The 57405-nt window shown below is 42.8% G+C and carries 56 protein-coding genes, 2 pseudogenes and 3 riboswitches (1 of these 61 running past the window's edge); of the genes and pseudogenes, 39 read left to right on the forward strand and 19 right to left on the reverse strand.

Annotated elements, in window-relative coordinates; all coding sequences use genetic code 11:
• On the forward strand, positions 1–68 hold the 3' portion of the coding sequence (locus J9317_RS07120) for a sensor domain-containing protein (RefSeq protein WP_211557396.1). It extends 1624 nt beyond the left edge of the window; 68 of the gene's 1692 nt are visible here — the last part of the coding sequence; its start codon lies beyond the left edge, outside the window; it ends in the stop codon at positions 66–68.
• Here J9317_RS07120 and J9317_RS21020 read toward each other — a convergent pair.
• Complete coding sequence (locus J9317_RS21020; RefSeq protein WP_284143259.1) at positions 65–193, reverse strand: hypothetical protein; 129 nt, start codon at positions 191–193, stop codon at positions 65–67. The two genes, J9317_RS07120 and J9317_RS21020, sit on opposite strands and share 4 nt — an antisense overlap.
• Positions 194–196: 3 nt before the next feature.
• A pseudogene (ligD, locus tag J9317_RS07125) lies at positions 197–1887 on the reverse strand (DNA ligase D); the annotation flags it as partial.
• A gap of 97 nt (positions 1888–1984) precedes the next feature.
• On the opposite strand from ligD, the gene J9317_RS07130 reads away from it, so the two are divergent.
• Positions 1985–2506, forward strand: coding sequence for a D-glycero-alpha-D-manno-heptose-1,7-bisphosphate 7-phosphatase (locus J9317_RS07130; protein ID WP_211557397.1), 522 nt, complete (start codon positions 1985–1987; stop codon positions 2504–2506).
• Here the strand turns inward: J9317_RS07130 and ku are convergent.
• Positions 2503–3369: a non-homologous end joining protein Ku gene (ku, locus tag J9317_RS07135; RefSeq protein WP_211557400.1), complete on the reverse strand. Its 867-nt coding sequence runs from the start codon at positions 3367–3369 to the stop codon at positions 2503–2505. The genes J9317_RS07130 and ku overlap by 4 nt on opposite strands.
• Positions 3370–3519: 150 nt before the next feature.
• On the opposite strand from ku, the gene J9317_RS07140 reads away from it, so the two are divergent.
• Together J9317_RS07140 and J9317_RS07145 are read left to right on the forward strand one after the other, a co-directional pair.
• Entirely contained in the window at positions 3520–4587 is a 1068-nt protein-coding gene (locus tag J9317_RS07140; protein WP_211557402.1) for an SDR family oxidoreductase, read from the forward strand.
• Complete coding sequence (locus J9317_RS07145) at positions 4580–6106, forward strand: aldehyde dehydrogenase family protein (RefSeq protein ID WP_211557403.1); 1527 nt, start codon at positions 4580–4582, stop codon at positions 6104–6106. The genes J9317_RS07140 and J9317_RS07145 overlap by 8 nt, the downstream gene beginning before the upstream one ends.
• Positions 6107–6285: 179 nt before the next feature.
• On the opposite strand, the gene J9317_RS07150 is transcribed toward J9317_RS07145, so the two are convergent.
• Positions 6286–7065: an undecaprenyl-diphosphate phosphatase gene (locus J9317_RS07150; RefSeq protein ID WP_211557404.1), complete on the reverse strand. Its 780-nt coding sequence runs from the start codon at positions 7063–7065 to the stop codon at positions 6286–6288.
• Positions 7066–7404: 339 nt separating this feature from the next.
• On the opposite strand from J9317_RS07150, the gene J9317_RS07155 reads away from it, so the two are divergent.
• The 3 genes and pseudogenes from J9317_RS07155 (at position 7405) to J9317_RS07165 (ending at position 10923) form a co-directional block, all read left to right on the forward strand.
• On the forward strand, positions 7405–8202 hold the full coding sequence (locus J9317_RS07155) for a TerC family protein (protein ID WP_211557405.1): 798 nt from the start codon (positions 7405–7407) through the stop codon (positions 8200–8202).
• 543 nt (positions 8203–8745) lie between these two features.
• A pseudogene (gene sigI, locus J9317_RS07160) lies at positions 8746–9502 on the forward strand (RNA polymerase sigma factor SigI).
• The gene (locus J9317_RS07165; protein ID WP_211557406.1) at positions 9499–10923 is read left to right on the forward strand and encodes an anti-sigma factor domain-containing protein; all 1425 of its coding nucleotides are present in this window, start codon (positions 9499–9501) and stop codon (positions 10921–10923) included. Before sigI ends, J9317_RS07165 begins: the two are co-directional and overlap by 4 nt.
• Before the next feature lie 72 nt (positions 10924–10995).
• Here the strand turns inward: J9317_RS07165 and J9317_RS07170 are convergent, their stop codons facing one another.
• Positions 10996–11190, reverse strand: coding sequence for an alpha/beta-type small acid-soluble spore protein (locus J9317_RS07170; RefSeq protein WP_035409005.1), 195 nt, complete (start codon positions 11188–11190; stop codon positions 10996–10998).
• Positions 11191–11389: 199 nt separating this feature from the next.
• Positions 11390–12079 carry a DUF1836 domain-containing protein gene (locus tag J9317_RS07175; RefSeq protein ID WP_211557407.1) on the reverse strand — a complete coding sequence of 230 codons (690 nt, stop codon included), beginning with the start codon at positions 12077–12079 and terminating at the stop codon, positions 11390–11392.
• Between the two features lie 127 nt (positions 12080–12206).
• Between J9317_RS07175 and htpX the strand changes: the two genes are divergently transcribed.
• Positions 12207–13085, forward strand: a complete 879-nt coding sequence (gene htpX, locus J9317_RS07180) for a protease HtpX (protein WP_211557408.1) — start codon at positions 12207–12209, stop codon at positions 13083–13085.
• A gap of 58 nt (positions 13086–13143) precedes the next feature.
• Here the strand turns inward: htpX and J9317_RS07185 are convergent, their stop codons facing one another.
• The gene (locus J9317_RS07185) at positions 13144–14865 is read right to left on the reverse strand and encodes a methyl-accepting chemotaxis protein (protein WP_211557409.1); all 1722 of its coding nucleotides are present in this window, start codon (positions 14863–14865) and stop codon (positions 13144–13146) included.
• 202 nt (positions 14866–15067) lie between these two features.
• On the opposite strand from J9317_RS07185, the gene J9317_RS07190 reads away from it, so the two are divergent.
• From J9317_RS07190 to J9317_RS07205, 4 genes are all read left to right on the forward strand, one after another.
• Positions 15068–16414: a TrkH family potassium uptake protein gene (locus J9317_RS07190; RefSeq protein ID WP_211557411.1), complete on the forward strand. Its 1347-nt coding sequence runs from the start codon at positions 15068–15070 to the stop codon at positions 16412–16414.
• A 109-nt stretch (positions 16415–16523) separates the two neighbouring features.
• Positions 16524–16664: a hypothetical protein gene (locus J9317_RS07195; RefSeq protein ID WP_211557413.1), complete on the forward strand. Its 141-nt coding sequence runs from the start codon at positions 16524–16526 to the stop codon at positions 16662–16664.
• An 85-nt stretch (positions 16665–16749) separates the two neighbouring features.
• Positions 16750–16923, forward strand: coding sequence for a hypothetical protein (locus J9317_RS07200; RefSeq protein ID WP_488656176.1), 174 nt, complete (start codon positions 16750–16752; stop codon positions 16921–16923).
• Positions 16920–17093 carry a hypothetical protein gene (locus J9317_RS07205; protein WP_211557415.1) on the forward strand — a complete coding sequence of 58 codons (174 nt, stop codon included), beginning with the start codon at positions 16920–16922 and terminating at the stop codon, positions 17091–17093. Before J9317_RS07200 ends, J9317_RS07205 begins: the two co-directional genes overlap by 4 nt.
• Before the next feature lie 17 nt (positions 17094–17110).
• On the opposite strand, the gene J9317_RS07210 is transcribed toward J9317_RS07205, so the two are convergent.
• Both J9317_RS07210 and J9317_RS07215 read right to left on the reverse strand, forming a co-directional pair.
• Positions 17111–18880, reverse strand: coding sequence for a B12-binding domain-containing radical SAM protein (locus J9317_RS07210; protein WP_211557417.1), 1770 nt, complete (start codon positions 18878–18880; stop codon positions 17111–17113).
• Positions 18881–19329: 449 nt separating this feature from the next.
• A complete protein-coding gene (locus J9317_RS07215; RefSeq protein ID WP_211557418.1) occupies positions 19330–20337 on the reverse strand; it encodes an acyltransferase family protein in 1008 nt (335 codons plus the stop codon).
• Between the two features lie 306 nt (positions 20338–20643).
• Here J9317_RS07215 and J9317_RS07220 point away from each other — a divergent pair, with 306 nt between their 5' ends.
• The 3 genes from J9317_RS07220 to J9317_RS07230 all read left to right on the forward strand — a co-directional run bounded on the left by J9317_RS07220 (position 20644) and on the right by J9317_RS07230 (position 24254).
• Positions 20644–22848 (forward strand): PAS domain S-box protein, encoded by a 2205-nt coding sequence (locus tag J9317_RS07220; protein ID WP_211557421.1) that lies wholly within the window; start codon positions 20644–20646, stop codon positions 22846–22848.
• 3 nt (positions 22849–22851) lie between these two features.
• Positions 22852–23328, forward strand: a complete 477-nt coding sequence (locus J9317_RS07225; RefSeq protein WP_211557423.1) for a methylated-DNA--[protein]-cysteine S-methyltransferase — start codon at positions 22852–22854, stop codon at positions 23326–23328.
• A 341-nt stretch (positions 23329–23669) separates the two neighbouring features.
• Positions 23670–24254, forward strand: a complete 585-nt coding sequence (locus J9317_RS07230; RefSeq protein WP_211557425.1) for a DUF2087 domain-containing protein — start codon at positions 23670–23672, stop codon at positions 24252–24254.
• Between the two features lie 397 nt (positions 24255–24651).
• On the opposite strand, the gene mtnA is transcribed toward J9317_RS07230, so the two are convergent.
• From mtnA to J9317_RS07245, 3 genes are all read right to left on the reverse strand, one after another.
• Positions 24652–25716 (reverse strand): S-methyl-5-thioribose-1-phosphate isomerase, encoded by a 1065-nt coding sequence (gene mtnA / locus J9317_RS07235; RefSeq protein ID WP_211557427.1) that lies wholly within the window; start codon positions 25714–25716, stop codon positions 24652–24654.
• 18 nt (positions 25717–25734) lie between these two features.
• Entirely contained in the window at positions 25735–26928 is a 1194-nt protein-coding gene (gene mtnK, locus J9317_RS07240) for an S-methyl-5-thioribose kinase (protein ID WP_211557429.1), read from the reverse strand.
• A 96-nt stretch (positions 26929–27024) separates the two neighbouring features.
• Positions 27025–27187: riboswitch (SAM riboswitch) on the reverse strand.
• Positions 27188–27264: 77 nt separating this feature from the next.
• Positions 27265–28071 carry a carbon-nitrogen family hydrolase gene (locus J9317_RS07245; RefSeq protein WP_211557431.1) on the reverse strand — a complete coding sequence of 269 codons (807 nt, stop codon included), beginning with the start codon at positions 28069–28071 and terminating at the stop codon, positions 27265–27267.
• A 103-nt stretch (positions 28072–28174) separates the two neighbouring features.
• On the opposite strand from J9317_RS07245, the gene J9317_RS07250 reads away from it, so the two are divergent.
• The 7 genes from J9317_RS07250 to J9317_RS07280 all read left to right on the forward strand — a co-directional run bounded on the left by J9317_RS07250 (position 28175) and on the right by J9317_RS07280 (position 34433).
• Positions 28175–29359 carry a pyridoxal phosphate-dependent aminotransferase gene (locus J9317_RS07250; protein WP_211557433.1) on the forward strand — a complete coding sequence of 395 codons (1185 nt, stop codon included), beginning with the start codon at positions 28175–28177 and terminating at the stop codon, positions 29357–29359.
• A gap of 93 nt (positions 29360–29452) precedes the next feature.
• A riboswitch (SAM riboswitch) is annotated at positions 29453–29565 on the forward strand.
• A 183-nt stretch (positions 29566–29748) separates the two neighbouring features.
• Positions 29749–30990: a 2,3-diketo-5-methylthiopentyl-1-phosphate enolase gene (mtnW, locus tag J9317_RS07255; protein ID WP_211557436.1), complete on the forward strand. Its 1242-nt coding sequence runs from the start codon at positions 29749–29751 to the stop codon at positions 30988–30990.
• Positions 30987–31649, forward strand: coding sequence for a 2-hydroxy-3-keto-5-methylthiopentenyl-1-phosphate phosphatase (locus tag J9317_RS07260; RefSeq protein ID WP_211557438.1), 663 nt, complete (start codon positions 30987–30989; stop codon positions 31647–31649). The genes mtnW and J9317_RS07260 overlap by 4 nt, the downstream gene beginning before the upstream one ends.
• On the forward strand, positions 31646–32275 hold the full coding sequence (locus J9317_RS07265) for a methylthioribulose 1-phosphate dehydratase (protein WP_249292041.1): 630 nt from the start codon (positions 31646–31648) through the stop codon (positions 32273–32275). Before J9317_RS07260 ends, J9317_RS07265 begins: the two co-directional genes overlap by 4 nt.
• 14 nt (positions 32276–32289) lie before the next feature.
• A complete protein-coding gene (locus tag J9317_RS07270) occupies positions 32290–32826 on the forward strand; it encodes a 1,2-dihydroxy-3-keto-5-methylthiopentene dioxygenase (protein ID WP_211557441.1) in 537 nt (178 codons plus the stop codon).
• 428 nt (positions 32827–33254) lie between these two features.
• Positions 33255–33911 (forward strand): cyclic di-AMP binding protein CbpA, encoded by a 657-nt coding sequence (gene cbpA, locus J9317_RS07275; protein ID WP_211557443.1) that lies wholly within the window; start codon positions 33255–33257, stop codon positions 33909–33911.
• 261 nt (positions 33912–34172) lie between these two features.
• Positions 34173–34433, forward strand: a complete 261-nt coding sequence (locus tag J9317_RS07280) for an aspartyl-phosphate phosphatase Spo0E family protein (RefSeq protein WP_211557445.1) — start codon at positions 34173–34175, stop codon at positions 34431–34433.
• A 43-nt stretch (positions 34434–34476) separates the two neighbouring features.
• Here the strand turns inward: J9317_RS07280 and J9317_RS07285 are convergent, their stop codons facing one another.
• Positions 34477–35208 carry a ZIP family metal transporter gene (locus J9317_RS07285; protein WP_211557447.1) on the reverse strand — a complete coding sequence of 244 codons (732 nt, stop codon included), beginning with the start codon at positions 35206–35208 and terminating at the stop codon, positions 34477–34479.
• Positions 35209–35459: 251 nt separating this feature from the next.
• On the opposite strand from J9317_RS07285, the gene J9317_RS07290 reads away from it, so the two are divergent.
• From J9317_RS07290 to J9317_RS07300, 3 genes are all read left to right on the forward strand, one after another.
• Positions 35460–36407, forward strand: a complete 948-nt coding sequence (locus tag J9317_RS07290; RefSeq protein WP_211557449.1) for an aldo/keto reductase family protein — start codon at positions 35460–35462, stop codon at positions 36405–36407.
• 14 nt (positions 36408–36421) lie between these two features.
• Complete coding sequence (locus tag J9317_RS07295; protein WP_211557457.1) at positions 36422–37405, forward strand: phosphotransferase enzyme family protein; 984 nt, start codon at positions 36422–36424, stop codon at positions 37403–37405.
• Positions 37406–37501: 96 nt separating this feature from the next.
• Positions 37502–37939: a MarR family winged helix-turn-helix transcriptional regulator gene (locus tag J9317_RS07300; protein WP_211557464.1), complete on the forward strand. Its 438-nt coding sequence runs from the start codon at positions 37502–37504 to the stop codon at positions 37937–37939.
• A gap of 40 nt (positions 37940–37979) precedes the next feature.
• Here the strand turns inward: J9317_RS07300 and motB are convergent, their stop codons facing one another.
• Together motB and motA are read right to left on the reverse strand one after the other, a co-directional pair.
• Positions 37980–38741 (reverse strand): flagellar motor protein MotB, encoded by a 762-nt coding sequence (gene motB / locus J9317_RS07305; RefSeq protein ID WP_211557466.1) that lies wholly within the window; start codon positions 38739–38741, stop codon positions 37980–37982.
• Positions 38734–39525, reverse strand: coding sequence for a flagellar motor stator protein MotA (motA, locus tag J9317_RS07310; protein ID WP_211557467.1), 792 nt, complete (start codon positions 39523–39525; stop codon positions 38734–38736). Before motA ends, motB begins: the two co-directional genes overlap by 8 nt.
• A 200-nt stretch (positions 39526–39725) precedes the next feature.
• On the opposite strand from motA, the gene J9317_RS07315 reads away from it, so the two are divergent.
• Positions 39726–41420: a M3 family oligoendopeptidase gene (locus tag J9317_RS07315; protein ID WP_211557468.1), complete on the forward strand. Its 1695-nt coding sequence runs from the start codon at positions 39726–39728 to the stop codon at positions 41418–41420.
• 286 nt (positions 41421–41706) lie between these two features.
• Here the strand turns inward: J9317_RS07315 and J9317_RS07320 are convergent, their stop codons facing one another.
• Positions 41707–43845 (reverse strand): ATP-dependent Clp protease ATP-binding subunit, encoded by a 2139-nt coding sequence (locus tag J9317_RS07320; protein WP_211557469.1) that lies wholly within the window; start codon positions 43843–43845, stop codon positions 41707–41709.
• A gap of 193 nt (positions 43846–44038) precedes the next feature.
• On the opposite strand from J9317_RS07320, the gene J9317_RS07325 reads away from it, so the two are divergent.
• From J9317_RS07325 to J9317_RS07355, 7 genes are all read left to right on the forward strand, one after another.
• Positions 44039–45076: a YkvI family membrane protein gene (locus tag J9317_RS07325; protein ID WP_211557474.1), complete on the forward strand. Its 1038-nt coding sequence runs from the start codon at positions 44039–44041 to the stop codon at positions 45074–45076.
• Positions 45077–45121: 45 nt separating this feature from the next.
• The gene (locus J9317_RS07330) at positions 45122–45853 is read left to right on the forward strand and encodes a metallophosphoesterase family protein (RefSeq protein WP_211557478.1); all 732 of its coding nucleotides are present in this window, start codon (positions 45122–45124) and stop codon (positions 45851–45853) included.
• A gap of 21 nt (positions 45854–45874) precedes the next feature.
• On the forward strand, positions 45875–46447 hold the full coding sequence (locus tag J9317_RS07335) for an HAD-IA family hydrolase (protein WP_211557485.1): 573 nt from the start codon (positions 45875–45877) through the stop codon (positions 46445–46447).
• A gap of 581 nt (positions 46448–47028) precedes the next feature.
• The gene (locus J9317_RS07340) at positions 47029–48381 is read left to right on the forward strand and encodes a hemolysin family protein (RefSeq protein ID WP_211557486.1); all 1353 of its coding nucleotides are present in this window, start codon (positions 47029–47031) and stop codon (positions 48379–48381) included.
• Positions 48382–48647: 266 nt separating this feature from the next.
• The gene (locus J9317_RS07345; RefSeq protein ID WP_211562532.1) at positions 48648–48785 is read left to right on the forward strand and encodes a DUF6254 family protein; all 138 of its coding nucleotides are present in this window, start codon (positions 48648–48650) and stop codon (positions 48783–48785) included.
• Positions 48786–48908: 123 nt separating this feature from the next.
• Positions 48909–49676, forward strand: coding sequence for a hypothetical protein (locus J9317_RS07350; protein WP_211557488.1), 768 nt, complete (start codon positions 48909–48911; stop codon positions 49674–49676).
• A gap of 11 nt (positions 49677–49687) precedes the next feature.
• Positions 49688–50152 (forward strand): acetate and sugar kinases/Hsc70/actin family protein, encoded by a 465-nt coding sequence (locus J9317_RS07355; RefSeq protein WP_211557490.1) that lies wholly within the window; start codon positions 49688–49690, stop codon positions 50150–50152.
• A 94-nt stretch (positions 50153–50246) separates the two neighbouring features.
• On the opposite strand, the gene J9317_RS07360 is transcribed toward J9317_RS07355, so the two are convergent.
• Positions 50247–51560, reverse strand: coding sequence for a DUF2254 domain-containing protein (locus J9317_RS07360; protein WP_211557492.1), 1314 nt, complete (start codon positions 51558–51560; stop codon positions 50247–50249).
• 80 nt (positions 51561–51640) lie between these two features.
• Positions 51641–51685: riboswitch (PreQ1 riboswitch) on the forward strand.
• 153 nt (positions 51686–51838) lie between these two features.
• On the opposite strand from J9317_RS07360, the gene queC reads away from it, so the two are divergent.
• From queC to J9317_RS07390, 6 genes are all read left to right on the forward strand, one after another.
• A complete protein-coding gene (queC, locus tag J9317_RS07365; protein WP_211557494.1) occupies positions 51839–52498 on the forward strand; it encodes a 7-cyano-7-deazaguanine synthase QueC in 660 nt (219 codons plus the stop codon).
• Positions 52495–52935 (forward strand): 6-carboxytetrahydropterin synthase QueD, encoded by a 441-nt coding sequence (gene queD, locus J9317_RS07370; RefSeq protein WP_211557496.1) that lies wholly within the window; start codon positions 52495–52497, stop codon positions 52933–52935. The genes queC and queD overlap by 4 nt, the downstream gene beginning before the upstream one ends.
• Positions 52928–53659: a 7-carboxy-7-deazaguanine synthase QueE gene (gene queE, locus J9317_RS07375; RefSeq protein ID WP_211557499.1), complete on the forward strand. Its 732-nt coding sequence runs from the start codon at positions 52928–52930 to the stop codon at positions 53657–53659. The genes queD and queE overlap by 8 nt, the downstream gene beginning before the upstream one ends.
• 14 nt (positions 53660–53673) lie before the next feature.
• Entirely contained in the window at positions 53674–54171 is a 498-nt protein-coding gene (gene queF / locus J9317_RS07380) for a preQ(1) synthase (RefSeq protein ID WP_211557500.1), read from the forward strand.
• A 162-nt stretch (positions 54172–54333) separates the two neighbouring features.
• Positions 54334–54555, forward strand: coding sequence for a hypothetical protein (locus J9317_RS07385; RefSeq protein ID WP_211557502.1), 222 nt, complete (start codon positions 54334–54336; stop codon positions 54553–54555).
• A 304-nt stretch (positions 54556–54859) separates the two neighbouring features.
• Complete coding sequence (locus J9317_RS07390; protein WP_211557504.1) at positions 54860–56041, forward strand: IS256 family transposase; 1182 nt, start codon at positions 54860–54862, stop codon at positions 56039–56041.
• Between the two features lie 208 nt (positions 56042–56249).
• Here the strand turns inward: J9317_RS07390 and J9317_RS07395 are convergent, their stop codons facing one another.
• Both J9317_RS07395 and J9317_RS07400 read right to left on the reverse strand, forming a co-directional pair.
• The gene (locus J9317_RS07395; protein ID WP_211557505.1) at positions 56250–56804 is read right to left on the reverse strand and encodes a GNAT family N-acetyltransferase; all 555 of its coding nucleotides are present in this window, start codon (positions 56802–56804) and stop codon (positions 56250–56252) included.
• Entirely contained in the window at positions 56801–57292 is a 492-nt protein-coding gene (locus J9317_RS07400; RefSeq protein WP_211557506.1) for a GNAT family N-acetyltransferase, read from the reverse strand. Before J9317_RS07400 ends, J9317_RS07395 begins: the two co-directional genes overlap by 4 nt.
• Between the last annotated feature and the right edge of the window lie 113 nt (positions 57293–57405).

Here is a 57405-nt window from a genome sequence, read left to right on the forward strand (position 1 = left end):
TTCTGTTCAGCAGACCGCTGCCTCACGACCAAATTACTGAAATGCTGAGCAAACAATATATTTCCTAACTGTTTTTATTAATAAAAGCGATGATTTTAGAGACTGTTTCGTCTTGAGGGCTATGCAAATAGTGCTCAAACGGACAGCCTCTTTTTTTTAGATGGTCAAAAATGGTTGAAATGGTGTAATTCATTGGCGAAAGACCTTCTGTTACTTCCCTCCATAAGAGCGGAGCGGCTATGCACGCCCCTTCAGGACCTCTTGGAGAATATGGGGCGATGATGGTTTTCCCCTCTGCGTGCTGAAGGTAATCCACGTACAGCTTGCCCCCCGGTTCTTTTTCAGGCGTTCAGTCGTGAATTTTTCCGGGAACTGCTTTATTAAGAAATCCGCGAAAAATTCTGTAAACACTCTTGTATCGCTGTAACTCAAATTTTTTCCGGATAGAGGGATATGAATTTGAATGCCTTTTCCTCCGGAGAGTTTTGGGAAGGAAACGAGATTAAATTTCTTAAATAGCTTTTCTAGCTGCTTTGCAGCAAAAATAGCCAGCTCAAATTCGGCCCTGGAAGGCGGATCAAGGTCAAAAACAATTTCCATAGGATTGGTATCAGAAATTCTCTGAAACGGCAAATGAAATTCCAGGGCAAGCTGGTTGCCAAGCCAAATTAAGTCGGATAGAAACTCACACCGCATATAGTCAATTCCATCGGCTTCGACAGATTGAATAAAATCGGGAGCGTAATCGGGTTTGTTCTTCTGATAAAATTGTTCTCCGCCAGAACCATGGGGATAACGGATTAGCGTGAGTGTCCGATTTCTCAAAAGTGGAAGCATGTAAGGGGCAATATTCAATAGGTACAAAACATATTGAAGCTTATTAATTCCAGGTTCATTCCAAATTGGCTTGTCCGGGTGTGTGAGCTGAACCTCATGATGAATGGGTGCTGCATCGAACTGAAATTGTTCCCACGTACATTGCTCCGGGTCTCCCTTGAAATTGAATGATGCAAAGGATGGTTCTCTAAGCTGCTCCTTGTAAAAAGAGAGGAATTTAACGTTTACACAAATTCCCGGGGCAACCTTATATGTTTGGCTGCTATAGGAAACAGCGTTCTGTTTAATCGTTTGGATAAGAGCCTCTCTTTCCTCTCCAGTTATTCCATGCGAAAATGAGCCAGGTGAGAACACCTGTCCATCCTTGAACAGCCCTGTTTCAAAATATCCGTTTTTTTCATCGTAGCCAGTAATAAATAATGTTGACCATTTATAGTTTTTTACCTTTTTCCATGTTTCCGTTCTTTTTCCAGCTGTCCATTTCCCTTTTCTGTGCTTGGCTACAATTCCTTCTGCTCCATGCAGTTCAATACGTTCCCATAGCGGACGGGGTTCCTTATAGGAAGGGACCATCTGGATAAGTTCGGTTGCTTCCTCGGATGGATGGAGGGGTAACCGCAGTTCTTTGAAAAATGCTTCGAGCTGTCCTTTCCTTTGTGAATAGGTATCGTACATAAGAGGCTTTCCGTTGTGGAGCAGCAAATCAAAAACAAGCAGTTTACAAGGTTTACCAGCAGAGGCTTGCTGAATTCGATCAGCTGATTTCAAACGTCCTCTCATTTGAATATCCTGAAAATCAGCTCTGAGAGACGAACGGAGTGAAACGAGTTCTCCGTCAAAAGTCATCGGGAGGAACGGCTGAATAGAAGGCATGATCTGCTGGACAAACTCAATAATTTCCGGGAAAAGAATCCTCAGATCCTTTCCGTTCCGGCTTATGAGAGAGATAAAATCCCTCTCTATGTATAAAATGGCTCGAAAGCCATCATACTTCACTTCGTAAAGCCAATCCGGTCCGGCCGGAAGTTCGGACGCGAGGACAGGGAGCATCGGTTTCAATCAAATCACCTCTAAGAAAGAGAATGTAGGAGTAATAAGGCAGAGTTGCAATTCCGTTACTAAAGGACATAAGAAAGGAGCCAATCCGATGAAAAAAGCTGTATTCCTTGATCGGGACGGGGTCATAAATGAAGTGCTGACTCACAGAGTTAAATTTGTGAACCGGCCAGATCAGTTTTATCTCTTAGACCGTGCAGGTGAGGCAGTGAAACTGCTCAATGATCACGGCTACCTCGTATTTGTTGTGACCAATCAGGGCGGGATTGGTCTTGGGCACATGACAGAAGAGCAGCTGAATCTGGTGCACAAAGAGATGATCCGCCAGATTGGAGAAAAAGGAGGAGTCATCCAGGATACAGCTTGCTGCATGCATGTTCCCAATAGCGGCTGTCTTTGCCGTAAACCAGAGCCGGGAATGATCCTTTCCCTCGCAGAGCGCTATGGAATTGACCTTTCCCGCTCCTACATGGTCGGCGATCGGGAGCCGGATGTCTTAGCCGGAAAAAGAGCTGGTACCTGTGTTCTATTTATCGGCGATCAGGCAGGCCTCGGGGATACTCAATTCCCGAACCTTTGGGAGGCGGCGCAATGGATTATTTTAAAAGATTAAGCCTTTTTCCTGGCAGTCCGCTTCTTTTTCCCTGCTGAGGCAGGTTCTTTTTTGGTTTCTGCTGCAGGTTCCTTCGGTTTTTTGGAAGCCGTTTTAGATTTTTCGATGCTTGCCTGCAGCTGGCTCATCAGATCGACTACATTTTCCCTAGGGGCATCTTCAGGAACGGCGGTGCCCTCGTTTTGTTCGATTTTGGTTTGGATTAAGCGGAGCAGAGCCTCCCTGTAATCATCCTTGTATTGTTCCGGATCAAACTCAGCAGTGAGCTGATCAATCAGCATCATCGCGGTGTCGAGTTCTTTTTTCTGTATATCGGTTTGCTCAGGAACAGATGGCACCTCATCTGCAGAACGTACTTCATCCGGATAATGGATAGTTTCCATCACAAGACAATTTTTATAAACCCTGACGACAGCCATTTGCTGTTTGGAGCGAATTGTCATTTCAGCGATCCCGATTCTTCCTGATTGCTTTAGTGCCTCCCTTAATAAAGCATAAGCCTTCGAACCATTATCTCCTGGTCCTAAGAAATAGCTCCGGTTAAAGTAGATAGGGTCAATATCTTCGAGCTTTACAAAATCTACAATCTCAACAGCCTTGTCTGCATGCTCCTCCTTCAAATCTTTTAAATCTTCTTCTGATAAAATGACAAATTTTCCTTTCACATATTCATATCCTTTGACGATGTCATCTGCTTCAAGTTCACGGTCGCAATTCGGGCATTTTTTTTCATATTTGATTGGTGTATGGCATTCTTTATGAAGACTTCTTAATTTTATGTCCTTATCCTCCGTTGCTGCATAAAGCTTCACTGGAATGTTAACTAAGCCAAACCGAATGGAACCCTTCCACATCGTGTGCATACATTTTATCCTCCTCGTTCATTTATTCCTGAATACATCATCTAAGTGAATCCTTCTGATTGAGGTTTCATTTTATAGTTCTAGTTTGTATACGTTTACATGGTATGATGAATAAAAAAATATGCAAAATCAGGAAGAGGTGGGAACAACATGAAAAAATGTTTCATTACAGGTTTCCCGGGCTTCATATCCAGGGAATTAATTAAAGAAGCCGTTCAGCAAAATCTTTTCGATTATTATTATGTGCTGGTGCTGCCGGAATTTGCGGAGCGCGCAGACAAAGAACTAAATCTCCTTGCAGCAGGTAAGGCAGAGGCTGTAACCGGAGATATAACAAAAGAGGGATTGAATATAAACCCAGCCATTTTAAAGGGTCTTGAGCAGGAAGTAACTCATGTTTTTCATCTGGCAGCTATATATGACCTGGGCGTAGATGAGGAATTTGCAAAAAAGGTAAATGTAACAGGGACAGAGAATGTTATAGAATGGGCGCTTACACTCAACTTGGAATGCTTTACATACTTCAGTACCGCTTATGTGTCCGGCAAGAGGACAGGAGAAGTTTTTGAAGGGGACTTAGAGGATGGGCATAGCTTCAAAAACCATTATGAATCTACGAAGTATATGGCCGAAAAACTCGTCAGGACACGAATGAATAAACTGCCGGCTGTTATTATCAGACCGGGTATTGTCACCGGGAATTCGAAAACAGGTGAAACGAGTAAGTTTGATGGCCCCTATTATATGCTCAATATGTTCAGTAAGCTTAAGTTCCTTCCTGCTACACCAAGAATAGGAAAGGGGAATGTGTTGTTTAATACGGTGCCTGTCGACTTTCTGGTGAACGCTGTCCTCTATTTATCTTTAAGGAAAGAGGCTGCAGGCCATACGTTTCATGTAACAGATCCAAATCCCGGAACAATTGGGGAACTGTATGATCTCTTTTTAAAAGAGCTGCTGAATAGGAAAACCAGGGGGAGCATTCCTCCCGGTGCTGCAAAATTAGGCCTGTCTTCAAAGGCTGTATGCAATTGGCTCGGCACTCGCAAAGAAGCCCTCGATTATTTTCAATATGATGTGCGCTATGACTGCACCAATTTACTGCACCATTTGGAAGGGTCAGGGATTGCTTGTCCGAATATAAGGGAATACGGACATAAACTAGTTCATTACTATAAAGAAAAACAATTTGCCAAGGAGGAGAAAATTCATGCTTAAAGCGATTAATCCTGCAACAGGTTCTGAGATTAAAGAAATTGAGGAAGTTCAGCTGAGTGAAGCTGGACGGATTTTCCAGCAGGCAGAGCACGCCCAAAAAGAGTGGCAGAATAAATCATTGAAAGAAAGGCTTGTTTACTATAAAACGCTTCGCTTACTTATGGCTTTAAAACTGGATCAAATCACGACAATTATTCATGCAGATACGGGGAAACCGAAAGCGGAGGCGCTGGCTACTGATATTATGCCGGTTATTGACTCAATCCAGCACCTGGAGAAAACAGCCGAAACCGTATTGGGGAGGCAAAACCAGACTACTCCCGTCCTTTTTTGGGGCAAAAAAAGCTATATTGAGTATATGGCAAGAGGTACGGTTCTGATCATTTCTCCTTGGAATTATCCGCTTCAGCTGGCGATGGTACCGGTATTGAGCGCGCTCGCGGGGGGGAACTCGGTCATTTTAAAGCCATCAGAAGTAACTCCGCTGACAGGTAAACTGATCGAACTGCTGTTTAAAGAAGCTGGCTTCCCGGAAGGTATTGTGCAGGTAGCGCAAGGCGGCAAGGAACTAGGAGAAGCGCTTGTGAAGGAAAAACCGGATTATATCTTTTTTACCGGGTCTGTTAAAACCGGAAAAATAATTCAGGAGCAGGCAGCAAAGGATCTTATACCGACAACGCTTGAACTCGGCGGAAAAGATCCCCTGATTGTATTTGATGACGCTAATCTTGACAGGGCAGCAAAAGCGGCAGTGTGGGGAGCATTTACAAATAGCGGCCAAGTATGCATGAGTACGGAGAGAGTTTACGTGCAGCGTGCAGTTTATCAGACATTTGTGAGGAAAGTACAGGAGCTGACCATGAATTTGAAGCAGGGATCCTCTTTAAATGATGATATTGGATCCATGACTTTCCCGCATCAGGTTGACGTTGTCAAGAAGCAGGTCGCTGATGCAGTGAACAATGGAGCTAAACTTGCAGCGGGCAGCATCCCGGCGGAATGGGATGAGGACAGCATGTTTATAAAACCTATGGTTCTGATTGACGTCGATCAGGATATGGATATTATGCAGGAGGAAACATTCGGCCCGGTCATGCCGATTATGCCTTTTGATACGGAAGAAGAAGCCATAGAGCTTGCAAATGGCACGATTTATGGCTTGAATGCGAGCGTTTGGTCGTCAGATATTGAGAGGGCGGAACGGATAGTATCGAAACTTGTTACGGGAAATGCGGTTGTAAATGATGTTATGCTAACCGTCATGAATCCCAATCTCCCATTCGGCGGGGCAAAGCAAAGCGGAATTGGCCGGTACCACGGAGAAGGCGGCCTGCGAATCTTCTGCCACGAGAAATCCGTTATGACGGACACAGGGAAGAGAAGCAGCGAAATTCAATGGTATCCTTACCGTGGAAAATACAAACCGTTTAAAGCTCTTTTTCAAACTGTGTTCGGTTCCGATAAAAACTGGAAAGCTGCAGCGAAAGCATATCGGGACATTATGAAGCAATCCAAATAATCAGGAAGGGGCTATTTAAAAAGCCCTGTTGAGAATAATATAGAAACCCGGGAACGCTGGCAGAGCATTTCAGGGTTTTTTGATTATTAAAGGGGTTTAACTGTGTTTTTTAACCATAATGGGTTAGGGGGATTGGAGCGAGCATCCTGCAGCGGAAATCAGCCAATAGTTTAGACATCTTAGAAGATTTTCATTCCCTGAAGAAGCAAAATCCCCGCGCCTAAAACCAAAACATATAGCGCGAACCATTTTAAAGAATGATTCTTAACAAAATTAATCATAAAAGCAACAGCTAAATAGCCGAAAATCGCAGAAGCTATGGTAGCAATGAGCATAGCAGGGAATCCGATGGAAGGTCCAGTATACTCTGCCAGATCCTTTAGCTGGAAAAGCAATGCGCCGAAAACAGCTGGAATAGAGAGCAGGAAGGAAAAATAGGCAGCTGTTTCTTTATCAATTCCTCTCATAAGAGCCCCGGCAATAGTCAGACCGGAACGGGAAACGGCTGGAAAAATAGCAAGTGCCTGAAAAGAACCAATCCATAGAGCATCCGAAAAGGTGAGATCGTCCAGCTTGCGGGCACCTTTTTTTACGCGGTCGGCAAAGAGGAGACATAGGGCTGTGAATATAAACTCCCAGCCGATTGTCATTCCGGTTTTGGAAATGCCATCGAAAAAATCCTTAAATAAAAGACCTGCGATAACGGCAGGGATGGTTCCTGCCGCTAAAAGGAAGACGAGTTTGCTGAATGGCCGCTTTGCCAATTTCCACAAAATATCTTTATAAAAGACAATCAGAGCAATGAATGTTCCGATATGAAGCATGGTGTCCAGAAATAGTCCTGCGTCTTGAAGTCCGAATATTTTCCTGCCGAGATATAAGTGCCCGGTACTGCTGATAGGCAAAAATTCAGTCAGACCCTGGATAAATCCAAGTATGGCAGCTTCGAGCCAATTCATATCCTATGCACCCTTTCGATCACTTTTGCGTCATTAGAAATTGTATGTACGAGTCTTCCTTGTTTAGAACTGACAATGTTATGGATTGACAAGTTTACCAGTATAGGATAGTATGAACTTAACAAAATAGTATTCTCTCTCAGTCAAAGGGGAGTAGCCGGTCAGGTGCATGCACCTGTAAACAAAGTCGTCAATTCATGGATCTTAATCCATCGGCTTTGTTGACATGATTTATCAACCATGTTCAGCAAGACCTTTGCCCATTAGCGGCAAAGGTCTATTTTTATGTCCGCTAATGGGTCGCCGAGAGGGAAAAACCCATTAGGAGGATGAAAAAATATGGATGCATCATTGTTTCTAGAGTATGGCTGGGTCCTGCTGATTCTGATTGTTCTTGAAGGAATCCTGGCAGCAGACAATGCTCTGGTAATGGCTGTAATGGTTAAGCATTTGCCTGAAGATCAGCGCAAAAAGGCACTGTTTTATGGATTGGCTGGAGCTGTTGTTTTAAGATTTGGCGCTTTATTCGCGATTTCTTTCCTCGTCAACGTCTGGCAGGTACAAGCTATTGGAGCTCTATACTTACTGTATATTTCGATTAATCACTTAGTTAAAAAACATGTTTTAAAGAAAGACGATCATGAAATAAGCAACCCGAAAAAGCAATCAGGTTTCTGGGGAACCGTTTTGAAGGTTGAATTGGCAGACCTGGCATTTGCCGTAGATTCCATTCTTGCTGCGGTTGCATTGGCCGTCACCCTCTCGCCAACGACTCTTCCTGAAATCGGCGGTTTGGACGGAGGACAGTTCTTAATTATTCTGGCCGGTGGATTAATCGGGGTAGTAATCATGAGATTTGCCGCAAATGCGTTTGTTAAATTGCTTAAAAAGAAGCCCAACCTGGAATCTGCAGCCTTTTTAATCGTCGGCTGGGTAGGGGTTAAGCTTGCTTTATATACATTGGCGCATCCTGAAATTGATGTCATTTCAAAGCATTTTATCGAATCGCCGCTTTGGAAGGGAATTTTCTGGACCGTATTAGCAGGAATTGCCATAGGAGGATGGTTCCTCTCCAAGGAAGAAGAACCTCAAACTGAAGAGGAATCAGAACCTCTGAAAAAAGCTGAAAATGAATAAAAAGTCAGAGCCTGCTGAAGTTCAGCAGGCTCTTTTTTGTTACAAGTCTATTACGGTATACGGAAACACACCTGGCTGAGGAGAGCTGAAGAGTTTCTCTTGAACTGCAGCGAGAGGGTATTTAGACTCAAAAGAAAAGTTTTTCTAAAGACTCCCCCTTAAACAGTCTATATTAGGCGAAACGTTTAGTGGGAGGTGAAAACATCAATTAAGGGATTATCATATATCAACCATTAGTCGTGGGACATTTGTACTTTTTTGTGTTTTATCTGGACTGTTTCGAATATCCTTTTCCAAAAGAGAATTATTTCATTAAGGTTACATTATAGTAACAAAACCTGACATAAACCCTAATCCAGCAGGGTTTTGAGTGAAAAACGGATCAAATTATGTAAAGATGTCTTTGAAATCCATGTTTTTTTACTGTGAAAAAGGGCTGTATTCAGCTTTGGTGCGGGTTATATAGATAATTCCAAATTTCTTCCTTTGCGCTCTAATCATAATTTAGCTATGATTAACGCAGTATGATCGGGAGAAACTGAGGTGAAACCGTTGCTCAGCCTTTTATTCAAATTTGGCAGGAAAAAACATACATTAGAAGACAGCGTGTTTAAAATCCAAAATGGAGATTTGGATTTGCAAAATAAATTAATCGATCAATATAAACCGTTTATCGCAAAAACCGTTTCATCTGTTTGCAAAAGATACATAGACGAAACAGATGATGAATTTAGCATAGGATTAATTGCATTTAATGAAGCCATCGAAAAGTATTCAACAGAGCGGGGAAATTCACTCCTTGCTTTTGCAGAACTGATTATTAAGAGAAAAGTGATTGATTATATCCGAAAAGAAGCCCGGAATGCACAAACCATCAATATGGACCTGCAGGAGCATGAAGAGGGAGAAGCATCTCAAAGTAAAATTGAAGCGGATTTATCCATTGATGAATATCAAAAGATGGTAGAACAGGAACATAGGAAAGAAGAGATCCTTCATTTTCAGGGAGTCCTTAAAGAGTTCAGCTTGACCATTGCGGATTTGATTGATCATTCGCCAAAGCATATCGATGCAAGGCAGAATGCCATTCAAGTTGCCCAAATACTTGTTGAGCATGATGAGTTAGTAAAAATTCTTTTTCAAAAAAAAACAGCTCCCGGTCAAGCAGCTGGAAAAACTTGTTTCCGTTAGCCGGAAAACCGTGGAACGGAACAGAAAGTACATTATCGCCATGGCCGTTATTATGACTGGGGACTATCTTTATCTTAAGGATTACATTAAAGGAGTGCTTGAAGCATGAAACAAGGGGTCATCATCGATCTGAAGGATAATTTTGCAATTGTCCTTACAGCAGACGGGCACTTTGTCAAAACCCGGGATGTGAAAAGCCACTATCAGCTAGGAGAAGAGATAACGTTTTACGCTGCCGAAGCGTCCAGAGCCTCTTCTCCAAAACACCGTGGCTTATTGGGGCTGCAGCAATTAAGAATTGGATTCGTTACAGCTATCGCTATTATTTTAATTTTCTTCAGCTTATATCCAGTTTTTAATTCAGACAAAGTTTATGCCTACATGACGATCGATATCAATCCCAGCTTTGAGCTAGCGATCAACGGAAACATGGAAGTGGTTAAATTAGAGCCTCTGAATGAAGACGGCGAGAAACTTCTTTCATCTTTCCCTAACTGGAACAAGCAAGGTTTCCAGTCAGTGGTCAATAGCATCATCACCCAAAGCAGAACAATGGGATATACGAAAAGCGGCAAAGAAATATTAATTACCACCGTAGTCGACCGGAAGAATGATAAAAAATTCGAAGCAAATCTGCTGAATCATGTCCAAATGATGAAAAGCACTTATAAATCAGATCCGTTAATAATTGAAACCGTTCAATCAGACATGGAAACACGAAAAAAAGCTAAATCTGAAGGAGTATCAACGGGTACTTATATTCGAAATCATAAGCCGTCTGAGAAGAGCAGCAGGCCTGTTTCTGATGAGAAAGAGGAAAAGCCTGAACCGGCAGAAAAGCCTGGCACTTCAAAAACTCCAGCTCCAAAGGAAAACGGCAATAAAAATACACCTGAACCAACTGATAAAACGTGCAGGGAACCTTCCTGCAGCGGTACAGACCGAAAACCTGCCAGCGGCAAACATGAGCCTGATCCGAAAGCTTTAAAGGAAATGGAAAAGAAGGGAAAACAGCCTCCAGCTGTCCCGCCCAAACGTGATGAGTCTTCTCAGATTCCTGCTCCCAAACAGGAAAACAATAAGAAGAATGCTGAGCAAAAGGGTTTTAGCCGTGATGATGACGATGAGGTTTATGCAGAGGATGGCGAGGAAGAATGGGAAAAAAATCACTATGATGATTCTCATTCAGAGGGCTTTGATGACAATGATGACAATCATAAAAAAAAAGATAAGTACGTAAAAGACCGTTCGAAGGATAAGAAAAAGGATGGGCTAAAAGCTAACAAACAAATAAAAAAGTCAAAAGAACCTGATCAAGAAGAAGATTTCTATCCTTCAAAACCGAAGCAGCGTGTAAACAGCCAGCCGAATGAAAATTATGCTGCTCGTGAAGATGAAAAAACCGAACAAAATCCAAAGCAAAAGACCGTGCAAAAATCTGAACAAAAGCAGCCCGAACTGAATCCGGAAACAGATAGCAAAACACTGCCTGAGACAAATAAACAAACAGAAAACCAGAATCAGCAGTAAACTTTGATTCCAATCTGTAACCGCTGTACATAAAATAATCGCCGTGCAGTAAACACGGCGATCCATCCATTATTATTCAGTTTTGCCATGCTGGCTTTGCTGTGCTTGAGCAATAAGACGCTTTGTCATTTCACCGCCTACAGATCCATTTGACCGGGAAGTGGTGTCTTTTCCAAGTGAAACTCCGAACTCTTGTGCTACTTCCATTTTAAACTGGTTAAGGGCTTGTTCTGCTCCGGGTACGAGCAGTTTATTTGTTCTTGCCATATTGTCCCCTCCTTCCTCTTTCACAATCAATCACAGCCTCAAAGGCTGTACCTCTATTTTTATTCTTAAGTGCTAATCTATTCATGGAAAACCAAGGGACAAAATTCATGATCCGGGTAATATCTGAAGGTACTCTGGTGAAAGCTAGAAAAGCGGGAGACCGTATTGATTTAAGCAGGCATCGGGATCGCTTCCTCAGTTAGGAAGGATCCAGATGATTTTCCTGATATGCTTGAGCTCTGCTCAGCAGGTGAGAGTATAGGACTGAAAAGACGGTCAGAACGAGCACTGGTTTGATCAGTGTCCAGTTATGGTCCGTAATGGATGGGAAAGCTGTCCGGATGATTTCAGCTTCCAGCTCTATTTTCTCTTCAATATCGCTTGCTGGCGGAAAGTGAAAGGCTTCATTAATCAGTTTATCCAGAACCACAGCATAAGCCTCATAATAGTCGACAGGGCTGATCAGGTCGTCTGTCCTATCCGAAATTGTGTTGAAAAGCCTGTTCAGCATTTTTCGGATTGTTTCGAAATCATAGGTGGATTTCAGATCTCTGACAATCAGCAATATGACAGCTTGGTCAATGGAATATTTTTTTCCAAGCTCGGGGTGCCCAATCAAGCCTTTAATGTCGCGCTTTATCCAGTTTTGAATGGATGTGGACTTAAAGGTTGTCAGCTCGCAAAGGTTTCCAAGTGCTACAATATCATTGGTGGAAAGTCCAGTAACGGCTCCGCTGCTGCGTTTAAAGCGTTTAACGAAATCAGGCAAAATTGCGCTTGCATGCTGATTCCACTTGCCAAGAAAATTCTCAAGCTCTAACCCATTCTGAAGATCAAGCGCGTGAAGCAGTCCTGACATTTCCAGCCGGGTAAGTTTAGGTTCTTTCATCATGCACCTCTTTTATCAATCCTTTTTCTTTGCTTCTTCTTAAACCATAATACTTGTCATACAATGAGGATGGAATTATAATTATTGTATAATAAGTTCATATGAACTTGAAACTATGAGGTGAAAAATGTTTAAACGAATTGGATTATTCATATTAACCAACATCCTGGTCATTACGACAATTGGAATCGTCTTATCCGTTTTAGGCGTTGGTAATTATATGACGGCTAATGGTGGAATCGATCTCGTTACCCTGCTTGCCTTCAGTGCGGTTGTAGGTTTTACAGGTTCTTTGTTCTCCCTGGCCATTTCCAGATGGATGGCGAAAATGATGATGGGGGTTCAGGTTTTAAAGCCTGAAGACAATCTTTCCCCTATAGAGAGAGATCTGGTTGAACGCGTTCACAGACTTGCGCGGACTGCTGGTATGAGGGTAATGCCTGAGGTGGGGATTTACCGCTCACCTGAGGTTAATGCTTTTGCAACTGGTCCATCCAAGAACCGTTCGCTCGTAGCTGTATCAACCGGTCTGCTTGAAGAAATGGATGAAGACGCTATTGATGGTGTTCTTGCTCATGAAATTGCCCATATAGTTAATGGAGACATGGTGACAATGACTCTTCTTCAAGGAATTGTCAATACATTTGTCGTGTTTCTGGCAAGAATCGCTGCATGGGCCGTATCAAGATTTGTCCGCGAAGAGCTTGCAGGAGTCGTCCATTTCATTGCGATTTTGGTATTCCAGATTCTCTTCTCTATTTTGGGAAGCCTTGTCGTTTTCGCCTTCTCGCGCTATCGTGAATACCATGCTGACCGCGGCGGAGCGGACTTCGCCGGGAAAGATAAAATGATTCATGCACTAAGAAGCCTGCAGAACTATACGCAGCGCACAAGAGATGATGATACGTCCCTTGCTACTTTAAAAATAAACAGCAAACGAAAACGTTCCATTTTTTCCACTCACCCTGACCTTCAAGATCGGATTGCGAGATTGGAACAGCGCTAAACAGCACCAGCGCAATTAGCACTAAGAAAAGCTGGCCTCAAACTACGAGGCCAGCTTTTCATATTTTATAGGCTGAGAAAGAAGCACGGAATTTCTTTGAAAGAGATGATAAAACCTCTGAGGAATCGAGCATTTCCTGCATGACCGCATTTTGTTCCTCTGTAGCGGCGGCAATATGTTCGATGTTTTCGTTAGTCAATCTGCTGACCTTCTCAATGTGGTCTGTAGCCGCATTCAGCACATCCATCTGCTGTTTTACGCTTAAAACTGCCTTTTCAGTTTCCTGGCTTTTATTCTCAAGCTGCTTAATGTGAGCAGAGATGATTTTAAACGATTCATCCACGCCCAAAACAAGCTGGTTTCCCTTAGCAACAGCTTCAGAGCTCTCTTTCATTAGCTTAGAAGCAGCTGCTGATTCAAGCTGTGTTGTTTGAATGATTTCCTGTATGCTCCCAGCAGCGCCTGCTGTTTGTTCAGCTAATTTTCTTACTTCTGATGCAACAACGCCGAACCCTTTCCCATGCTCGCCTGCTCTGGCCGCTTCAATGGCAGCATTCAATGCAAGCAAATTGGTCTGCTCAGAAATATTGGTGATCATGGAGGCAATGGCTGTAATCGTTTTTGATTTTTGTTCAAGATTCTGGATGGTTTTCTCAAGGCGTTCTACATGACTCAAGATGGTCTCCATCTGAACCATCACATCATTAGCCTGGATTTTTCCTTGCTTTATCTTAATTGCTGAATCCCCGCTTAAGAGGGTCGCTTCATTTGATTCTGCTGCTGCGATATTAAGCTGTGCGGCAATCATGTTAACAGATGAAGCTGCCTGCTGAATGGATTGCACCTGCTGTTCAGAGCCCGAAGCAACCTGGAGGATAGACTGTGTGATTTGATCGGTGCCCTCAGAGGTTGATTCAGCATTTTCCTTCAAATGCTCTGACATGCCCCTGACTTTTTCTGAAAGGGAAAAGATGTCCTGGATGGAACGTTTGAGTTCAGCTTTAAGGCTGTTCATCGCAATTGCGATATCTTCCGTTTCGTCTTTCGATTGAAAATGCAAATCCTCTATCATGAGATTGCCTGCTGCAAGCTCCTTGCACATGCTGACAGCCTGTGACAGCTGCTTGCGGATTCTCCGGCTTACGACCGATAGCAGGATAATGGATAGCAGGATGGAGGCAGCAATAAAACCTGATGAAAGAAAGATTTGGTTTTTGGAATTTTTTTCAGTTTGATTAATCATCTTCGCTCTGTCATCTGAAATAAGTTTTTCCAGTGACGTCAGTTTCTCATTGCTGACGTCCCTTATGACAGCAGCCCGGTTTTGAAGCTCTATCTGTTTAAGAGGGTCCAAAACACTGCCATTGCTAACTACCGCTTTAAGCTCAGCTTTAATGCGGTTTTCAAACAATTTATCCAGCTCTCCATTCATTGTTTTTGCGGCACTAAGGAGGAGCAGCTGCTCTTTATTTGACATGCTGTCTGTCAGCTGGTCAAATGTTAGGTTCATTTCTTTTACCTGCTGCATGTAGGCGCTCTCATTTTCAGGTGCAGCCTTTGTCAGGTAATCTGTGATGACGATGTACTTCTGTTTGAATATAGCGGAGGCTCCAGCGACTTTTAAAGCATCATTGGATTTCCGCTCTGCTGTATTGATAGTGTGAAGGGTGGAGGATAAGGAAAATAAGATAAAGATAAAGGCAATAATAATGAGAGTAAGACACGTATAAAAAACTAGTCCATATTTCCGGCCAATTGATGATTTTTTGCGCAAAAGCATTAGTTTTAACCCCACTCACTCGAATTTTGTTGAAAAAAATAGGAAAATTGGTATAAATTTAATATCCATATTTTAATTCAAAGCCTCCGCCTTGTAAACGCTTTATACGAAAAGTTTTTATAAATGAAAAGAGATGGCTTTTTTTTGAGGTGAATTTTCTTTAAGATAGAACAAGCTGATCAAACAAGAAGGACGGTTACATATGCGAATTGATGTCAGGCTCAGAAAGCATAAGCTTTCACCGGCCAAAATTATTGTAACGTATTATTTTATTGCAGTGACGGTTTCAATCCTCCTGTTAAGCCTTCCCCTTGCCAGAAGACCGGAAGCGGAATGGACATTTATTGATGCTTTATTTACTTCGGTTAGCGCTGTTAGTGTGACCGGACTTTCTACTATATCCATTAAAGACACATTTACAACACCTGGGTACTTTATCTTGGCCTTTATCCTTCAGTTCGGCGGAATCGGGATAATGACGCTGAGCACCTTTGTTTGGCTGGTTTTAAGACGCCGGATTGGACTGAAGGAAAGAAGGCTGATCATGACTGATCAGAATCAGTCGAACCTGTCGGGTCTGGTGAATCTCCTGAAGCAAATTTTGATTTTGATTATAGCTATAGAAATTGCCGGCGGACTGATCCTGGGCACATATATGCTCAAATATTTTCCTGACTGGCAGGAAGCATATCTTCATGGCTTTTTTGCTTCCGTAAGTGCAACGACAAATGGAGGGTTTGATATCACCGGGCAATCGCTTATTCCATTTGCGAAGGATTATTTTATACAGTTCATTAATATTTTGCTTTTGACCTTAGGGGCAATTGGGTTTCCTGTTCTGATTGAGCTGAAAACATATCTCTTTCATGAAAAAAGACACCGGTTTACGCTGTTTGCCAAAGTGACATCCATTACATTTCTGGGATTGCTCGCTTTTGGAACCATCGGGATCCTGCTCCTGGATTCTCAGCATTTTTTTAAAGATAAACCTTGGCATGAGTCCTTTTTTTACGCGCTTTTTCAGTCATCAACAACGAGAAGCGGAGGCCTTTCGACTATGGATGTGGCACAGTTCAGCGACTCCACTCTGCTGTTTATGTGCCTGCTCATGTTTATTGGGGCTTCTCCTAGTTCTGTAGGAGGAGGGATCAGGACGACTACATTTGCGCTTAATCTTCTCTTTATTTATCACTTTGCCAGAGGAGCAAAGTCCTTAAAGCTCTTTAAAAGAGAAGTCCATGAAGCCGATATTATAAAGTCCCTTGTTGTAACCATTGTTGCTGTGATGATTTGCTTTGTTTCCACCATCATCCTGGCAGCAACAGAGCCCTTTACTCTGATTGAGATTTTATTTGAGGTCTCATCTGCATTCGGTACAACGGGCCTGTCACTTGGAATAACGGCAGATTTGAGCACCCTTGGAAAGTGCATCATCATTTTATTAATGTTCATCGGCAGAATCGGGATTGTTACTTTCCTGCTGATGATGGGAAAGAAGGAAATCGAAGCCAATTACAAGTACCCTACCGAAAGAATCATCATTGGATAATCCTCCCGGTTAACATGCAGGGGGAAAAAGGAGTCCCGCCATTAAATTCCTTATCATTCATAAGAAATCAGGTGAAGGAAACAATGAAAAGTGAAGGGAGTGATACGGGATGAATTCAAAGAAAGAATTTCCAGTTGCACAACTGAGTTTAGAAGAGCTTAGTCAGCTGCAGCAATTTGAAGAAGACTTCCGCAGCCGTACAGGCGAAGAAATTGTGCTGATCGCTTATGGCCAGCAGGAAAAGAACTGAAAAAACTGGCAGGATGGAAGAACGTAAACCGGCTTAAACTATCCTTGCGGGTGATTCCGCCGGATGTAAACCAATTTTGAGGGGGATGTTTATGAAACGAAAAGCTGCAAACCATCAGGCTCTGAAGAACAACAATACTCCGTCCGAAAGCATGGCAAAGACAGAGTTTGCTGCGGAATTTAATCATGAGAACCCTCAAAAATACGCGAACCGCAATTCCAAAAAAGGAATGCAGGGCAAGTCGGAGCAAAGCCGATGAGCAAAAAGCATGTTAAAAGTAAAAACCTGCAAAATCATAAAAAGCCGATGAATCCCGATTTGCTGGAGCAGGAGTTTGGCAGCGAGTTCTGCGATGCGAATTCCGGCAAAATTTATGAATTGAAGGAAGAGCTTAAACGCAAGTCAGCATCAGATAAAAAGAAAAAGTGAGAGCAAAGCTCTCACTTTCAGACGGCCCGGGTATGATCCGGGCTTTCGTTTGTTGTATAGATATGTGTTCTGTTTTCTGAAGGATCGTAATGGACGAGAATCCATGTTGGATTCATTACGACCGTACCATTTTGTTTGTATTCGGCCAAGTCGAATGGAAGATGTTCAACGATTGTATGCTTGTACAAATCTTTCTCAGAAAGCGGATTCTGCTGATAAGCTGATCCAAGAAGGGCTGGCTGATCCATGAGCTGCTTGTAGAATAAATCGCGATCTTCTTTAGCGAGCATTGCATCATCCCACAATGCTTTTCTAGGCTTGTAGCGCTGATTTTTCAAATAGTCATAGGTCATGAACGCTGTGGCTGCCTCAAGGTGGCCAGGTGCCGCTGCTTCAATAAAATCACGAAGCCTTTTGAACAAGTCCTCCAGCTGATGGCCAATCCGGCTCCATCCCTGATCATCCCAGAAGGTTCCGAACTCCTGGAAGAAATCGAATGGGGAAGGGAATATGTGCTGAACAAGGTACTCAACTGTTTCGTCCATCCGATGGTCATTCCAATATTTCTCCAGAACATCCTCTACCTGTTTAATCCGTGAAATATCATCAAAGGTTAAGACATTGTTTTTTAAAATTTCGTAAGGCGAGTGGTCCATGTAGACATAATCATGCTGAGCTGCTCTTAAACGGAGTCCTGTGCCGCGAAGCATTTTGAGGAAGCCGAGCTGAAGCTCTTCTGGACGCATCGCAAATACGTCATTGAAAGTCTTTTTAAATGATTGGTAGTCCTCTTCAGGAAGACCGGCAATGAGATCTAAATGCTGCTCGATTTTTTGCCCTTCCTTTACCATCATGACCGTTCTTGTTAATTTGCTGAAGTTCTGTCTCCGCATGACAAGATCATTTGTTTCATCATTCGTAGACTGAACACCTATTTCAAAACGGAATAGGCCTTTCGGAGCGTTATCATTTAAAAATTGAATAACCTCAGGCCTCATGATGTCCGCTGTAATTTCGAATTGAAAAACCGTTCCCGGACGGTGCTCATCAATAAGAAATTGAAACATTTCCATTGCATAGCTCCGGCTGATGTTAAACGTCCGGTCCACAAATTTTATTGTTTTAGCGCCGTGATCCATCAGGAATCGTATGTCCTCTTTTACTTTCTCCCGATCGAAGTAGCGGACACCGACTTCAATCGAAGAAAGACAGAATTGGCAGCTAAACGGACAGCCCCGGCTCGTTTCTACATAAGTCACCCGTTTTGAAAGGCTCGATAAATCCTCTTCAAAGCGGAAGGGGGATGGGAGCTCTTTTAAATCAAGCTTGTTAGCCTGCGGCTGAATCCGGACTTTTCCATCCTCACGGTAAGCAATTCCTTTCACCGTTTCTATAGGAAGGTCCTGATCAATAGCTTGAAGGAGCTGTTTAAACGTCTGTTCCCCTTCGCCGATTACGATATAATCAGCTTGTGGAATCCGTTCCATCCAATCAAGAACATCATACGTAACTTCCGGACCGCCGAGAACAATGACCAGCTCCGGTTTAATTTTTTTCAGCATATTGATTACTTTAATCGTTTCTTCAATATTCCAAATATAGCAGCTGAATCCAATTGCATCAGGATTGCGTTTGAACAGGTCGCTGACGATATTAATAGATGGATCTTTAATCGTATATTCGGCAAGCTCCGGCTCATATTCCGGCTGAGCATATGCTTTTAGATAGCGGATCGACAGACTAGTATGAATGTATTTCGCGTTTAATGTGCTGAGCACTATATTCATCTTTTTAACACCACTTTTAATAAGAATAGTTGTTTCTTTAAAACATTACCCATTTTAACACATAACGGCGCTGGGGAAACATTTTTCATTTAAAAAGGCTGTTTCGTATGCTCGCCAATCCTGGGGCTAGTCTTGTCCTCGCGCTTCGCCTGCGCGTAAGGCTTGCTTACCCGTCCTGCTGCTCAAAGCAGGCTCCTGTCCAATCGGCAAGAACAGATTGGGCTGCAAGAACCTTTACACCAATAATTATTGGTGTAAAGGGCCGTCCAGAAAGTCAGTTTTAAAGCGTATTTTTAAATTGGATTGGTTTTGGCTGATTTCCGCTCCAACCAGCCATTATTCAAATTGCTTATAAAAAAACAACCCCCCGGGATGCTCATACAGCGTCCCGGGGGGTAATCACAACCATTTCCTCTCAGCAGGAATTTTTAGACCGTCCGGCCTTTTTGCTACGTTTGCTGCAGGGATTTCCATTTTCTTTTTAAACTGGTTGCCCTTAGCTCAATCATCGGCTCTGTCCAGGTTTTTACGAAGTTTGATGACAGAAGGAAGGTGACAATGATTGCTGCCGCCGCGTATATGGCAATGCTTTGGTAATCATCGAGCCACTCAACGGCCGGACTGCTGCGGATTCCATTAATAATGAAGCCGTGCAGGAGGTAAACATAAAAGGTTCTTGTTCCCCACGATGTGAAAAATGCCTCCCGCTGAGGGACAATAGCCAGAAAGCTTAAAGTAGATGCCACGGTCATCACGTAAAAACTTGATCGGATCAGGGCACTTGCTGCAATCTCCTGGCCAAATGCTGAATAAGGCTTGGAGCCGAAAAGCCATTCAAAATCAAACTGCAAAAAGAAATACATGCTGAAAGTAAAGGTGAGGAAAAGAATAGAAATGGTCCTTCCTTTAACAGATGTCAGTTTGTAAAAATGATCTCTCTTCATATAATATCCAATCAGGAAGAGCGGGAAAAATACAAATGTCCGGCCGATACTTAAAAAGTTATTCGCAAAATCAACATATCCGATTCCGATCCCAAGCAAAAAAGAAAAAGCCAATGCCGTTTTCAAATTTGTCTTCGTGAATAGGAATAGCATCAGATTCCAGAAGAACAGGCTAAGCAGAAACCATAGCGACCATTGCGGATCAAGCGGATTGAGCTCGATTTTATCCTGCTTTTGAATCAGGTAGTAATAAACGGAATAGATGCCCTGAAATATCAGATAGGGGACAATCAGTTTTTTTGCTATCTTCCCTACATAGCCTTTTTTTCTGAATCCCTTCGCAAAATAGCCAGAAACGAGGATAAAGGCTGGCATATGAAACGTGTAAATAAATTTATAAATGTGAAGCATCACTTCATTATTGTCAATAAAAGAACGGATGAGATGGCCAAACACGACAAGGATAATCAATAGAAATTTCGCATTATCAAAGTAGCTGTCTCTCGTTTTCAACTCATATCACCTGCCTGAACATGCTTTTAATCGGTAATTCCTGTAAACATAATTTACCCATGCCAGAACAGTGTAAAACAAAAAAAGAAGGGTTTCCTGCCTTTAACGTCTTTTGTGAGATGGATTTAATCGTCTTGTTACCTAATTGTGAAATATGTATCAGTCATGATAAACCAGCCATATTTTCCGGAAGAACAGCCCTTTTTTTCCAAAACGCGACTTAATACGGGAAGAGCGGAAGGACAATAGAATTTAATGTAGAAATTAAAGATAAATGATATGGGGAAAAAAGGGAGTGTTCGGGGGATGAGTCAGCTAATAGAAGAGGCGCATATTGCTCAGCTTAATAGCGAACTGGACCGTCTTAAAAAGAAAAATCAGCATTTACAAGCGGAGCTTAACAAACACCAGGTTATTTTTGACCAAGCTTTGGATGCCATTATTATTTTTGACCAAAATATGAATTTCATAGATGTTAATGAAGCAGCGTGCAGCATGTTTAATGAACGGAAAGAAGTGCTGATGAAAAAATCACTGTATGATTATCTCGCCATGTTCCCTAATGAGGAGATTAAAAGGCAGCGGGAGCAGCTCTCAGAAACAGGTTCACTCAGTGAGGAGATTATTATTAAGCTTAAGAACGGGCAGCTGAAATTTATCGAGTTTTCCGCAAAAAGAAAAGCAATAGGGGATTTTGATTTATCCATCATGAGGGACGTTTCATCAAAAAAAATGCTGGAAAGAGAACGGTCTATTAACGAAAAAATGTTTCAGGATCTTTTTCACCGCGCTTTGGATGGAATTGTTATATATGATCACCATGGCCGGCTTGTGGATGCCAATACGTCTTTTTGCCAAAGCTTCGAGCTTCAAAAAAACCAGCTCTCTTCTTATAAACTTAAAGATTTTATTGACAAAGAGAGCCATGAAAAAATTGAAGATACGTGGTCCCTTCTTTCTAAAGCAGGAAAAGCAAAAGGGGATTTGCCAGTAAGGCTTAAGAGCGGCACCCGGAAAATCTTTGAATTTACAGCAACTTCTAATGTACTGAATGGATACTATATGTCAATTATGAGGGACATCACTGAAAAAAGAAGCATGGAGGCCAAGCTCCATAAAAGCGAGGTTCGCTTCCGTGAAATTTTTGAAAATGCAATGGATGCCATCATTATTTGGGACAAAAAAGGGAGAATTTTAAAGGCAAACCGGTGGGCAACACGTATTTTCGAACTGCCGATGGAAGGACTTCTCAAAAGCTTCATCACAGATTTTCTGGATTTAACCGATCCGCGCTATCAGTCTGCCTTTCAGCTATACATGACTACAGGTTCTATTCGTCAGGAACTTCATTTTAATATGCCAAATGGGCAATGCAAGCATTTGGAATTCACCTCCAAGGCGAATGTGTTTGAAGGACAGCACCTGACCATCCTTCGAAATGTTAGCGACCGGAACCGGATGGAAAAGGAATTAAGGCAGAGCGAGGAGAAATTCCGGAAAATTTTTAATGGAGCGATGGAGGGGATTATCCTGTTTGACACTCATTACGATATTATGGCTGCAAATCCTGTTTCGGCAAAAATTTTCGGAATGTCGCATGAAGAGATTGAACAGTGCAATCTTTATGCCCTGCTATTCTCCGGTGAAAGCAGGCAGCCTTCCGACTTTTTGGCAGAATATGAAAAGGGAGAAGAAGGTACAGAAGAGATCCTTCTTAAGTCTAAGCACGGTCAAACAAGAATATTGGATATCTCCTTAAAAATGAATTTAAATGAGAACATGCATCTGGCTATATTACGGGATATAACAGAAAGGAAAGAGCTAGAAGACCGTTTGCGGAAATCAGATACATTGAATGTGGTCGGTGAGCTTGCCGCAGGCATTGCCCATGAAATACGAAACCCGATGACAGCACTGAAAGGCTTTATCCAGCTTCTTGAAGGAAGCGTTAAAGATGACTTCAGCATGTATTTTAATGTCATTAAATCAGAACTAAACCGGATTGAATCCATCATTACAGAATTTCTCGTTCTTGCAAAACCTCAGGCCATTCATTTTGAACAAAACAGCATCGTTAAAATTATGAAGGATACCATGGAACTTCTAAATGCGCAGGCTATTTTTTCCAATGTCCAGATGGAGCTCATCACGGAAGGTGAGATTCCTTCAATCTATTGTGAGCCGAACCAAATCAAACAGGTGTTTATCAATATCTTAAAAAATGCTATTGAAGTGATGCCGGGCGGAGGGAAAGTATTGGCGGTACTCAAAATGAATGGACCGGACCAACTGTGTATTTCCATTAGGGACGAAGGAAACGGAATACCTGAAGATAAGCTTAAAAGGCTTGGAGAGCCTTTCTATACAACGAAGGACCGAGGTACCGGCCTGGGACTTATGGTAAGCTATAAAATAATAGAAGAACACCGCGGGAAAGTAAAAGTGGAAAGTCAGGTAGGGAAAGGGACGACCTTCTGCATTACGCTGCCCGCTGGAAATAATGAGGTGTAAAAATTGAAAGGATTTATTCAATATGATTCCCCGATTGGCATTCTGACAATTGTTTCAGATGGGGAGTCCATTACAGAGGTTCTGCTTCCGGAAACGGAACTTTCTGCATTGGATGCAGAGCCTGCAGAATATTGTGTCTTAATTGAAGCCAGTAAACAGCTGCAGGAATATTTCAACGGAACTCGGACCCATTTTCAGCTTCCCTTATTTACAGAGGGAACACCTTTTCAAATGAGAGTTTGGGATGCGCTTCGGACGATTCCGTTTGGCGAATCGCTGAGCTATGCAGAAATTGCAGAAAAAGCCGGCAGCCCTAAAGCCGTCCGCGCTGTAGGCCAAGCCAACAAGGCCAATAAACTGCCGATTCTGGTTCCTTGTCACCGAGTTATTGGAAAAAATAAATCACTGACCGGCTATGCAGGAACGAAAACGGATTTAAAAGCCGTTCTGCTGGAATTGGAAAAGGTAGATTTCAGATAAGCGGTTGAAATTGAACGGAGACCGGATGCTATAGGGCATTCGGTTTTTTGTTTTGCTTAATTCTAAAGGATTGTTGATCTTAAATGCCGCTTGTCACAAATATGAGGAACCGACATATTATTTAGTGAAGTTAAAAAAGTTGCCTTTAGGCAAAAGGAGGCGGAAAATGTTTAAACCTGGGAGAACCGCAAAAGTTGCAGCATATGCCGTTCTATTTCATAAGATGAATCTGCTTTCCAAAGAGCAAACGGATGCCATTGTTAAGCTGCAAAAGTAATTGACAAAAAAATCCGATAAGATTATTATCTAATTAGATATTCGTCTAATAAGGAGATGTACGTGTGCAGCTGAATCGATTAGTACAATTTCATAAAGCGATGGGCGACCCAACCAGGCTGAGGATCATTGCGATACTTTCCGATGGTCCTAAGCACGGTCAGGCACTGGCGGGCATACTCGGACTCACTCCTCCAACCATTACCCATCATCTGACCAAATTAAAAGAGATGAATCTTGTCCATCAAAAACGTGAAAAGAACACCATCTATTACTTCCTGCAGGATAAAGTTATTGAAAAGCATGCGAGCGATATCGTTCAGCTTATGCAGCCGAAAGAGGGGAATGGAATGAAGGAATTGACAGGGGAACACATGAAAGTCGTTCATAATTACTTAACGAAAGATGGAAAACTTAAAACCATTCCGTCCCAGCGCAAACGCAAACTAATGGTGCTCTTCTACATAGCAAAAGAATTCGAACCCGGCAGAAAGTACACAGAAAAGGAAATAAATGAAGCGATAAAAGTGTATCACGAAGACTTTGCTACCATCAGGAGGGAATTTATTGTGAATGGAATCATGTACCGCGACAACAGCATCTACGAATTAAACCCGAAGGAATTGTGGGCAGGAATAGAGGGGAATTGATTTTGCAGATGTTGCCATGAAGTGTCCGGAAAGTCTGTTTTCAAAGCTCCTTTCGCATTATTACATTGGATTGGTTTTGGCGGATTTTCGCTGCAGGTTACTCCCTTTCCGCTGGGCGGGAGGTGAGCCTCCTTGCGGCCGGGCACCTGCGGGATCTCACCTGTCCCGCTGCTCCTGCAGGAGTCGCGCACCCTCCGCTCCAATCAGCCTAACCCGTAATTGTTCAAATTACTAAAAAATAACCCCCGGGATGCTCATACGGGGGGTTCAATTTCAATTATTTCCTCTCGGCCGGACTTATTAGACAACCCCATGGCGATGAAAAGATGTCTTTCCAATTTCCCGGTCCCTACTATGCTGGCGACTATTAAATAGCCCTCAAAGGAGTTCCTCCATTTCAACGGACTTTATCCGCAAACAGCTCCTCAATTCCAGCCTTTAAATCACCGGTAAGTACACCTTTTTCTGTAACAATACCTGATATAAGATTCGCAGAGGTAACATCAAATGCAGGGTTAAAAACCTGGATTCCTTCAGGTGCAATTAGTGTGCCGGCAATCTCAGTGATTTCTCTAGAATCTCGTTCTTCAATCGGAATATCTGCTCCTGAATCGATGCTAAAGTCGAATGTGGAGAGAGGGGCTGCAATGTAGAATGGAATATGAAAAGCCTTTGCTAAAATAGCCAGGTTATATGTGCCGATTTTATTGGCTGTATCTCCATTGCGGGCGATGCGGTCGGCCCCTGTAATAATGGCGGAAATGTTCTTCTTCTGAATCGTGAAGGCAGCCATATTGTCAGTAATGAGTGTTACATCGATTCCCGCCTGCATCAATTCCCATGCTGTCAGCCGTGCACCCTGAAGGACTGGGCGGGTTTCACAAGCATATACCTGAAGAGGAAAATCCTGTTCCTGCGCTAAATAAAATGGCGCAAGAGCGGTCCCGTAACGGGCTGTTGCAATGGATCCAGCGTTGCAGATGGTCATAATGCGGTCGTTTTTATTAAAGAGCTTCAGAGCATGCTGGCCGATTTGCCTGCACGTTTCCTCATCCTCCACCTGTATTTGGATGGCTTCGTGGATCAGATTGGTTTTGGCTTCATTGACCGATTTTACTTGGCTGCAGGCGGCAGTTAAACGGTTGAGTGCCCAGGCAAGGTTCACAGCCGTTGGCCGGGAGCCAGCCAGATAGTTTTTTTCCTCATTGAGTTTGGAGAGAAAGGATTCAATTTCCGTTTCCTCGTAGCGGGATGCAGACAGGGCAAGACCGAATGCAGCAGTAATGCCGATTGCCGGTGCCCCTCTGACCTTTAAAGTTTGGATCGCATGCCATACCTCTTGAATCGTATTTAATTCAATATATTCGGTAACGGCAGGCAGCTTTTGCTGATCAAGCAATGAAATATAGGTTTCCTTCCATTCAACAGAACGGGGGATTGTGAAAGAATGCTGTTGTGTCATGTTCGTAAAATCCTCCTATTAGCGGGCAATTGCATGCCGGAAAAAACGTTTTAGCTGGCCAGGTTCCGTGATGTTGCGGCGCTGTTTGATTAATTTTTTTCCTAATTCCAGCGCTTGGATTTTTGATTCAATTCTGCGGCTGTAAGGCTCAATCGTATCGAGATCTGCAACGTGGGCCAGCCCGATTGTCCTGCGGATGACTTCACATCCTGCAAATCCGATCGTATCTTCGAAAATTTGTTCCAGCGTATGCTCAAGGTAGCCTTCCACTTCAGAAAAACGCTCTAAGCTGTCCTTTTTCCATGCAGCTGTAAATTCTTCTTCAAATGTGTTCCATGCTTTTTCAATTGCTTCAAAAATAAAGTCCTGTTCCTGTTCTTCACGAGATAGAGCGTTGAGAAGCAGGTTTGCGATAAATTGGCCCGGATCAAATCCAATCGGTCCAAAGAAAGCAAATTCAGGATCAATCACCTTTGTTTCCGTTTCACTGACAAAAATACTGCCTGTGTGCAGATCTCCGTGAAGAAGCGCTCCTGCTTCTGTTAAAAATTTCCTTTTCAATTTAGCGACTTCGAGCTTTACGTGTGTATCCTCCCAAAGCGTTTCCGCAGCCTCCCGAAGCTCCGGTTCAAAATCATTTGATTCATAGTCGAAGAATGGATCCGTAAAAACAAAATCCTCGGTAATTTTGCATAGATCCGGATTGGTAAATTGTTTAACAAGCTGTTTTTTAACATGCGGTTTCAAAGCGAAATCACTTGTGTAAAAAAGGGTATGAGCCATAAATTTCCCGATATGTTCAGCTAGCAGCGGCACATCTTTTCTTTCAATCAGTGCTTTTCTTGCAATCTGCAAATGTGAAAGATCCTCCATTACAGTAATGGCAAGTGTCTGGTCGGTGTAATAAACTTCAGGAACCAATCCCGGAGCAAGCTCTGCCTGTTTTACAAGGGCGCTGCTTTCAATTCTAGCCCGGTCCAATGTAAGCGGCCACGATTCTCCAATGACTTTTGCATAGGGCAGGGCTTGCTTTAAAATAATGCCTTTGCCTGATTTAGGTTCTGTAATATGGAAAACGAGATTTAAATTTCCGTCACCAATTTCCTCACAGTTTAGAACAAGATTGTCTTCAAATAGGCCAAGCCTGACTGCGAGTGCCACAGCGGAGCTTTCGATAAGCGGTTCGTAAAGTGATGAGTTTGCGATTGCCATAAATATTCCCCTCCTGAGGTGCTGATAAAAAACTAAATGAGCATGAAAAAGCCTCTTTCCTTTTGAGAAAGAGGCTTGAAGAGGCTGTCTTCGCACCTCTTATCTCCCAGATCGCATTTGCTTTCTGACGGATTTAGCACCGTGCCTTGCGGAGCGATAAGCCCCGGCGCTTGCTGCTGCGCCCCATTTCACAATGGTATTACGGTCGGTTGCTGTTGGGGTCAACGGGCCAATTCCCTCTCCCAACTCTCGATAAGAGTATGTTTTAATTTTTCGAATGTTTTAATTGTTTCGTAATCACTTGATGAAAATGTTACCAGCTAAGGAATGGGGCTGTCAATCCCTTTTTACAAAAGATTGATAAAATTCCGGACGCCGGTCCTCAAAAACGGGAATTTGTTTTCGAATCGCCGCAATTTCACTGAGATCCAGTTCCGCCCTTAACACTTCTTCACCTTCCCCAGCTTCAGCAATTACATTCCCCCATGGGTCAATGACGAGTGAATGACCGGCAAACTGATTGTGAGGATCAGATCCAGAGCGGTTGCAGGCAACAATAAATGCCTGATTTTCAATGGCTCTCGCTATAAGAAGGGATCTCCAGTGCTGAAGGCGGGGAAGTGGCCACTCTGCAGCAACAAAGAGCACCTCTGCACCATTTGAGGCATGTTCGCGCATCCATTCCGGAAAACGGATGTCATAGCAGATAAACCCTGCACAGTTTAAGCCGTCTAACGTAAATAGTCCGCTTTCTTTTCCGGCTGTCAGGTAATGATGTTCATTCATCAGCTTAAATAAGTGCAGCTTGCTGTACTCGTGAACCAGGGTTCCTTCACGATCAAAGATGAGCATGGTATTGGTGACCTTATGGCCGGATTTTTTTGCGATAGATCCAGCAATCAAATTGACGCTGTTTTTCTTTGCAAGCTCGGAAAGGAAAACTTTTGAATCTTTGCCTTCTTCATCTGCAATTGTTTCAAGTCTTGTCAGATCGTAGCCGGTGTTCCATAATTCCGGCAGGATGAGAAAGTCCGGCGCCTCTTTTTTGATCGCTTCTTCCATTGCATGAGACACGCGCCTTTTATTTTCTGCAGGATCGCCAAATGCGATATCAATTTGAATGCAGCAGATTGTATGTTTCATTTCAGACCAGCTTCCTTCAGATGAATTTTAGCTTTACTTTTTGTTATTAACACTATATGATTTTGGACTAGAATTTCAAGAATTTTTTGAGAAGGTGGAATAAATGAATTTTTTTGAGCCATCCCGCTTGCTAAAACGCTTGCCTGAGCAGTTCTTTGCTGCGTTAGCAATGAAGGCGGCCGCCAAAGTGAAAGCTGGATATGACGTGATAAACCTCGGCCAGGGGAATCCCGATCGGCCGACGCCTGAGCATATTGTAATGGCGCTTCAAAAGGCTTCAGGCGATCCGGCCAATCACAAGTATTCTCCCTTCAGAGGGAAACATTCGCTGAAGGAAGCTGCAGCAAAGTTTTACGAAAGAGAATATGGGGTTCTATTGGATCCCGAAACTGAAATTGCCGTCCTCTTTGGGGGAAAAGCGGGTCTTGTTGAGCTTCCACAATGCCTTATGAATTCAGGAGACATTGCTCTCGTACCAGATCCGGGCTATCCGGATTACTGGTCTGGGGTAGAAATGGCAGAAGCGGAGATGTACACAATGCCTTTGCTTGAAGAAAACCAGTTTTTCCCCGATTATACAAAAATTCCGCCTGGTATTCTGGACTCCGCAAAGCTAATGTTCCTGAACTATCCGAACAACCCGACAGGAGCTGCAGCCAGCAAAGAGTTTTTCGAAAAGACAGTCGAACTGGCGAAAAAACATCATATCTGCATGGTGCATGATTTTGCATACGGAGCGATCGGTTTTGATGGTGAAAAGCCCCTCAGTTTCCTTCAGACACCCGGCGCAAAGGAAACTGGAATCGAAATCTATACACTTTCCAAGACGTTCAATATGGCCGGATGGAGAGTGGCATTTGCAGCAGGCAATCCGTCGGTTATTGATGCGATCAATTTATATCAGGACCACATGTATGTAAGTGTGTTTGGTGCCATTCAGGATGCAGCAGAGGCAGCACTGCTCGATGAGAGCGAAAGCACAAAAGAACTTGTCCAAATGTATGAAAACCGCAGAAATACACTTGTAAAAGCTTTTCGCGGCATCGGCTGGGATATTCAGGCGCCCAAGGGAAGTTTTTTCGCCTGGCTTAAAGTGCCTGAGGGATACACATCACAGGAGTTTTCCGATATTCTTTTAGAAAAAGCACATGTAGTCACTGCGCCTGGCAATGGCTTCGGGCAGTTTGGAGAAGGCTACCTCCGCGCAGGTCTGCTGACAGACGAAAGCCGGATTGAGGAAGCAGCCGCCCGCATATCAAAGCTTGGTTTATTTGCAATGGCAGATTAAACAATGTAAAAAAGGTTGACAGAGCATTCAATTCCTGTAATAATCCAAATTAATTGAAAATTTAACCTGCGGATATCTAGCAGGTCCATATTGTACTTATCAAGAGCAGGTGGAGGGACTAGCCCTATGAAGCCCGGCAACCGACCAGGACATTTACGTTCGGGCACGGTGCTAATTCTTGCAGCAGACATGCTGAGGGATAAGGTACTGCAGTATTATCATGCAAAGCCTCTTCTCTCGCGATGAAGAGGCTTTTTATTTTTAGGCTATGTTAAGGCATTAAGTTGATTTTTTTTACACCTGTTGATTGGAGCGAACGCTTGCAGCGGAAATCAGCAGCTAAGACTAGCAGAGCTTATTTTTTAAAAGCAAAAAAGCGAGGGACAAAAATGAGTGAAATCATCGCAACCTATCTTGTTCATGACCGGAAGGGAAACTTAGAGAAAAAGGCAGAAGGCATAGCGCTCGGACTAACAATCGGTTCTTGGACTGATCTGCCGGAGCTTGAAAAAGAACAGCTGAAAAAGCATAAGGGAACAGTCATTACCGCTGCAGAGCTGGAGGAGGACAGGGACGCAAGCACGTACCTTGGAGGTAAACACACAAAGGGGCTTATTAAAATTGCTTATCCGGCGGTTAATTTCAGTCCGGATCTGCCGGCCATTTTAACGACAGTATTCGGGAAGCTTTCATTGGACGGTGAAGTGAAGCTGGTGGACTTAGAGTTCTCAGACTCTCTGGCAAAGCATTTCCCTGGTCCTAAATTTGGAATCGACGGAATCAGAGAAAAAATTAATGTTTACAACCGGCCGCTGCTGATGAGTATTTTCAAAGGAGTAATCGGCAAGGATTTAGGTTATTTGGAGGAGCAGCTGTATGATCAGCTTGCAGGCGGGATGGATTTGGTTAAGGATGACGAAATTTTGTTTGAAAATCCCATGACACCATTCTTTGATAGGGTCAAGCGAGGCAGACAAATAATAAATCTTTTGAAGGAAGAGACAGGAAAAAATTCTTTATATGCTGTCAATCTGACCGGACGGACATCCGAACTCCGAGATAAAGCGAGATTGGCTGCTGAGGCTGGAGCAACGGCACTGCTGTTCAATGTTCATGCTTACGGGCTGGATGTTCTGCAATCCCTGGCAGAGGATGATGAAGTGCCGGTTCCTATCATGGCTCATCCTGCTGTGAGCGGGGCGTTCGCAGCATCAGAGTTTTACGGATTCTCCTATTCTTTAATTCTGGGAAAACTAACCCGCCTAGCCGGAGCTGATTTCTCTTTATTTCCGTCCCCTTACGGCAGCGTAGCGCTAAAGAGAAAAGAAGCACTTGGAATAGCTGAGGAGTGTACAGTCTCCTCTGTGTACAAAAAAGTATTTCCAGTACCCTCAGCCGGAATACATCCCGGGCTGGTGCCTGTCATCATGAAAGATTTTGGGAATGACAGCATCATTAATGCAGGGGGAGGGATTCATGGCCATCCGAACGGAGCTAAAGGAGGAGCAGCAGCATTTCGTTCAGCAGTTGATGCGGTTCTTGAAGGCAGAACCCTCGAAGAAAAAGCAAGGTCGGATGAGCATCTGGAAAAGGCCCTGAAACTCTGGGGCCAGTACGAGGCTGCAAAATGAAGCCAGTAATATTTTGCGACTTCGATGGAACCATCACAATAAATGACAACATTATCGAAATCATGAAGCAGTTTGCCCCTCCTGAATGGGAGGAGCTAAAGAATCAGGTCCTGAATAGAACCATTTCAGTAAAAGAAGGGGTCGGTAAAATGTTTTCCCTGCTGCCCTCTTCTAAAAGGGAGGAAATCACCAGCTACCTATTGGATCAAGCCGAAATTAGGGAAGGATTTACTGAATTTGCAGCCTATGCAAAAGAGCAGAATATCGAATTGTACATTGTTAGCGGAGGAATTGATTTTTTCGTTCATCCTCTCCTTAATGGTCAGATTGAGCAGCAAAAAATCTTTTGCAATGAGGCGGACTTTCAAGGAGAACAAATCCTTATTCATTGGCCGCATCCATGTGATGCAGACAGCGGGTGTGAAATGGAGTGCGGCTGCTGCAAGCCCTCCATCATTCGCGGCATAGCAAGCACTGATCAGGAAATCATTGTAATTGGAGATTCTGTTACCGACCTGGAAGCAGCAAAAATGGCTGACTTTGTCATTGCACGGGACTATTTGCTTGATAAGGTTAAAGAGCAGCATTTATCATTCGAACCGTTTGAAACATTCCATGATGTAGTGAGCATTTTAGAGAAGAGGAGGGTGAGTGTATGAGGACGATTATGGAACAGCGCTGGCGTGAGCTGGCTGAAGTAAAACGGGAGCTTGCGGGAAGAGATTGGTTTCCTGCTACAAGCGGCAATCTGGCAATCAAAACGGGCAGTGAGCCATTAACCTTTTATGTTACAGCGAGCGGCAAGGATAAGCGGAAGGAAAGCTCGGAGGATTTTTTGCTTGTTGACGGCAGCGGGCAGCCGGCAGAAGAAACGACCCTGAAGCCGTCTGCTGAGACCCTCCTTCATATTGAGGTTTATACAAGAACGAATGCTGGATGCAGTTTGCATGTTCATACGGTGGACAATAATGTGATTTCTGAGCTGTATGCTCATGAAGGGTCAATTACCTTCACTGGGCAGGAAATTATTAAAGCCTTTGGCCTGTGGGAGGAAGATGCTTCCTTCACCATTCCCATCATTCCGAATCATGCCGACATCCCTCAGCTCGCCCGGGTATTCGGACAGCATGTCCATGAAGATGCCGGTGCCGTTCTGATCAGGAATCATGGAATTACTGTATGGGGAAGAGATGCCTTTGAAGCAAAAAAATATTTAGAAGCTTGCGAATTTCTATTCTCTTATCATCTTAAACTCAAGCAATTCAGCGCGATAACAATCAACTAATAGGGGGAAAAGCAATGGCATCGATTTATTTTCAAGGTACAGGCGAAAGAATTAGCGATCAGGACCAAGTCGCAGCATTTTTAGAAAAGCAAGAAGTCATTTACGAAAACTGGGATATTCAAAAGCTTCCAGGACATTTAGAGGAAAAGTATGATTTGTCTGATGAAGAAAAAGAAGAAATCCTGCAAGTATTCAAAACAGAAATAGAGGATATCTCCAAAAGACGCGGCTATCAGGCACAGGATATCATTTCACTCTCTGACAAAACCCCTAATCTTGATGAGCTGCTGAAAAACTTCCAGCAGGAACACCATCATACAGATGATGAAGTTAGATTTATTGTCAGCGGGCATGGGGTATTTATCATACAGGCAAAAGACGGCTCATTCTTCAATGTTGAGCTAGTTCCCGGTGATTTGATTTCCGTCCCTGAAAATATCCGACACTATTTTACACTTCAGGAAGACCGTAAAGTTGTAGCGGTAAGAATTTTCGTTACAAAAGAGGGCTGGGTGCCGATTTACGATAAAGAGGAATTGGGAGCAAAATAAGAGAGAAACGGGGGAGTGCCTCCGTTTCTTTTTTTGGTTAGCAAGGTTAAACCTGGCTGTTGATTTCCATGGGGGGCCAAAGTGCCTAGTGGTTTACTTTACATAGTGGTACCTGCCCTTACTCAGCTGGTAGAGACCGGAATTTGTAAGTCCCATTTTTTCTGTCCAATGGGGCATGGAATTAAGCCGTTCACGCATTAATTTACCCCTACGCCCGTCTAAGAATCTGGCTATCCATCTTTTCACCAAGCCGCATACATAAAATAATTCAAGATTGTATTTAACAAACAGCGTTTTACGGGATTAGATTCATAAACTTAAAGGTAAAAAGATAATGACTGAAAAATCATAATTTTCTTTACTTATTACCCCCTTAAGTGTAAAATTCTCTAAAATCCTTATCAGTCTACTTTACTAGGAGGGCTATGATGAAAATTCGTTATAATTATGTGGAAAAAGAAAAGGTAAAATATTGCGAGGCTTCAAGTACTGTAAAAGAAGCATATGATCAATTGAAGAAAACCGGATACAGAAGCATTCCGGTTCTAGATGAAAGCGGGAAAAAATTTGCCGGTTTGATCTACAAGGTTACCCTCCTTGAATATTATCATGAACAGGATGGAAAAGATGAAGATTCAATCACGTCACTCATTAAAGATCAGGATGCTTTTATTTCTGAGGAAGAATCATTTATCAAAGCGTTTTTAACGATAAAAAGGCTGCCATTTCTTGCGGTTATTAATGATGAACAGGAATTTGCAGGAATCATGACCCATGCAAATATTATGAATGTACTGGAGGACTCTTTCGGTATGAAGACAGGCGGATATTTAATGACTGTCGCAACGAAGGAGCACAAGGGAGCCATCAAGGAATTGGTAAGCACAGTAAAGGACGTTAATATAGAGGGAATGCTAACCTTGGATAATGGGGATTATTTGCGCAGAATTGTCTTAAATCTATCGCATGAATTGACGGAGAAGAAGCTGAATAAGATTATCAGCAAGCTGGAAGAAAAGGATTTCCGCGTCACCTTTATTGATGATGTTCATAAAGAAAAGGCTGCCGCAGGTAAAGGAAAGTAAGTTTTATAGGAAATATCGGGCTTGAGGATGCGGTTCCTCAAGCTCTTTTATTTTGGCTGTTTTTTCTGTTTCTGCAATTATATATTTTTTTATAAAAAAATGGTTTAAGCTGTTCCCAAAATGGGAACAAAATAATAAAATCTAAATATTAACAATTATGTAACATATTTATATATGATTCGGCAAATTTTTCTCTAGGAATTTACAAAATTAGGTTTTTAAAATACCCAGCTTTTTTAAATCCTATGAGGAGGAGAAAATGTGATTGAACAAGTGCAAAAAGAAGAATTAATTACTAAAATAAATGCTAAAAGAGAGGAAATGATTTCTGCTGCTGAATCCAAAAGCTACACGAGCAGCGAAGTCGTTAAATACAGTCAGGAATTGGACGAGCTATTGAATCAATTTCAGCAGCTTGAGTGGGAGGAACACAGGACCGCCACACCCTTTTCGAAGCTGGTCACCCGAGTGGCCAAGTGGGGATTTGCATCAGAGTCGCAGCAGGCTGCTGCAGAGCATTAAAAAACAAGACTGGAGACAATAAGTTTCCAGTCTTGTTTGCATTTTAGAAGGCCTCAATCAGCATAAGCATCATGACAATTCCGGTAATAAAGGCGTAGGTTGCTGTCCGTTCATTTCCGTCTCCATGGCTTTCCGGAATCAGCTCTTTATAGATGATGAACAGCATAGCACCTGCTGCGAATGAAAGCCCGTATGGTACGAGTGTATTTACATAATTGGTTAAATAATAGCCAAGCATTGAAGTTACAATTTCGACTGCCCCGGTGGCTGTTGCAATAAGAAATGCTTTCATTCTGCCGATATTCTGACTGATCAGAAATAAGGCGACTAAAAAACCTTCCGGTGCATTTTGAAAACCAATTGCAAAAGCGATCAGATTCCCCGTATCGCTTGCATCAGCCGCATAGCTCACACCAACGGATAAGCCTTCAGGAAGATTGTGCAGAGTAATGGCTGCGATGATCAGGAGTGCTTTCTCATCAAATTGTATCCCGCTTCTCGAGTGCTCAAGATCAATATGAGGAATCTGTTTCTCCAATATTGTAAGAATTAATACCCCTAACAATAATCCCGCCACGACCGGCAGCATTCCCCCGATTTTTAATGCTTCAGGAATGAGGCTGACCATGGAAGCGGTCATCATGATCCCGGCTGAGAACGCCAGCAGGATATCTCGCCATTTATGCGTCAATGTATTTTTTAAAAATAATATAGGTACGGCGCCCAATCCAGTTGATAGGGCAGATAGAATGCTACCGGTATAGACGTCGTTCATGCGGCACCTCGAATTTCTTTCTCTTTTTATTAAAGCTCATTCAAATGTACCACAAACTGCCTGAAAATTGAAAAGTCGGAGCGCTATTACGACAATTTTCCTTAACTGTGCTGAATATGTCGCCATTCGTAAAATGGTTTTCCTCTAAAACTGCTTTACGATGTTGGAAATTTCTGATAAGTTTAGAGTGATTTTAAAGAATTCTGTCAAATACTCTACAAACGTAGATGATTACACACGGGGGGATTGGGATGAATTATAGAAGATTAGGGAGATCCGGGCTGAAGGTATCGGAAATCAGTCTTGGAAGCTGGCTTACATTCGGGCAGACGATTGACGAAAAGTCGGCGGAATTGATTATACATAGAGCATATGAAGCGGGCATTAACTTTTTTGACTGTGCTAATGTTTACGCAAAAGGTATGGCTGAACAGGTTATGGGAAAAGCCCTGAAATCATTTGAAAGAGAATCCTATGTCGTTACAACCAAGGCGTTTTGGCCAGTAGGAGAAGGTCCTAATGACAGGGGCCTTTCAAGAAAGCATATTATGGAGCAAGTGCATTCTTCCCTGAAAAGAATGGACTTGGATTACATCGATGTCTTTTATTGCCACCGGTATGATGCAGAAACCCCTCTTGAAGAAACACTTAGAGCCATTGATGATTTAATCAGACAGGGGAAAATCCTTTATGCTGGTGTAAGTGAATGGTCGGCTGCCCAGCTTCAGGAAGCGGTTCATGTGGCAGACCGTTATTTACTGGAAAGAATTATTGTAAATCAGCCTCAATACAATATGCTCCATCGTGATATTGAAGAAGAAATTATGCCAATCAGCGAAAAGAATGGAATTTCCCAAGTCGTTTGGTCTCCGCTTGCCCAGGGGGTGCTGACAGGAAAGTACATGGAAGGCAAAATTCCAAAGGGCAGCCGCGCCTCCAATGAAGAGGTTAATACGTGGGTTAAGGAAATCTTAAATGACATCATGAACCGGAAAGTATCTATGCTTTCTGAGCTGGCATCAAGTCTGGATATCAGTCTGGCGCAGCTGGCTCTTGCGTGGACTTTAAGGAACCCAAATGTTGCGAGTACGCTTGTTGGAGCTTCTACTCCAGAGCAGATTGAAGAAAATGCCAAAGCATCTGAAGTCATACTCTCGTATGAAATTCTGAATGAAATTGAAAGTATCCTTGCTATTTAAAGAGGGGAATGAAGATGGAACCGTCCGTTCGGAAACAATTTAATGAAGAAATCATTAAGAAGTCTGCTCATTTTTTTGGCGCAGAGAGCGTAAACGCAGCAAAACTGGGGGATGCAGAAAATTTTGTGTATGAAGTACAGTTAAATGGATCCCCCGTTATTCTCAGGATTACCCATTCAAGCCATAGAAGCCTGGAACAGCTTCAGGCTGAAATGGACTGGATCGAATTTTTACATACAAAAAACATTCATGTTTGCCGGCCGATTAGCTCAAATGGGACCAGCATCCATGTCATACCGATCGAATCTGGAACAGAATTTTACTGCTGTTTATTTGAAAAAGCCATTGGCGATCGAATTGCAGCAGACGGTCCCAAATGGAATGAACCGCTGTTTTTCGAATGGGGCAGAACGATCGGTAAAATGCACAACGCTTCTAGTGAATATGAGCCCGCTTCAGGTAAACCCCGCAGACCGCAATGGCACGAAGAAGAACTGCTTGATATCCAGCGATTTGTACCGGATGTATCAGATGAAATTCTTCAGCAGAAGAATAATCTGCTCCAGCAGCTGAGTGTACTTAAGAAAGATCATTTTGGCCTTATCCATTCTGACCTGCATACAGGGAATTTTCATGTTGATAGGGAAGAGCTTTACTTGTTCGACTTTGATGACAGTTCCTATCACTGGTTTGCAAGTGATGTAGCTATTCCCCTTTATTATTATGCCTGGACTATGGAAAGAAATGGGGAACAAAATCCTGAGGAAAAATGCATCCGCTTTTTCAAGGGGTTTATAAAGGGGTATAAAGAGGAAAGGTGCTTTACTGAAGAAATGGCAAAAAGCATTTCTCTCTTCCTAAAATTGAGGGATTTTGTCCTCTACGCTTTTTTTATGAAAAAATTTGGAGCGGGAGAGATTGAAGAGACTTATCAAAATTGGATAGTGCCAATTAAGCACAGGATAGAAGACGATCGCGAAATCATTTCAATAAAGTGAGACGGTTATTAAGTCCGTTCTATTGACTTCACATGAATATTTTACTATGATTTAGTTGGAATTCAAGATTTTCTAACTTTGAAGGATTGATATAACATGAATGAATCAGAACAATCATTAAAGCTCTTTGTTGTTTTATCCCGGGCTTACCGCGCGATTAATGACAGAATGAACAAGCATATTACTTCTTTTGGACTGAACCCGACCGAATTTGGTGTATTGGAGCTGCTTTATCATAAAGGTGACCAGCCCCTTCAGCAAATCGGAGGAAAGATTTTATTAGCCAGCGGAAGTATTACCTATGTAGTGGACAAGCTGGAGCAGAAAGGCTTCCTTGCCCGCAAAGCATGTGATAAAGATCGCAGGGTTACCTACGCCCATATAACCGCTGAGGGAAAAGCTCTCATCGAAGACATATTTCCATCCCACCAGCAGAAAATCGATGATATTATCGGAATTCTTTCAGAAGAAGAAAAAGCACAAGCTATTGAAATGATGAAACGGATCGGTTTTCATGCAAAGGAACAAAAATAAGACTCTCCATTTTTGGAGGGTCTTATTTTTGTGTTTGCCTTTATTTGGCCGGTTCTTTCGAAGCAAGCGGAAGGATAAGTATTTCAACACGCCGGTTTTTCTGTCTTCCATCTGCTGTTTTATTATCCGAGATCGGTTTGAATTCTCCATATCCCTTTGCACTGAACAATTCTGGAGATAGCTCAGGGTTTGTAAGAAGGAGCTTCATAAACTCGACGGCTCTCATTACGCTCAGTTCCCAGTTGGAGTCGAACACAGCATTTTTAATCGGAATATTGTCTGTATGACCGCTGACAATAATACTCCTCGGCGGCTCCATAACAAGGAGCTGGGAAATTTCTTTTGCCAAATCCTCATCTCGTTTCCGCACATAAATGCTGCCTGATTCAAAGAGGATATCATTATTGATGGTAATGAGAAGACCTTCATCGGTCAGCGAGGTCTTCAGTTTAGCATTCAGACCTTTATTGGTGATATACTCATTTATTTTCTTCTCGGCTTCTTTAAGCCTCTCGAGTTCTTGCTTCTGTTCCTGCTGTTCCTTTGGCTCGGCTTTGGTCACATCCAGCTGCTCCATTTCTCCATCCGGCAGCGGACTTGGATATTCCATAATTCCAGTACCGCCTTCAAAGGTGCTGTTGAAAGCCCTGGCCATCATCTGAAATTTGTTCGCATCAATGGAACTCATCGCAAAAAGCACAATGAATAGGGCGAGAAGAAGAGTTAAAAGATCGGCGTATGGAATGAGCCAGGACTCATCCATATGCTCCTCATGCTTTTCTTTTCTCTTCCGCTTAGCCATCTGAATTTTCACCATCCATCTTCAGCTTTACTCTCTCACCAGCAGGAAGATACGTAGCAAGCTTCTGTTCAATAGCTTTTGGTGCCTGTCCTTCCAATACTGACAGAACCCCTTCAATCATGACTTCTCTGATTTTAACTTCCTGGCGGGATTTTCTTTTTAGTTTGTTCGCAAAAGGATGCCATAGCACATACCCGGTATAAATTCCGAGGAGGGTGGCGATGAAAGCTCCTCCAATCGCGTGTCCGAGTTCATCTGTTTTGTCCATATGGGAAAGAGCAGCAATCAGTCCGACTACAGCCCCAAGAACTCCAAGAGTAGGAGCGTATGTACCGGCCTGGGTGAAAATAGCTGCTCCTGAAGCATGCCGGTCTTCCATCGCTTCTATTTCCTCGCTCATCACATCACGAATAAAATCCGCATTCTGTCCGTCAACAGCCATGCTCAATCCGTTTTTAAGAAACATATCATCTACGTCTGAAAGCTTTGCTTCAAGGGCTAGGAGTCCTTCTTTCCTGGCAACTTGTGCCCATTCGGAAAACATGGGAATCAGCTCTTGAATGGATGGTATTTTTCTCTCTTTAAATAAGACCCCGAATAGCTTTGGAACTCTTTTTACTTCGTCAGCCGGAAAAGCTGTTACAACAGCGGCTGCAGTACCGACGATGATGATTAGGATCGCAGCTGGGTTAATCAGTACAGAAAGGTTGACTCCTTTCAGGACCATTCCCACGCCGACTCCGGCAATTCCTAATATGAGACCTATAAGTGTTGTTTTATCCATGATTTCACCAAACCTTTGTACATTCTGTATTCCGGTTTTCTTATAGCACCGGTGCGGGCATGAGCCCTTTGTCTACTTCCTATATCGGATAAATCATGCCAATCTTAATAGGAAAAAGGAAATCATCCTGAGAAGGGATTTTACGTCCGGATGAAGAATAACTGTAAAGCAGGTTATTTCAAAGGAAAGGCAGTGTTACAATGCGTTTTGAACAATACATATACAAAAGACCCGATCTGAATCAAATTCAGACTGAATTTAAGGAAGCCCTCTCTTTATTTAGAGAAGCTGGCAGTTTTGAAGATCAGGATCAGGCAATGAAGAAAATTTATAAAATCAGGAATGCAGCAGATACGATGTCGAACATTTGCTATATCCGCCATTCTATTGATACAAATGATGAATTTTATAAAGCAGAGCAGGATTTCATGGATGAACTTCAGCCGCATATCCAGGCGCTTGTGACTGAGTTTTATGAGGAGCTTGTCCGGTCTAAATACCGTGAAAAATTAGAAGCGCAATGGGGACAGCAGCTTTTTGATCTTGCTGAAACGCAGCTGAAGACCTTTAAGGAAGATGTGCTTGCAGATCTTCAGGAAGAAAACAAGCTGTCCAGTGAGTATACGAAGCTTGTAGCATCAGCGAAAATTGAATTTGACGGAAAAGAATATACCCTTGTGCAGCTTCAGCCCCTGGCAGAATCAACAGACCGCAATTTGCGCAAACGGGCAAGTGAAGCAAAATTTGAATTCTTTTCGAGCCAGGCGGATAAGTTCGACGAAATTTATGACAAGCTTGTGAAAATCCGTACCCGAATTGCTAAGAAGCTTGGCTTCCGTACATTTACTGAGCTGGGATATGCAAGAATGAACCGGATTGATTATAACGCTGAGATGGTCAGTAAATTCAGGAAACAGGTTGAAGAGCATATCGTTCCAATCGCGACAAGCCTTTATGATCGCCAAAAAGAGCGTCTTGGCATGGATGAAATGGTTTATTATGATGAGCCTGTTGAATACACGTCCGGAAATGCGGTTCCGAAAGGAGATCCAGACTGGATTGTGGATAATGGGAAAGAAATGTATAAGGAGCTTTCTCCTGAAACCGATGAATTCTTCCGGTTTATGGCGGATAAAAATCTTCTTGATTTGCTTGCTAAAAAAGGCAAAGCAGGGGGAGGCTACTGTACGTATATTGCCGATTATGAGTCACCATATATTTTCGCTAATTTTAACGGTACATCAGGGGATATTGATGTGCTGACACATGAAGCTGGGCACGCATTCCAGGTGTACATGAGCCGCGGATTTGATGTTGCGGAGTATCAGTGGCCGACACATGAAGCCTGTGAAATCCACTCAATGAGCATGGAGTTTTTTACATGGCCATGGATGGAGCTCTTCTTTAAAGAGGACACAGAAAAATATAAATTTTCTCATTTGAGCGGCGCGCTTAAGTTCATTCCTTATGGAGTTGCAGTCGATGAATTTCAGCATTTCATCTATGAAAATCCAAATGCTTCACCAGCCGAGAGAAACCTTGCGTGGAGAGAGCTGGAAAAGAAATATCTTCCGCACCGGGAATATGAAGACAGCTATTATCTCGAGCAGGGAGGTTTTTGGCAAAAGCAAAGCCATATCTATAATTCTCCCTTCTATTATATTGATTACACCCTTGCCCAAATTTGCGCACTTCAGTATTGGAAACAGCTTCATGAAGACAGAGAGGCGGCTTGGAGCAGTTATTTGAACCTTTGCAGGCAGGGAGGAAGCAAAGCATTCCTCGGTCTTGTAGAAGAAGCTGGCCTGAAATCACCATTTGATGAAGGCACCGTAGAATCAGTAGTCGGAGAAATTACCAAGTGGCTGAACCAAGTGGATGACAAAGCATTATAATAATAAAGGAAAAAGAACAGCCCTCTGAATTGGAGGGCTGTTTGATTTGGCCATGTGAGCTGCTTGCTTTCATCGGGGCGGGCGGTGAGCCTATGCGGCGCAAGCGCCTGCGGGGTCTCAGCTCTCCCGCTGCTCTAAGCTGGAGCCGCGCACCTTCCGCTTCAATCAGCGTAACCCGTAATTATTCAAATTACTTAATAAAAAATGAACCCCCCGGGATGCTCATACGGGGGGTTCATTTTCAATTATTTCCTCTCAGCCGAACTTTTCAAACAGACCTCTATAATTATTTAGATCTTGAAACAGTGATGATCCCGTTTTCAACATTTGCCTGTACGTGGTCCAGTTCATTGTAATCAATGAGCAGGTCTGTAATTTGGTCTTCCAGCTGTTCCTGGATAACCCGGCGAAGCGGACGGGCACCGAATGCAGGGTGATAGCCCAGTTCTGCCAGCCTGTTTTTGGCTTCATCTGAAACGGTCAGCTTCATATTTTTTTCATGCAAGGTTTCTTGAAGCTCTTCAAGCATGAGTTCGACTATTGAAAGCATATGCTTTCTTTCAAGCGATTGAAACTCAATGATTGCATCAAAGCGATTCAGGAATTCTGGCTTAAAGAATGTTCCGAGTGAATCAAGCAGTGTGCTCTCTTTTATAGCTGATGTTGCTTCCGTATCAAATCCTACAGTCATTCGTTTTTCGGAAGTTCCTGCGTTACTGGTCATGATGATGACTGTATCCTTAAAGTTGACCGTGCGCCCATGACTGTCAGTTAAACGCCCGTCTTCCAGGATTTGAAGAAACATGTGCTGGACATCAGGATGGGCTTTTTCAATTTCATCGAGAAGCAGAATGCTGTATGGGTTTCTGCGTACTTTCTCTGTGAGCTGGCCCCCATCATCATGTCCGACATATCCTGGAGGGGAACCGATGATTTTGGATACGGCATGTTTCTCCATATATTCACTCATATCAAGACGAATCATGGAGTCCTTCGTTCCAAACAGTTCTTCTGCCAGGGTTTTGGTCAGCTCAGTTTTCCCTACACCTGTTGGTCCTGCGAAGAGGAAGGAACCGATTGGACGATTTTTGCGTTTCAAGCCGGCCCTGCTTCTGCGTACTGCTTTTGCTACCTTTTGGACCGCTTCTTCCTGGCCGATCACTTTTTTAGCAAGGCTTTCTTCAAGGTTTTTCATTTTGGCCTGTTCGTCTTCCTGAATCTTTCCTACTGGGATACCGGTTTTTTGTTCAATGATCGCCTGGATTTCACTAAGTCCAACATTCATTTTTTCCTGATGATCCTGTTTCTCAAGCTGTTTTTCAAGCAAAATTTCTTCATGGCGGAGCTTTGCCGCAAGTTCATAATTCTCTTCAGCAGCCGCTTTTTCTTTATCTTTTGCAAGCTTGCTGAGCTGATCATGAATATCGGCTTCCTCCACCCGGTCTGCTTTTAAATTCGCTTTTGAACCGGCTTCATCAAGCAAATCAATCGCTTTATCAGGCAGAAAACGATCCTGAATATAGCGGTGTGAAAGGTTTACACAAGCCCGGATGGCTTCATCACTGAATGTAACGCCATGATAGTCTTCATATTTTGATTGAATGCCCTGTAGAATTTCGATTGCTTTATCCAGGGATGGTTCGTGAACCATGACAGGCTGGAAGCGGCGTTCTAAGGCAGCATCTTTTTCAATCTGGCGGTATTCCTTCAATGTCGTCGCACCAATCAGCTGCATTTCACCCCGTGCGAGTGCAGGCTTCAAGATGTTTCCGGCGTCCATAGAGCCTTCCGCAGATCCTGCTCCGACTACTAGGTGAATTTCATCAATAAATAAAATAACGTTTTTACGTAATTGAAGCTCGGCAATGAGTTTTTTCATCCGGTCTTCGAATTGGCCGCGCATGCTCGTATTTGCAACGAGGGATGCTACGTCGAGCAGATATACTTCTTTTTTCAATAGCTTAGAAGGAACTTTCCCTTCAGAAATTTTCAATGCGAGACCTTCAGCTACAGCTGTTTTACCAACCCCAGGTTCACCAATAAGAACCGGATTGTTTTTGTTGCGCCGGTTAAGAATTTCAATAACCCGGTTTACTTCTTCTTCCCGGCCGATGACTGGATCGATTAGCCCTGCTTTTGCAGCATGGGTAAGATTGCGGCCCATTTGATCAAGAAGCCCTCCGCCATTGCGGCCGGATTTTTGATTCTCTGCACCAGGTGTACCTTCATCCTGACTGCCTGCGTTTTTAAAGAACTGATCGAAAGGGAAGGAAGAGAATCCTCCGCCGCTGAAACCGCCGGAAGGAATTTGACTTTCATAATGTGAAAAGCATGTATTGCAGAGCTGTAATTGTTTACGGGCTCCGTTAATTTGAACATTTAGCTGAACGGTTGCCTGATTTTGCTTACAGTTTTGACATTGCATAAAAAAACAACCTCCTTAAAATTTTACTGACTTTGACTATCTTTGACTATTATTATAATTTGACCTTTTTTGACTTTCAAGTATTTTGTTTGAAAAATTTTTTTAGGTTTGCCAATGACTTTAATCCATCTTTCACCTTCTTTTCAAGGAACTTGTCTCATACCTTTAAAAAGAAGGGGAGGGATGGACCGTCATGCTAAATAAAAGCTTTATAGTCGTGCAGATCGCTTTTGTGTATGTAGGAACAGTAGTCGGGGCAGGCTTTGCCACCGGAAAAGAAATTGTTGAATTCTTTACCCGTTTTGGTGCGGCGGGAACCATCGGGATTCTCCTTGCAGGAAGTTTATTTATTCATCTTGGAACAAAGCTGATGGTGATCGCCTCAAGAATCCAAGCTCCCTCCTTTAAAGAAATGAATATCTATTTATTAGGGAGGCATGCAGGGCAAGCAGTAAATGCAGTCATGCTGCTCCTTTTATTTGGGGTAACCTCTGTAATGGTTTCCGGAGCCGGAGCTATATTTGAGGAACGGTTAGGCCTTCCTGCTTCAATTGGGGTGCTGATTAGTATTGTTTTGACACTAATGATTATGGCGAAAGGGCTGCATGGAGTGGTCGGCGTCAATATGCTGGTTGTGCCGATGCTGCTTCTGCTCAGTCTGGTCGTGTTGACCAGCGCTATTACCGAGGGCGGCGCGAATGCTGTTTTTACCGGTATGAGGCTGTTCGATCATGGGTGGGCCGTCTCCTCTGTCTGCTATGCAGCCTATAATCTTGGACTTGCTCAGGCTGTGCTCGTTCCGCTTGCAGCTGAGATCAAAGATGAGGAAGTGTTAAAAAAAGGCGGCAGACTCGGCGGACTGATATTAATGATCATAATGCTCGGAAGCCACTTGGCCCTCCTTTTTGTGCCGGGTGCTGTGAAGTTTGAAGTTCCGATGGCTGAGGTAATGAATACAGTCTTTTCGGCTGCATATTATTTGTACGTTTTAGTTATTTTTGGAGAGGTCCTCACCTCCATTATTGGGAACTTATATGGGATGGAACGCCTGCTTTCTCAATTTATCCGTGTTCCCAGAATGGGTATGATTGCTATCATTCTGGCCGTTTGTTTTTTCTTGAGTTTTATAGGCTATGGTAAATTAATTTCTGCCATCTATCCTGTCATTGGCTACATAAGCCTTTTATTTCTGGGGGCACTGCTTCTGAAAAAGAAACCAGGGAGAGGATGATTTTATGTTAAAATGGAACCTGTCTGGAAGAAGGAGTGACGTCAATTGAACCGAATAGCTGTAATTTCGGATATACATGGGAATGTCCCGGCGCTTGAAGCCGTTCTGGACGATATTCAATTTAGAAGAATCGAAAAAATTATTTGCCTCGGTGACCTGGCAGGGAAAGGCCCGCAATCCCATGATGCGATTGCCATGGTCAGAGAGCATTGTGAAATAACGGTAAAAGGAAACTGGGATGATTTTATAACGAAAGAAACGGAATTTGAAACGCTGAAATGGCATCAGGATCAGCTGACAGATGAGGACCGCCGTTATTTAACACTGCTTCCCTTTTCAGCTGAACTAACCATGAGCGGCCGATTAATCCGGTTATTTCATGCTTCGCCATTTAGCATTTATACAAGGATCCAGCCTTGGGATTCAATTGAACGGAGAATGAGCATGTTTGAGAATACAGAAATGACTGGAGAATCTCTTATGCAGCCTGATATAGCAGGCTATGGAGATGTGCATCAGGCATTTGTGCATCAATATAAAGATAAAATGCTGTTTAATGCAGGAAGTGTGGGAAATCCGCTGGATATGAATCAGGCTTCCTATGCTGTTCTTGAAGGGCTGGAAGGTGAAGAGGCAGAAGGACCGTTCTCCATTCAGCTTATACGGGTTCCTTATGATATTGAACGGTCGATCCGGATTGCCCGGGAGGCGGATATGCCTGACTTGAAGGAATATATTCAGGAACTCACAACGGCTAAGTACAGAGGACTTAGCTGAAAAATAAGGGTGATAGTTGAGATGCATATTTTATGGGATTTTGACGGGACACTATTTAATACGTACCCGGCGTTTACCGAAACGATGTACAAGCTTTTAAAGCCAGACGTGAAAAAAGAGCATATTTTTGAACAGCTGAAGGTGTCTTTTTCGCATGCTGCACAAACCTTTGGAATGACAAAAGAGGACATTGCCGAATTTAAACAGAAGGAAAAGGCTCTTTCTCCTGTATTGAAGCCGCCCTTTCCATACGTAGAAAAGGTGCTGCAATACGCTTCAAAAAACGTCATCATGACGCATAAACCAAGGAATGAAGTGGAAGCTATTTTAAGTCACTACGGGTGGGAGCATTACTTCGATGAAATTGTTGCCGGTGACGATGGATTTCCGAGAAAACCCGATTCGGCATCTTATCAATACCTTCATCAAAAGCACCATATTGATCTTGCAATAGGTGATCGGGAACTGGATATCCTTCCTGCAAAAAAGCTCGGAATCAAAACTTGTCTCTTTCAGAATGATTCAGAGGGAGCAGATTTTTACTTGATTGATTACCGTCAATTTGCAGATAAAGTTGCACCTTCATTCCAATAGGTGTAAACAAGAACAAAAAAAGCGCTTGCGCTTTTTTTTGTTATCCAGCCCCGGCGGTATAAAGAATGAAAAACCTTCCAAACGACTGAAAAAATGAGATATAGGATGGTAACCAAGTATTTTTCTAGAATTATCGTCATATTTATAAGGAAATTGGGAAACTGTTATGTTTGACTGTATACTTTTCTTTCGTATATGATTCTAGTAACTATATAAAGATTGGGGTGATAAGATGGGGCAGTGAACATGTTGAAGTTTTTAGGGATACAGCCGATCAATCGGTTTTCCCATATCGGGCTGCTTCATGCTTATCGGCCACAATTAACGGCCGGAAGAATCCGATGAACCCTTCGGATGAGTAATGGATTTTGAGAAAAAGGCAGTTTGTCAGTTTTTTCATACAATAGCAATAATATATGAAAACGTGAGCTCGCTGCCGGCTCAAAGCCTGGTTTTCAGAACCTTGGAACGGTTTTACTTTTTGCCGGTTAACCGGCACTGCCATCATACGCTGATGGTCATTTTATAATCAACCCAGGAGGTGACTTCCTTTTCCGTAAATTACGGAACAAGGAACATATTTGGACATAGTAAATTTATTGCTCATTGCAATATTGATTGGATTAACCGCGTTTTTCGTGGCATCTGAATTCGCTATTGTAAAGGTAAGAAGTTCTCGTATTGACCAGCTGATCGCGGAAGGCAATAAAAACGCGGGAGCAGCAAAGCGCGTTATTTCTAATCTTGATGGCTACCTTTCAGCCTGTCAGCTTGGAATAACTGTGACAGCGCTTGGGATTGGGTGGCTTGGGGAACCGACATTTGAACATTTGCTGAAACCGCTATTCGTTCAGATTGGTTTGCCAGACGCTCTGACACCGGTTATCTCTATTGCTTTTGCATTCGCCATCATGACTTTTTTGCATGTTGTTATTGGTGAATTGGCTCCTAAAACATTGGCCATCCAAAAAGCAGAAGAAATTACCTTGCTGCTCGCACGTCCGCTCATTCTGTTCAACACTATCATGTACCCTTTTATATGGGCCCTTAACGGCTCTGCCAGATACATTACTGGTTTATTCGGACTTAAACCTGTGTCTGAGCACGAATTGGCACATAGTGAAGAAGAACTTCGCATCATTCTTTCAGACAGCTATAAAAGCGGGGAAATTAATCAATCAGAATTTAAATTTGTCAACAAAATCTTTGAATTCGATAATCGGATCGCAAAGGAAATCATGGTTCCCAGAACGGAAATCGTCTCCTTGTCTATTGATTCATTAATGAAAGAAAATATTGAAATTATGCAAAATGAGAAATATACAAGGTATCCGGTTACAGACGGCGATAAGGACCATATTATCGGAATGGTCAACATTAAAGAAGTGTTCACGAATTTAATTCAGAAGAACAGCAAGGATTCGTTTTCTCTAAAAGAATATGTCCGTCCGATTATCCAAGTGATTGAATCCATACCGATTCAGGACCTGCTTGTTAAAATGCAAAAAGAACGCATCCACATGGCCATCCTGATCGATGAGTACGGAGGAACCGCCGGTCTTGTTACGGTAGAGGATATTTTAGAAGAAATCGTTGGAGAAATCCGGGATGAATTTGATACAGACGAAGTCCCTAATATTCAAAAAATCAACGACAATCGCTACATTCTTGACGGTAAAGTTCTGGTAAGTGAAATCAATGATTTGTTCGGTCTTGAAATTGATGATAAAGATGTTGATACAATCGGAGGCTGGGTGCTTACTGAAAAGTTTGACATCCAAAAAGGCGATATTGTTCAATTCGGTTCTTTTACATTTAAGGTTCGGGATATGGAGAATCATCATATTAAGTATTTGGAGCTGACAAGGCAAGTTCAGGAAAGTCCGAGTGCCGTTCTTGAACAAGTAGATCAAAGCATAGCAAGTACAACTTGAAAGAACCGTTAGACGCCTGCTTTTAAAGCAGGTGTTTTTTTGTATACTCTTTTCCAAGAACGCTATGCATAAACTATAGAGCAGTGCAGATAGGAGGAGAGAAGGCGGGTGGAAACCATAAGAGGCTGTTTGTACTATTCCTAATTATATTTGGTCTTTTTTACTTTGAGAAATCATTTATTTTGTATTAACAAAAAATCACCCTGAAAAACCGGAAGAATAAATCCTCTCTTCTTAAAGAAACTAATAGTAATCAAGAGGAAAGGATGAAAAAGATGAGCCAATCCAAAAAACAGGAAGAACGGCAGTGGAAGGATCATAAGCAAGCCCAGCACCCTCATGGTGAAGTGAAATCGCTTAAAGAGCTTTCTGAAGAAACAGATAAGGAATCAAATAGGTCATAAAAGCTGCCCTTTAAAAGGCAGCTTTTTTCATTCTCTCTAAGGATCAACAGAATGCATCAGAAAGAATAGCATAATTGCTATTGGATAAAATACTATGGATTCCTTTAGAAAAGAGGGAGCCTGGTGCCTGTAAATACTTCTCAACGCCGGAGGCTGATCGCCTCAGTCAATCCGTATATGACGAACCTGTTTCATCTTAGAAATCCATTTATTGTTGCCTGGTGGTCTGCGTCCTTTCCTGGATTTGGGCACGTCCTTTTAGGAAAATACATAACAGGCTTTTTACTGATGGCCTGGGAAGTTTTTGCAAATAATATGGCTCATTTAAATGAGGGGATTTTCTACAGTATGACAGGCAGAACGGAATTGGCGGTTAAGGTAATGCATGGAGAATGGCTGTGGCTCTATGTTACATTTTATGTATTTATCATATGGGACAGCTACAGACAGTCGATTGAATACAATAAATATTTTATTTTATCCGTCAGGGAAGGCTCGCCCATTCAAATGAAAAATATCAATCCTCTTGAAATCAACATACTTGAAAAAAGGAATCCGGTTTATGCTTTGTTTTGGTCTTTACTTACGCCAGGTCTTGGACACTTTTATGTAAATCGCCTTCCCTCCATTGTTTTCGGAGTATTCTTTTGGATCATTACCGCCTATTATTCTGGACTTTATAAATGTGTGCTATATACGGTAAGTGGCGAGTTTGATCTGATCTCACAAACGGCTAATCCGCAATGGTTCCTTTTTTTGCCATCTTTATATGTCTTTCTTGCTTATGACAGTTATGTAAGTACAGTTGAATACAATAAGCTTTTTGACAGGGAGCTGGAAAAGCATCTGAAAGCCCGCTATCAGCATCCGGATTTCAAAATGCCGCTGTAGATAAGGACGTGGTGAAGCTGAATTACCTAATCTCAACTTTCACATACTCTACTTCGCTGGAATTGCTTTTAACAGAAATTGAGAAAGCAGGAGTCCATAAAACACAAATACTGGCTATTCCCATGGACCGATTAGGCGAATTCCAAACGCTGATGGATACAGATTTCTCTGATGATCAGAAGAGTTTACTGGATTTAGCGGGCGTTTTTGGTGCCGTGTTTATGCTTTTGGGAGTCATTTATGGTCTCGCCCTATACTGGGGACCGGTCATATGGGGCTCAATCGGGTTAGTTTTGGGCATTATATCAGGGTTCGCCATCGAATATTTATACAAAAAGAAAAGAAAAGGGCTTACCTTGAAAAAGTCTGAAAAAGAAGTGATTGTTATCGTACATATACAGGATTCATTGACAGAATCGGTAAAAAAAATCATCCTCAGCCACGGAGCAAAGGGAATTGGAACAGTAAAAAAATAAGGCTGCTGCCGGTAAAGCGTTTCAAATCAAGTTACCTGCATACAATGGATAATAAAAGCGGCAAAAAATAAAAACGCGGATATCCCGCGTTTTTTTAAATTCCCATAAATTTCTCTTCTCTGCAGCAGGCATCAGCAAGCCTTTGAAACTGTTGATTAAGATATGTTTTATCAAGGCTGATCCAATCTGTTTCCTGAAGTCCTTCCAATATATAGCACGAGAAGTTCCAGATGATTTCCTTTACTTCTTTATCATTGTTGTCCGCCACTATAGATAGGGCAGATATAATGGAATGCATAACGGCTGTATCTTCTTTTCCATGGTGTCTGATAAGATAAAAACTCTTATAAAGTAAATCTTCAAAGGATGGTTTATGAAAAATGACACGGAGTTTTTTCTCTTCATCCGTATAAAAAGGTTTTGGAATGTAGCTCTTTCCAAGACGGGTTAGAATTCTCGCAATATGCTCAACCGCATTCGCTGTCGTATACGGATCATTAAATGCCGGGGAGATGGAACGAATGGCGATTTCGGAAAGCTTTTGTATGCCAAAACCGACATCCCTTATAGGCTCCTGCTCGGGAATAATCAGAATCTGATTAAGCAGGCTGTCTGCATCGCTGAGGTCCTCCGTCCCCCAATAGGTAAGCAGAGGTGTTCCTTCATCTACGTAGCTTCCCAGGGCTTTTTCTACTTTTACTGTTATTTTTAATTTTTTTGCTGTTTGTATCATATCTCTTATTTGCACGTGCTGTATGTATCCTGCTTTTTTGCTCTTCAGCTGTCTGCCTTTGCCTGAAGTAATTTCTTCAGCTTCGCCGCATTCAGACAGTGCGTTCAGGGATTGGTCATCTTCATAGTTTTCTTTCCAGGCCTTCATTGTTTTGCTTGTGATTTGAAAGATCAGGTTGCTGACCTTAATTGACGCCACCGAGTGATGGATGAAGAAGACAAACGCTGCAAGGCATGCAAAAGCAACAACAATGGCAAGGGCAGGAACAATAAACAAGTCGCCGCCCTTATCTTTTGCTAAAAGCAAAAGAACAATGGTATAAACAAAGCCCCCTGTGAACATCCCAAGAACGCGCTGAGAGCTGCGGTCCGAGGTGAAGTTCTGCAAAGCCCTTGGAGAAAACTGTGCTGCATAAGTAGTCAAGACGACAAGAATGGATGAAAACGTGATGGTCGTCATAGTTAGCAAAGAGGTGGCAATCGAGCTTAAAATTGTTTGAGCAAGCTGCATGTCAGATAGAAAAAGGTCAGGTATGTAATCATATAATTCTGTATGCTTTGAAGCATATCGGTCGAGGGCCATACTTCCATATGCCAGGAACAGGGCAATAATTCCATAAAGCAAAGGGATAAACCAGAAGCTGGCTCTCACTTGCAAAAAGCGGTTCTTTTCCATTAAAACTCCTCCGGTATTGGCAGATGGCCATTTTTCATGTATAGTGAACAGGTCAGCTAAATACAAATCCGTTTTTCAAAACGGGAGAGGTTCTAGCACAACCCTCTATAAAAAACTAAGGACAGCAATATCAGAGGCGTTCCTTGGATATTGTTTTTTGTTTTTTTATAGATCATTCGCTAAGGCACCTCTCTGGGGGTGCCTTTATTATTTCACCGAATTGAATCATGATAAACATGGTTGTGACTGGAAGCTCCGTCTACAGGAGGAGATTCAACATGAAAAATGAAAAAGCACTGGTTGTTTTCAGCGGAGGCCAGGACAGCACCACCTGTCTATTCTGGGCATTAAAAAATTATAAAGAAGTAGAAGCGGTCACGTTTAACTATAATCAGCGGCATAAGCTTGAAATTGAAATCGCCGAAGCCATTGCAAAAGAGCAGGGAATCCGGCATCACGTCTTGGATATGTCCCTTTTGAATCAGCTTGCACCGAATGCGCTGACAAGGAATGATATAGAAATTGAACAAAAAGAAGGGGAGCTGCCATCGACTTTTGTTCCAGGCAGAAACCTGCTCTTTCTATCCTTCGCTTCAGTGCTTGCGAATCAGATTGGAGCAAGGCATATCGTTACAGGGGTTTGCGAAACAGATTTCAGCGGCTATCCGGATTGCCGGGACCAGTTCATAAAATCATGCAACGTGACCGTCAACCTGGCTATGGATGAGCAGCTTGTCTTCCACACACCGCTTATGTGGCTGAATAAAGAAGAAACATGGGAGCTCGCAGATGAATTGGGAGCACTTGATTATGTCCGGACGAAAACCCTCACTTGCTACAACGGAATTCCGGCAGATGGCTGCGGAGAATGCCCGGCATGTCTGTTACGAAAAAATGGCCTTGACGCCTATTTGAACAAAAAGGAGGCGGCACAATGATTCAGCAGATTTACCCTCAAGTGAACCATGACTTTCAATATGAGCTCAATAAAGACATGCATCTTTCTGCTGCCCATTTTGTTCCGCATGAGAGTGCAGGTCCGTGCCGGAATGTTCATGGCCATACGTATTTTGTGAATGTTACGATTGCCGGAGACACGCTTGATGAGTCAGGGTTTCTTGTAAACTTTAAAACGCTGAAAAATCTTGTGCACGGACAATTTGATCATACCATTTTAAATGAGCATGCCCTTTTTCAGTCCGGGAGTCCAGAGGATTTCCCGACTACAGAAGTGGTTGCCCGAAAAATAAGTGAAGTTATCCAGGCAGAATTGGATCAGCTTCCCGGCAAGCCTGTCTGTGTCCAGGTATTTGTCAGAGAAACACCGACCAGTTATGTGGTTTTTCGTCCGAAGAAGGTGAAAAGCAATGGCTGAAACGATTCCGGTTCTTGAAATATTCGGCCCGACGATACAGGGGGAAGGGATGGTCATCGGCCAAAAAACGATGTTCATCCGGACGGCAGGCTGCGACTATTCCTGTGCCTGGTGCGACTCATCATTTACTTGGGACGGTTCCGCGAAAAATGAAATCATCCAGATGGATGCCGGGCAGTTATGGACAGAGCTTACGCGCATCGGCGGAAACCGGTTTTCACATGTGACCGTATCCGGAGGAAATCCGGCACTATTAAAAAATTTGCAGCCAGTCATTGCGCTGCTGAAAGAAAAGGGCATGGAGATTGCTCTGGAGACACAGGGAAGCAGATACCAGGAATGGTTCACCGAGATTGATGATCTCACCATTTCTCCCAAGCCGCCAAGCTCAGGGATGAAAACGGATTTCGATGTTTTAAGCGGTGTTTTTAACCGGTTGAAAGAAGCTGGCACCCTTTCTTCTGCAAGCTTAAAGGTTGTCGTATTCAATGCTGAGGATCTCGCCTATGCAAAAATGGTTCACTTAAAGTATCCCGGTATTCCCTTTTATCTGCAGGTAGGAAATGATGATACGGCAACGGCCGATGATGCCGCATTGATGAAAATACTGATGAGCCGCTATGAATGGCTGATCGATCAGGTTATGGAAGATGAGCAATTAAATCTTGTCCGCGTTCTCCCGCAGCTGCATACGCTGCTCTGGGGAAACAAGCGCGGCGTTTAAAGGAGACAGAAAAGATGAGCGGAAGAAAAGACGAAGAACTGACAGGAGTCACTCTATTGGGAAACCAGGGAACGAACTATTTATTCGAATATTCCCCCGACATTCTCGAGTCCTTTGAAAACAAGCATATCAACCGCGATTATTTTGTGAAGTTCAATTGCCCGGAATTTACGTCTCTGTGCCCGAAAACAGGCCAGCCTGACTTTGCAACGATTTATATAAGCTACATTCCGGATAAGCTGATGGTGGAAAGCAAATCGTTGAAGCTGTATCTCTTCAGCTTCAGAAACCACGGCGATTTTCATGAAGACTGCATGAATATCATTATGAATGACCTGATTGAATTGATGGATCCCCGCTATATCGAGGTTTGGGGCAAATTCACGCCGCGCGGAGGAATTTCCATTGATCCTTATACAAACTACGGCAAGCCGGGAACAAAGTATGAAACAATGGCGGAGCACCGTTTGATGAATCATGACTTGTATCCGGAGAAAGTGGATAACCGTTAAAATAAGACAGCTTTCCTTCTGGGAAGCTGTTTTTTAAAACCTTGAATTTACATTCTATTACCAGTGAATTAAATAAAATCCCAATTAAAAATAGTCGGATGAAAAAGGAGTCTTTAGTGGAATTGTTGAATAGGTAAGAAAAAGGAAATGGGAGGGGAGAAAATGAACAAATACAAAATCCGCTATCACTTCAGCAATGATTTTTATGTGACGAGAGAAGTAGAGAGTGAGTTTGATAAGACATCCGTTGCAATGAGATTCAGTGAAGAAGAACGAATTACGTTTGAAGACAAGCGCGGCGATTTGCTCAGCTTTTTTATGCGGGATGTGAAGCTGGTCACGGTTGAAGATGACAAAGTAAATACAGTCAAAGCAGGTTTTTAAATAAAGAGGCCGTACAGGAGACTCTCCATGTACGGCCTTTTTACTTACTGTCGAATGTTAGCGAATAGTCGATATTACGAAAAAATAGCCGATATATTGAAAAAATAGCCGATATATTGAAAAAATAGCCGATATATCGAAAAAATAGCCGATAAATCGATAAAATAGCCGATATAACCGAAAAATAGCCGAACTATAACCGGAAAATAGGTAAAGTCCATATAATTGTGTAAATAGAAAAAGGGTCATATCACCCTCATGTTACAATGTTTTCGACCAAGAAAAAATGTAATGGAGGATGAATATGACCCAAATTAATCTTACCCTAAATGTAGAGGACTTAAAAGACCACCTCATGAATTCCAACTTGGACGCTGTGGTGAAATCATCACTTGTCCTCATTCTCAATCAAATGATGGAAACCGAGAGGGATGAGCACCTGAATGCGGATGCTTATGAAAGAACGAGTGCCCGTACAGACTACCGGAATGGCTATTATGACCGAGACTTTCTCGTCTCCATCGGAAAAATCAACCTGAAAGTCCCTCGTACCCGAAACGGGGAGTTTTCCACATCTGTATTCGAGAAGTATCAGCGTGCGGACCAAGCACTCGTCTTGTCTATGATAGAAATGGTCGTCAACGGGGTTTCGACCCGCAAAGTGACGAAGATCATGGAACAGCTTTGCGGGGAAAGTGTGTCCAAGTCCCTTGTCTCCACGATCACCAAAAAACTTGATCCCATCGTGAACGAGTGGGCTAGCCGACCCCTGAATGTCATGTACTACAAGTATGTGTTTGTGGACGCTTTGTATATTAAGGTCCGCGAACATCAGCGTGTAGTTTCCAAAGCCGTTTATGTGGCCGTTGGGGTCAACTCCCAGCTCAAACGGGAAGTCATTGGGCTGGCTGTCAATCATTCCGAATCCAAAGAAGGCTGGACGCAATTCTTTAGCTACCTCAAATCCAGGGGATTTCAATCTCCCAAATTGATGATTTCAGACGCCCACAAGGGCTTGAAGGCAGCGATTCAGGAATCCTTTGTCGGAACCAGCTGGCAGAGATGCACGTTCCACTTTAAAAAGAACCTCTTTGACCGCATGCCGAAGAAACAGGCAGAAGAATTAAAACACGCCCTCCTGCGTATTTTTGATGCCACAAAACCAGAGGACGCTAGAGCTTTAAAAGAGGAGTTTATGCAGACCTATGATGGAGAGCGCGGATATGAAACGGTCTTGTCTCTATTGGACGATGGCTTTGAAGATGCCATCCAATTCATGAATGAGCCACTGGGCTTTCAAAAGAAGCTGCGGACCACGAACAATCTGGAACGCCTAAATTCGGAAATCAGGAGAAGAGAGCGTGTCATTCGGATCTTCCCCAACACCCAGTCTGCTTTTCGTCTAATCGGAGCTGTCTTGATGGACTATGAAAAATCTCTTGATCCTGGAGAAAGAAAATACATGTACGATGAGAAAGAGAACTAAGTTCTCTTCCTTTATAGATCCATACCCTATCCAATTTATAAGGTTGAAAACATGGTAATGAACTTTTACACAAAATAATGGACTTGACCGGAAAATAGGTAAGATGTCCGGAAAAAATAACTGGTATACAAGAAAAATAGCCAATTTATTTTATTTTAGCCAATATAACTCTATTTAGAAAGAAATAATTTCCGATCGTCCGGAATCCTTATGCTGAGACGTCACCCGTTACTCGGTCCGCCCCTGCAACGATTGAAAGCATCACCAAATCGTAATATTCTCCACCGATATACTGGTATCCTTTCAAAATTCCTTCTCTTTTAAACCCGAATTTCTCCAATAGCAGAAGTGAGGCTTTGTTTTCAGGACGGACGGTGGCACCGATTCGATGGAGTCCGAGTGTCTTGAAGCCGAACCAGGCGGCTGCTTGCAAAGCCTCAGAAGCAAATCCCATTCTCCAGAAATCAGGGTGAATCTCATAGCCGATTTCCGCCCGCTTATGTGTTTTGTTCCAGTTATGGTATCCAATGGTGCCAATTAGCTGTTCATTGTACTCCATGCCCCATCGCAAAGAGGTTTCCTGGTGCCAACCATCATGAAACCGTCTGGCAAGGAGCTTAGCTTCGGTCAGTTCCCTAAGAGGTTCCATGCCGTAATATTTAAGAACATTTTCTTTTGAGAAGATTTCGAACAGATTGTCGGCATCTTCCTCATTAATTTCTCTTAATTTCAACCTTTCAGTTTTCAGCTCCGGAAAATTCATAAAAGCCTCCCCATTATGTATTCGTCAACCCATTCCCCATTTACAAGCAAGGAATGGCGTACTGTTCCTTCTAACGAAAACTTCTTCTTTTTATACAGAGCGATGGCAGGCTCGTTATGCGTCATAACGGTCAGCTCCAGCCGATGAAGTCCCTGGAGCTTACTCCATGCAACCGCAGTATCCATTAACTTGCCGCCAATCCCCATGTTTTGATATTCAGGAAGCAAGCCAATGACAACGGATGCTTTATGCCGGTTTCTGTTCAGCTGACAGGGTAATACTGCAAGATGCCCATGAAACCCGTCCTGATCCTCGCTAACCCAAATAAACAATTGCTTATTAAGGCTGGCAGAAAGCCTATTCCGGTAATCAGCAGAATCTGAGGATCGCTCTCCATGCTCATACAGCAAAGTATCTGTTTGCTGATCCAATGCAATTAAAAGCTCTAGGTGGCTCGATGCGTATTCTATAAGAAGAGGTCTAATCATTTCTTCTCCCCCGCCTAAAATTTCCCTTTATTTTACCATAGACCGAATCATTATTGCTGAAATTTTTCCTTCTATGAAAAAAGACAGAAAGAGAAGAAGATAATGGAAGAGTT

This window comes from Metabacillus flavus (assembly GCF_018283675.1).
GTDB classification, from domain to species: Bacteria; Bacillota; Bacilli; order Bacillales; family Bacillaceae; genus Metabacillus_B; species Metabacillus_B flavus.

Coding starts and splice junctions, on each gene's coding strand:
- J9317_RS07320 (WP_211557469.1), bottom strand. CDS start 43,845: ATGCAATGTCAAAACTGTAAGCAAAATCAGGCAACCGTTCAGCTAAAT.
- J9317_RS07205 (WP_211557415.1), top strand. CDS start 16,920: ATGAGCAAAAAGCATGTTAAAAGTAAAAACCTGCAAAATCATAAAAAG.
- J9317_RS07360 (WP_211557492.1), bottom strand. CDS start 51,560: ATGGAAAAGAACCGCTTTTTGCAAGTGAGAGCCAGCTTCTGGTTTATC.
- motA (WP_211557467.1), bottom strand. CDS start 39,525: ATGGATAAAACAACACTTATAGGTCTCATATTAGGAATTGCCGGAGTC.
- J9317_RS07285 (WP_211557447.1), bottom strand. CDS start 35,208: ATGAACGACGTCTATACCGGTAGCATTCTATCTGCCCTATCAACTGGA.
- J9317_RS07150 (WP_211557404.1), bottom strand. CDS start 7,065: ATGAATTGGCTCGAAGCTGCCATACTTGGATTTATCCAGGGTCTGACT.
- htpX (WP_211557408.1), top strand. CDS start 12,207: ATGTTTAAACGAATTGGATTATTCATATTAACCAACATCCTGGTCATT.
- ku (WP_211557400.1), bottom strand. CDS start 3,369: ATGCACACGATGTGGAAGGGTTCCATTCGGTTTGGCTTAGTTAACATT.
- J9317_RS07390 (WP_211557504.1), top strand. CDS start 54,860: ATGACCCAAATTAATCTTACCCTAAATGTAGAGGACTTAAAAGACCAC.
- mtnA (WP_211557427.1), bottom strand. CDS start 25,716: ATGACACAACAGCATTCTTTCACAATCCCCCGTTCTGTTGAATGGAAG.
- queD (WP_211557496.1), top strand. CDS start 52,495: ATGATTCAGCAGATTTACCCTCAAGTGAACCATGACTTTCAATATGAG.
- J9317_RS07335 (WP_211557485.1), top strand. CDS start 45,875: ATGCATATTTTATGGGATTTTGACGGGACACTATTTAATACGTACCCG.
- J9317_RS21020 (WP_284143259.1), bottom strand. CDS start 193: ATGAATTACACCATTTCAACCATTTTTGACCATCTAAAAAAAAGAGGC.
- queE (WP_211557499.1), top strand. CDS start 52,928: ATGGCTGAAACGATTCCGGTTCTTGAAATATTCGGCCCGACGATACAG.
- J9317_RS07165 (WP_211557406.1), top strand. CDS start 9,499: ATGAAACAAGGGGTCATCATCGATCTGAAGGATAATTTTGCAATTGTC.
- J9317_RS07260 (WP_211557438.1), top strand. CDS start 30,987: ATGAAGCCAGTAATATTTTGCGACTTCGATGGAACCATCACAATAAAT.
- J9317_RS07290 (WP_211557449.1), top strand. CDS start 35,460: ATGAATTATAGAAGATTAGGGAGATCCGGGCTGAAGGTATCGGAAATC.
- J9317_RS07295 (WP_211557457.1), top strand. CDS start 36,422: ATGGAACCGTCCGTTCGGAAACAATTTAATGAAGAAATCATTAAGAAG.
- mtnW (WP_211557436.1), top strand. CDS start 29,749: ATGAGTGAAATCATCGCAACCTATCTTGTTCATGACCGGAAGGGAAAC.
- J9317_RS07220 (WP_211557421.1), top strand. CDS start 20,644: ATGAGTCAGCTAATAGAAGAGGCGCATATTGCTCAGCTTAATAGCGAA.
- J9317_RS07315 (WP_211557468.1), top strand. CDS start 39,726: ATGCGTTTTGAACAATACATATACAAAAGACCCGATCTGAATCAAATT.
- J9317_RS07140 (WP_211557402.1), top strand. CDS start 3,520: ATGAAAAAATGTTTCATTACAGGTTTCCCGGGCTTCATATCCAGGGAA.
- J9317_RS07185 (WP_211557409.1), bottom strand. CDS start 14,865: ATGCTTTTGCGCAAAAAATCATCAATTGGCCGGAAATATGGACTAGTT.
- J9317_RS07190 (WP_211557411.1), top strand. CDS start 15,068: ATGCGAATTGATGTCAGGCTCAGAAAGCATAAGCTTTCACCGGCCAAA.
- J9317_RS07325 (WP_211557474.1), top strand. CDS start 44,039: ATGCTAAATAAAAGCTTTATAGTCGTGCAGATCGCTTTTGTGTATGTA.
- J9317_RS07130 (WP_211557397.1), top strand. CDS start 1,985: ATGAAAAAAGCTGTATTCCTTGATCGGGACGGGGTCATAAATGAAGTG.
- J9317_RS07170 (WP_035409005.1), bottom strand. CDS start 11,190: ATGGCAAGAACAAATAAACTGCTCGTACCCGGAGCAGAACAAGCCCTT.
- J9317_RS07270 (WP_211557441.1), top strand. CDS start 32,290: ATGGCATCGATTTATTTTCAAGGTACAGGCGAAAGAATTAGCGATCAG.
- queF (WP_211557500.1), top strand. CDS start 53,674: ATGAGCGGAAGAAAAGACGAAGAACTGACAGGAGTCACTCTATTGGGA.
- J9317_RS07300 (WP_211557464.1), top strand. CDS start 37,502: ATGAATGAATCAGAACAATCATTAAAGCTCTTTGTTGTTTTATCCCGG.
- J9317_RS07250 (WP_211557433.1), top strand. CDS start 28,175: ATGAATTTTTTTGAGCCATCCCGCTTGCTAAAACGCTTGCCTGAGCAG.
- J9317_RS07385 (WP_211557502.1), top strand. CDS start 54,334: ATGAACAAATACAAAATCCGCTATCACTTCAGCAATGATTTTTATGTG.
- J9317_RS07155 (WP_211557405.1), top strand. CDS start 7,405: ATGGATGCATCATTGTTTCTAGAGTATGGCTGGGTCCTGCTGATTCTG.
- queC (WP_211557494.1), top strand. CDS start 51,839: ATGAAAAATGAAAAAGCACTGGTTGTTTTCAGCGGAGGCCAGGACAGC.
- cbpA (WP_211557443.1), top strand. CDS start 33,255: ATGAAAATTCGTTATAATTATGTGGAAAAAGAAAAGGTAAAATATTGC.
- J9317_RS07195 (WP_211557413.1), top strand. CDS start 16,524: ATGAATTCAAAGAAAGAATTTCCAGTTGCACAACTGAGTTTAGAAGAG.
- J9317_RS07210 (WP_211557417.1), bottom strand. CDS start 18,880: ATGAATATAGTGCTCAGCACATTAAACGCGAAATACATTCATACTAGT.
- J9317_RS07200 (WP_488656176.1), top strand. CDS start 16,750: ATGTTTATGAAACGAAAAGCTGCAAACCATCAGGCTCTGAAGAACAAC.
- J9317_RS07395 (WP_211557505.1), bottom strand. CDS start 56,804: ATGAATTTTCCGGAGCTGAAAACTGAAAGGTTGAAATTAAGAGAAATT.
- motB (WP_211557466.1), bottom strand. CDS start 38,741: ATGGCTAAGCGGAAGAGAAAAGAAAAGCATGAGGAGCATATGGATGAG.
- J9317_RS07175 (WP_211557407.1), bottom strand. CDS start 12,079: ATGAAAGAACCTAAACTTACCCGGCTGGAAATGTCAGGACTGCTTCAC.
- J9317_RS07265 (WP_249292041.1), top strand. CDS start 31,646: ATGAGGACGATTATGGAACAGCGCTGGCGTGAGCTGGCTGAAGTAAAA.
- J9317_RS07145 (WP_211557403.1), top strand. CDS start 4,580: ATGCTTAAAGCGATTAATCCTGCAACAGGTTCTGAGATTAAAGAAATT.
- J9317_RS07345 (WP_211562532.1), top strand. CDS start 48,648: ATGAAAAAGATGAGCCAATCCAAAAAACAGGAAGAACGGCAGTGGAAG.
- J9317_RS07400 (WP_211557506.1), bottom strand. CDS start 57,292: ATGATTAGACCTCTTCTTATAGAATACGCATCGAGCCACCTAGAGCTT.
- J9317_RS07245 (WP_211557431.1), bottom strand. CDS start 28,071: ATGAAACATACAATCTGCTGCATTCAAATTGATATCGCATTTGGCGAT.
- mtnK (WP_211557429.1), bottom strand. CDS start 26,928: ATGGCAATCGCAAACTCATCACTTTACGAACCGCTTATCGAAAGCTCC.